The following is a 57,433-nucleotide window of genomic DNA, read 5'->3' as shown; positions in this document are numbered from 1 at the left end:
CTGCGCATCGACCATGTGATGGGCCTTTACCGCCTGTGGCTGATTCCCGCCGGAGCCAGTCCCCAGGAAGGTGCCTACCTGCATTACCCGATCGACGACCTGCTGCGCCTGCTGACGCTGGAGTCGGTACGCCACCGGGCGATCATCCTTGGCGAAGACCTCGGCACCGTGCCCGAGGGCCTGCGGGAAAAGCTCGCGGCCAGGGGCATCCTCGGCATGCGCGTATTGCTCTTCGAGCAGGACCCGCCAGGGCATTTCAAACCGATCCTCGACTGGCCCGACAGCGCCCTGGCCACCACCAGCACCCACGACCTGCCGCCGCTGGCCGGCTGGCTGGCCTCCCGGGACATCGACTGGAACCACCGCCTGCAACTGATCGACGCCATCACCGAACGCGACTGGCGCGACACCCGACAGACCGAAATCAAGGGACTAGGCCAATTGCTGGAACGCAACTATCACACCCCGCTGCAGAACCCCGATGCCGTGATCGACGCCAGTGTGCGCCTGCTCGGCCATACCCGCGCCCCGCTGGTGCTGCTGCCGCTGGAAGACCTGCTCGGGGTCGATGAACAACCCAACCTGCCCGGCATCATCGACGGCCATCCCAACTGGCGCCGGCGCTTCGCCGCCCCGGCCGCAGCGCTGCTCGACGACGCCGACGCCGCGCGCCGTCTCGAACTCCTCGCGCAGGCGCGCGAACAAGCCTGGGAGCGCGACCGATGAAAGCCCTGACCGCGACCCTGCGCCTGCAATTCCACGCAGGTTTCACCCTCGACGACGCCGTGCCGCTGGTGCCCTACTTCGCCCGCCTGGGCATCAGCCATGTCTATGCCTCGCCACTGCTGGAGGCGCGCCCCGGCTCCATGCACGGCTATGACGTGGTCGACCCGACCCGGGTCAACCCGGAGCTGGGCGGCGAAGCGGCCCTCGAACGGCTGGTGGCCGCCCTGCGCCAGCACGGCATGGGCCTGCTGCTGGATATCGTGTCCAACCATATGGCCGTGGGCGGCGAACACAACCGCTGGTGGCAGGACCTGCTGGCCTGGGGCCGGCGCAGCCGCTATGCCGAGTTCTTCGATATCCAGTGGCACTCCCCGGATCCGCTGCTCGAAGGCCAATTGCTCCTGCCGTTCCTCGCCGACGACTACGGCAAGGTCCTGCAGCAAGGCGCCGCACCGCTGCGGTTCGACGCTGCCAGCGGACACTTCCTCATCCACCACCACGACCACCGCTTCCCCATCAGCCCAGCGGACTACGGCCTGATCCTTGCCGGCAGCCAGTTAAGCGAGCTGCGCGAACTGGCCGGACGCTTTGCCGCCTGCGCCAACCCGGACGAGGCCGAAGCGCTGCTGCAAGCGCTGGCCGGGCTGGCACGCAATGCCCAGCACGCGGTGGATATCGAGCGTTTGCTGGAGGGCTTCGACTCGCGCCAGCCCGAAGGTTTCCAGCGCCTGCACGCCCTTCTCGAACGCCAGCACTACCGGCTGGCAAGCTGGCGCACGGCCGCCGACGATATCAACTGGCGACGCTTCTTCGACGTCAACGAGCTGGGCGGCCTGCGGGTGGAAAAACCGACCGTGTTCGAAGCCACCCACGGCAAGGTCTTCGAACTGATCGCCCGGGGCCTGGTGGACGGCTTGCGCATCGACCATATCGACGGCCTGGCCGACCCGCGTGGCTACTGCCGCAAGCTGCGCCGGCGCACCACCGCCCTGCTCGCCGGGCGACCGCTGGACGCGGCGCTGGAGCATCTGCCGATCTATGTCGAGAAGATCCTCGGCGCCGATGAGCGCCTGCACCGCGACTGGGGGGTGGACGGCACCACGGGCTATGAATTCATGAACCAGGTCTCGCTGCTGCAGCACGACCCGGCCGGCGAAGCTGCGCTGACCGCGCTATGGCAGGACCTTAGCGAGCGTCCGGCCTTCACCGACGAAGTGCGCCAGGCGCGTCAACTGGTGTTGCAGGGCACCCTGGCCGGCGATTTCGAGTCGGTGGCCCAGGCCCTGTTGCAGGTCGCCCGCAACGACGTGATGAGCCGCGACCTGACCCTCGGCGCCATTCGCCGGGCATTGCAGGCGCTGGTCGAGCACTACCCGGTGTACCGCACCTATATCGGCGCCTGTGGCCGCCCTGCCGAGGACGAAGCTTTCTTCCAGCAGGCCCTGGAGCAGGCGCGGGCCAGCCTCGGCGATGCCGATGCCAACGTTCTCGACTACCTGCAACGCTGGCTCGGCGGCGAGCCTTGGCGCAGCCTGCCACCGGGACGGGCGCGCAAGCAGTTGCGCCATGCCTGCGTGCGCTTCCAGCAACTGACCTCGCCCACCGCCGCCAAGGCGGTCGAGGACACCGCCTTCTATCGTTCGGCGGTACTGCTGTCGCGTAACGACGTCGGCTTCGATGCCGAGCGCTTCAGCGCGCCGCCCGCTGTCTTCCACGCCCACTGCCAGCAACGCCTGGCGGCGTTTCCGGGCAACCTGCTGGCCACCGCCACCCACGACCACAAGCGCGGCGAAGACATGCGCGCGCGACTGGCAGTGATCAGCGAACGGCCGGAATGGTATGCCCATCGCGTCGAACACTGGCGCGAGCTCGCCGCGCCGCTACGCGAAGCACTGGCCGACGGCCCGGCGCCCTCGGCCGGTGATGAACTGATGCTCTACCAGACCCTGCTTGGCAGCTGGCCGCTGGACCTCGACCCGAACGACGGCGTCGGCCTGCACGGCTATGCCGAGCGCCTGCGGCAGTGGCAGGTCAAGGCGCTGCGCGAAGCCAAGCTGCGCAGCAGCTGGAGCGCCAACAACGAGCCTTACGAAGCGGCCTGCGCGGCCTTCCTTGACGCCATCCTGCTGGATGCCCAATGCCAGCAACTGCGTCGTTCCATCGCCGAAGCGGCACTGGCGCTGGCGTGCCCGGGTGCGCTCAACAGCCTGGTGCAGACCCTGCTGCGCATGACCGCACCGGGGATCCCGGACCTGTACCAGGGCGCCGAGTTCTGGGACTTCAGCCTGGTCGACCCGGACAACCGCCGTCCCGTGGACTTCACTGCCCGGCGCCAGGCCCTGGGCGAGGACCTGCCCGTCGGCGAACTGCTCGGCCAGTGGCGCGACGGACGGGTCAAGCAAGCCTTGATCGGCCAGGTGCTGGAGCGCCGCCAACGCTTCCCGGACCTGTTCCTGCACGGTGACTACCTGCCGCTGCAGGTGCTTGGCAAGCATGCCGAGCGTGTCCTGGCCTTCGCCCGTGTGCACGACGGGCAACAGGCGGTGGTCGTCGTGCCACGCCTGGCCGCCGGCCTGCTCGGTGGCCAGGCGCAACCGCTGATCCCGGCGCAGAACTGGGACGACACGCGGGTGCTGTTGCCGTTCGAACTGCCTGCCAGCAACTGTTCGGGACTTTTCGAGCAGCGCGTAGTCACACACAACAGAGAGCTGTGGCTGAACAGCGCGCTGGAACACTTTCCCGTGAATCTCTTTATCGATCGCATCGAGTCATCAGGAGCCTAGCCATGAGTGTCGAAGAAAAACGCATACGCGAATTCGCGTACCAGATCTGGGAGTCGGAAGGCAAACCCGAAGGTCAGGAAGAGCGCCATTGGGACATGGCGCGCAAGCTGGCCGAGGCCGAAGCCCTGGCGCCGCAAGCCAAGTCCGCCGGCAAGACGGCGGGCAAGGCCGCCAGCACGCCGGCCAAGCCCAGGGCCGCGGCCAAGCCCAAGGCCGAACCGGCTGCGAGCCTGGGCAGCAAGCCTGCCGTGAGCAAGCCGGCGCCCGCTGCGGCGAAAAAACCGCGCGCACCGAAGAAACCCGCCCCGCTCTGATCCCGGGCTTCCAAATCGTTTGATCCGCCACACGCGACAGCCTCCGGGCTGTCGTGCAGGCCTCCTGTACCCCTAGAATCGCTTCAGGTGACCCATGAGCCGTCGTCAAGAAAAACCCGCAAACGTACACACCGAACCCTCGCGCATCCGTGAAGGCCTGCCCTTCCCCCTCGGTGCGACCTGGGATGGCCTTGGGGTCAACTTCGCCATCTTCTCGGCCAACGCCACCAAGGTCGAGCTATGCCTGTTCGACGCCAGCGGCGAAACCGAGATCGAGCGCATCGAACTGCCCGAGTACACCGACGAGATCTTCCACGGCTACCTGCCCGATGCCCATCCCGGCCTGATCTACGGCTACCGCGTACATGGCCCGTACGAGCCGCACAACGGCCATCGCTTCAACCCCAACAAGCTGCTGATCGACCCCTATGCCAAGCAACTGGTGGGCAGCCTCAAATGGTCGGAGGCGCTGTTCGGCTATACCATCGGCCACCCGGACGGCGACCTCAGCTTCGATGAACGTGACAGCGCGCCCTACGTGCCCAAGTGCAAGGTCATCGACCCGGCCTACACCTGGGGCCGCGACCGCCGCGTGGGCACGCCCTGGGAAAAGACCATCGTCTACGAAGCCCACGTGCGCGGCATCAGCATGCGCCATCCGTCCGTGCCCGATGCCGCCCGCGGCACCTTCGCCGGGCTGATGAACGACGACCTGATCGGGCACATCAAGGACCTCGGCGTAACCGCCATCGAGTTGCTGCCGATCCACGCCTTCGTCAACGACCAGCACCTGCTGCAAAAAGGCCTGAACAACTACTGGGGCTACAACAGCATCGCCTTTTTCGCGCCCCATCCGCGTTACCTGGCCAAGGGCAAGATCGCCGAGTTCAAGGAGATGGTCGCGCACCTGCACGATGCCGGCCTGGAGCTGATCCTCGATGTGGTTTACAACCATACCGCCGAGGGCAACGAGCTTGGCCCGACCCTGTCCATGCGCGGTATCGACAACGCCTCCTACTACCGCCTGATGCCCGATGACAAGCGTTACTACATCAACGATTCCGGCACCGGCAACACCCTCGACCTCAGCCATCCCTGCGTCCTCCAGTTGGTCACCGACTCGCTGCGCTACTGGGCCGGCGAGATGCATGTGGACGGCTTCCGCTTCGACCTGGCGACCATTCTCGGCCGTTACCACGAAGGTTTCGACGAGCGCCACAGCTTCCTCGTGGCCTGCCGCCAGGACCCTTTGCTGCGCCAGGTCAAGCTGATCGCCGAGCCCTGGGACTGCGGCCCCGGCGGCTACCAAGTGGGCAACTTCGCCCCGGGCTGGGCGGAATGGAACGACCGCTTCCGCGATACCGTGCGGGCCTTCTGGAAAGGCGACGAAGGCCAACTGGCCGATTTCGCCGCGCGCATGACCGCCTCCGGCGAGCTGTTCAACCGCCGTGGTCGCCGGCCTTACGCCTCGGTCAACTTCATCACCGCCCACGATGGCTTCACCCTGCGCGACCTGGTTTCGTACAACGACAAGCACAACGAGGACAACGACGAAAACAACCAGGACGGCAGCAACAACAACCTGTCATGGAACCACGGTGTCGAAGGCCCGACGGACGACCCGGAAATCAACGCCCTGCGCCTGCGCCAGATGCGTAACCTGTTCGCCACCTTGCTGCTGGCCCAGGGCACGCCGATGATCGTCGCCGGCGACGAGTTCAGCCGCACCCAGCACGGCAACAACAATGCCTATTGCCAGGACAGCGAGATCGGCTGGATCAACTGGGACCTGGACGAAGACGGCAAGGAACTGCTGGCCTTCGTCAAGCGCCTGACCCGGCTGCGCCAGAGCTATCCGATCCTGCGCCGGGCGCGCTTCCTGGTGGGCGACTACAACGAAGCGATCGGGGTCAAGGACGTCACCTGGCTGGCGCCGGATGCCAACGAAATGAGCGTCGAGCAGTGGGAAGACGCCAATGGCCGCTGCCTGGGCATGTTGATGGACGGACGCGCCCAGGTCACCGGGATCCGCAAGCCGGGGGCGGACGCCACCTTGCTGTTGATCGTCAATGCACACCACGACACCGTGCCCTTCACCTTGCCCGAGGTGCCCCAGGGCGAGTATTGGAGCGCGCTGATCGATACCAACCAGCCGAAGCGGCGCAAATCGCCGAAGCTGGCGTTTGGCAGCCCGTACGAAGTGACCGGGCGCAGCCTGGTGTTGCTGGAACTGGTGCGGGACGAGGAGGCATGACACCGGCAGGAGCGTGGCTTGCCACGCTCCTGCAACGATTCGAAATAGCAGTCCCTGCTGAAAGACCAAGGAACTATATCGAAAATCAAAGAGCGTTTATTTTCATAGGCTTGTATCCAACAACAATCCCTTCAAAGCATTTTCACAAAATCTTGACGCCCCGCCCCCGCTCTCCTTGACTGAACCTTAGCAGCATCGCTCCACACTCAATCCGAGCCTCTAGCCCGCGCCTTTGCGCGCGGACAGGCTTCGTTTTGCTGGTTTGGGTCGCCCCTCCTCGAGCCGTGACATCAGGCCAGACCCTTGGCTGTCATCTTGAGGAGAACGTCATGAAAACAGCGTCCAACCCGACCGGTCTTGAATCCTTGTTCCTGGCGATGTCCGCCTCGCTGCTGCTGGCTGCCCCGGCGGAAGCCCTGGAACTGGAAGACCTTGATCCATCCCTGTTCTACGACACGCCGATGTTCAGCGTGCCGAAGATGAGCCTCGACGGCCTGGGAGCAAGGACGCCCGGTATCTCCTCCGCCTACCGCACCGAGGTGTTCGTCGGCCACAGCGCCCCGCAAAGCGGCCCGGCCCTCAAGCGTGCACAAACTTCAGGCAAATACTCGACGGTACCTGCGCAAGGCGATAGCGTCGGGGTCTACTGGCGCCTGAGCCATGACCGGGGCTGGCATGTGGATGCCATGGCCAAAAGCACCCGGTTCGACGCCAGCGGGCACAACCCCCAAGGCGCGCCCATCAGTGACAATGCGCGTGGTGTGGTCCTGTCGGTGGGAGGCGGCTTTCCCATCGGCCTGGGCAAGAACTGGGTGATCGAGCCACAGGCACAGGTCATCAACCAACAGTACTTCGCCGTCGGCCAGGCCACTGCGCTCGACGGGCAACCAGGCTGGAGTGGCCGGGTCGGCGCGAAGTTGTCCGCAAATTACGTGGTCAGCGGCATGCCCATCCAACCCTTCGTGCGGACCAACGTCTGGTATGACTTTACCAATGCCGCCACGCTGAGCCTGGACAAGGTCGACAAGATCAGCAGCGGGCGCAACTCGCCCACCGTGGAAGTGGGTCTGGGCCTGGTGGCGCGAATTACGCCAAGGGTGGCGCTGTTCGTCAGTGCCGATTACAGCAGTGACGTAGATGACAATGACCTGAACGGCTTGATCGGCAATCTTGGCGTTCGGGTGCGTTGGTGAGCGCTGCGGGCTGGCCGGTCAGCGCTTCGCCTCCAACTGCCTGGCTGCCTCCACACCTGCGCTGGTCAGCCTGATCGGGAATTCCACGCTGGGCTCGTGTTCCTGCACCGTGACCGGATTGCCCTGGATCAGCTTGCGCTCCTGCAGGGTCTTGAGCATTCCGGCAACGGCCTTCTCGCCGCGGTAGTTGTCCAGTACTTCCTTGCCAAGCCCCTCCGGATGCGCGTGCAGCAGACGGGTCAGGACTTCACGTTCCAGTTCATCGTTGCTCATGACTGCCTCTCTCGATGCGATGGTCGTTGTGCTTGTGACCTAGTTACGACAGAGGAGATTCAACCGGATTGCCGCGCTGGCATAACCGGCGGCCAGCGGCTTAACTCATTGGCTCCCCCCTGCATACCAAGGAAGGTTCGATGAGCCCCGCCACCGATGGAAAACTCAGTGTCAGCGCCCTGACCGCACTGGTCGTGGGCTCGATGATCGGCGCGGGGATCTTCTCCCTTCCTGCAACATTCGGCCGCGCCAGCGGCGGTTTCGGGGCGATCCTCGCCTGGCTGATCGCCGGCGCCGGGATGCTCATGCTGGCCTTCGTGTTCCAGACCCTCGCCCGACGCAAGCCGGACCTGGACTCGGGAATCTACGCCTACGCCCGTGCCGGTTTCGGTAACTACCTGGGCTTTGCCTCGGCGTTCGGCTTCTGGGCCGGAACCTGCATCGGCAACGTGTCCTATTTCATCCTGATCAAGTCGACCCTGGGTGCGTTCTTCCCGGTGCTGGGTGATGGCAACACCGTGGTCGCCATCGTCCTCTCCTCGCTACTGCTATGGGGCTTCCATCTGCTGGTGCTGCGCGGGGTCCAGGAGGCGGCGGTGATCAATACCATCGCCACGGTGGCGAAGATGATCCCGATCCTGGTGTTCATCATCGTCGTGGCCGTCGCCTTCGACCGAGAGCTGTTCATGATGAACTTCTGGGGAGGCCCTGCCGCGATCGCCCCCGACCCGGACCTGGCCCATCTGGACGACTACGGCCGGATCGGCCACGCCGCCGCCGAACTGGTGACCGTGCCACAGGAGTCGCTGTTCGAACAGGTGCGCAGCACCATGCTAGTGACCGTATTCGTGTTCCTCGGAATCGAGGGCGCCAGCGTGTATTCCCGCTATGCGCGCAACCCGCGGGACGTGGGCCTGGCGACGGTACTGGGCTTCGTCGGCGTGTTGTGCCTGCTGATCCTGATCACCCTGCTCAGCTACGGCGTGCTGTTGCGCCCCGAGCTGGCGGCGCTGCGCCAGCCGTCCATGGCCGGGGTACTGGAGATGATCGTCGGGCGCTTGGGTGCGATCTTTATCAGCATCGGCCTGATCGTCTCGGTGCTGGGAGCATTTCTCTCCTGGACGTTGCTGGCCTGCGAAGTGCTGCATGCCGCGGCCCACGACCAGGCCATGCCGAAGCTGCTGACCCGGGAGAATGTCCATGGCGTGCCCAGCGCGGCGTTGTGGCTGACCACGCTGTTCGTGCAACTGTTCCTGGTCCTGACCTATTTCACCGAGGCGGCTTTCACCCTGGCACTGGAACTGACCAGCTCGCTGACCCTGGTGCCCTATCTGCTGGTTGCGGCCTATGCGGTGAAGCTGGCGCACACCGGCGAGAGCTATGAAAACGGCGCCGGGCGTGGCAAGGATCTGCTGGTTGCGGTGCTGGCTACCGCCTATGCAGTGTTGATGGTGCTGGCTGGAGGGCTGAAGTACCTGCTGCTGTCGGCGCTGATATACGGGCCAGGGACGCTGCTGTATCTCAAGGCGCGGCACGAGCAGGGAATGGCGGCGTTTACCAGGCGGGAAAAAGGAGTGTTCGCACTGATGCTGCTGGGGGCTGCCGTGGCGTTGGCAGGGTTGGCTGGGGGCTGGATTGTGTTGTGACGGTGGTCGCCCTATCGATGCTGGTGTGGAAAATCGGCAAGCGATGCGAGGGTCGTAGTGCTTGTGAACCTCTTGCGGCAAAAGGGACTCAAGCGGATTGCCGCCCTGTCATTTCTGCCAGTTGTGACCAATCCCGGGCAGCCCTAGCATGGAACGAAACTCTCCACCGGCCCTGGACGAAACGGAGTACACACTTCCATGAGCGTCCCCCCCGATACATTCGCTACCGGCGCGCCCCGGTGCAGGCTGGGATTCAACGCCGAGTACGTGGAACGTCACGGCGTGCAGATCCTCGGCAGCTATCGGGCCTACAGCCCGGTACTGATGCGCTTTCAGAATCCGGACAACCAGAGCCCGTTCGCCAGGGGTGGGCTGAATGCCTATGCCTATTGCCATGGCGATCCGGTGAATTTGGCGGATCCAACGGGGCATTTCGCACTGGCGTTACAAACCCGGCGCTACCTATGGTTGACCGCCGTTATCGGATTCGCCACCGCTGCCATCGCTGGGATCGGTGCGGCGGGAATGAAAAAAAGCAAAAGCAGGGATGCTGCCATTGCAATCGCAGGCATTGGTCTCGCTCTCGGGATCGCCGCTGCTGCGCCGCTGGCGATAAACAAGTTCCAATCTGCAGATTTCAGGGCCCCAGGGCGCTGGTTGCTAACGCGAATGAGGTACCCGCAGAGGGAGACGCTCCCGGTTGTCAGCAGTGCCAGCGTACAGGGTGTCGCCAGTTCCGGGCATACGACGCCCGGGACATTTGTTCCTTCAACACCTCCGATCGAGCCAAACGCTTCACCGACGCCGCAGCGTTTGCCAGACGGTATAGCTCCAACCTACCCGATTGCTAGCTTGATCGACTTCGACGGTCTGCCCAGCTATCTGTACGCTACGGATCCTTACTTCAAGCGGCGTTATCACCAACTGATTGAGGGACGTCCTCCGGCGAGCAGCCCTGAAAGCATCAGGAAGACATCCCTCAAACGCTCCGGAGACCGGTAATGCTGGAGCTATTACCCGGAAAAGAGCGGCCTCCACTCCCCCGCTGCACTGGAGAGTTCCGGGCCGCTGGGCGGCCCTTCGCGATGCATCGATGCTGCAGCCGTCCACTCTGAAGCCGGCAGTATCATAGGGATCTTCAAGCCGGCCGCAGGATCAACACCCCCAACGGCGGCAGATTCACCTCCAGCGACATCGGCTGCCCATGGCTGGGCACCGCACTGCCCTTCACCGCCCCTTCGTTGCCGAAGTTGGAGCCGGCATAACGTTGCGAGTCGCTGTTGAACACTTCGTCCCAGCGGTCACCAAATGGCACGCCGATACGGTAGCCCTCGCGCGGCACCGGGGTGAAGTTGGCGACCACCAGCAGCGGTTCGCCACTGGCACTCCAGCGCAGCCAGGCGTACACGCTGTTGTGGGCGTCATCGCCAATCAGCCATTGGAAACCCTGCGGCTGGCAGTCCTGCTGGTGCAGCGCGCCCTCCTCCCGATACAGCCGGTTGAGGTCGCCGACCAGGCGTTGCACACCCAGGTGCTCGCTGTATTGCAACAGGTACCAATCCAGCTCGCTGTCGTGGTTCCACTCGCGCCATTGGCCGAACTCGCAGCCCATGAACAGCAGCTTCTTGCCCGGATGACACCACATGAAGGCCAGGTAGGCCCGCAGGTTGGCGAACTTCTGCCAGCGGTCGCCCGGCATCTTGTCGATCAGCGAGCGCTTGCCATGCACCACTTCGTCGTGGGAAATCGGCAGGATGAAATGCTCGGAATAGGCATAGATCAGGCCGAAGCTCATTTCGTTGTGGTGGTGCTGGCGGTGGATCGGGTCGTTCTGGATGTAGTGCAGGGTGTCGTGCATCCAGCCCATGTTCCATTTGTACGAGAAGCCCAGCCCGCCCTGCTGCACCGGCTGGCTGACCCCCGGCCAGGCAGTGGACTCCTCGGCGATGACTAAAGCGCCCGGCACCTCCAGGCTGACCACATCGTTGAGATGACGCAGGAAGTCGATGGCTTCCAGGTTTTCCCGTCCGCCATGGCGGTTGGGTACCCACTCACCGGCCTTGCGCGAGTAGTCGCGGTACAGCATCGAGGCCACCGCATCGACGCGCAGGCCGTCGATATGGAACTCGCGCAGCCAATGCAGTGCCGAGGCCAGCATGAAGCCGTGGACCTCGGTGCGCCCCAGGTTGTAGATCAGCGTGTCCCAGTCCTGGTGGAAGCCTTCCAGCGGGTTGTCGTACTCGTACAGCGCAGTACCGTCGAAACGCGCCAGGCCGTGGCTGTCGGTGGGGAAATGCGCCGGCACCCAATCGAGGATCACGCCGATCCGCGCCTGGTGGCAGGCATCGACGAATGCGGCGAAATCTTCCGCGGTGCCATAGCGCGAAGTCGGCGCGAACAGCGACAGCGGCTGGTAGCCCCAGGAACCGCCGAAGGGGTGTTCCATGATCGGCATCAGCTCGATATGGGTGAAGCCCAGCTCCTGTACGTAGGGAATCAGCCGTTCGGCCAGCTCACGCCAGTTGTACAGGCGGCTGACTTCACCGGCCTCGTCCAGCTCGCACTGCCAGGAGCCAGCATGCAGTTCGTAGATCGACAGCGGCGCCCCGATCGCCTGGGTTTCCCCGCGTTCACGCAGCCATTGTTCGTCACGCCATTCATGGGCCAGCGGACCGGCCACCTTGGAAGCCGTGCTCGGCGGCAGCTCGGTGGCACGGGCCAGCGGGTCGGCCTTGAGCGGCAGCACGCCGTCGCGTCCGAGCACCTCGTACTTGTAGGTCTCGCCGGCCCGCAGCCCGGGGATGAACAGCTCCCACACACCGCTGGCGTGACGCAGGCGCATGGGGTGACGGCGGCCGTCCCAATTGTTGAAATCCCCCACCACCGAGACCCGCCGCGCATTCGGCGCCCATACCGAGAAGCGTACGCCCTCGACGCCGTCCACCGTCACCGGCTGGGCGCCAAGACGATTGGCCAGGTCGCGGTGATTGCCCTCGCTGAACAGATAGAGGTCCATGTCGCCCAACTGCGGGCCGTAGCTGTACGGGTCCGGGGTTACCTGCTCACCACCGGCCCAATTGATCCGCCAGCGGTATTTGTCGACACCCCGCTGCGCATGCGCGGTAAACAGGCCCGGCACAGTCTCCTGCTGCAATTCGGCGATCAACTCGTCGCTGTCGCCAGCCAGCGCCTGCACGCTCAAGGCCTCCGGCAGATAGGCCCGTAGCCAGGTGCCTCCTGCACCATCGGCGTGCGCACCGAGCACCGCGAACGGATCGGCGTGCCTGGCATTGACCAGATCGTCGATATCGCTGCGGCCCAGTCCGCCCTGTTCCTTCTTGTGCACGCTCATTTACTGCTCTCCCCAGGTACTCACAAGCCCATGGAGACCATGCAAGGGCACGGCCAGCCAACTCGGGCGATTTTCCGCTTCATAGGCGATTTCATAGGCAGCCTTTTCCAGGCTGAACAATTCCAGTGCCGCCTGCTCGCCGCCTTCCTTGAGCCAGGCATGCGGCAGGCTGGCGGTAGCCAGGCCATAAGCCTGGACGAAGGCGTGGCGCGAGGCGTGCAGGTAGCGCTTGGCGACGCGCTGGCGGGCCTGCAGGTTGTCCGGCAACGCACCGGCCCCTGCCGCACCGCGCAAGGCCATCGCAGCAGCGTAGTCGAAGGATCGCAGCACACCGCTGACATCCTTGTATGGACTGTGCCTGGCCCGGCGCTCTTCCAGGGGCCGTGCAGGTTCGCCTTCGAAGTCGATCAGGTAGGCATCGCCCTGCACCACCAGGACCTGCCCCAGGTGCAGGTCGCCATGCACGCGCATCACCAGGCCGCCCTCGGCCTGCTGCGCCAGTTGCCCGACCTCGCGCAACAGGCCATCGCGCTGCTGTTCCAGATCCTTGACCAGCGCCTGGCTTTCCTCGTCCAGCTCGTCGCGATGCTGCACCAGCAGATCGAGGGCGGTGCGCAACTGCTCGGCGATCTGCTCGCCCCAGCGGCGGGTGTCCTCGGCATCGCTGATGCGGGTCTGGAAGGCTTCGTCATCGGTGGGCCGGGCCAACGCCTGGTGCATTTCGCCGAGACGCTGGCCGAGCAAGGCGGCGAAGCCGGTGAGGTCTTCCAGCGCGCTGGCGTGGGCTTCGCCACGCAGTTGCGGCGGCTCCATTTCGTCGCGGATGGCCCGTTCCAGGTTGTTCTGGGTCCAGTCCCAGGCATCGCCCTGGTTGTTCAGATAGCCTTGGGCGATGGCCAGCAGGTGGGGCTCGCCAGCGGCATCGACACGGTTCAGCCAGCCCAGCAACGGCGAGATGTTGGCGAAACCGGCGGCGGTCAGGTAGGCGCCCATTTCCAGTTCGGGATGCACGCCGCCGTTGACCCGGCGGATCAGCTTGAGTACCAGGCGACCACCCACCACCACCGAGCTGTTGGACTGCTCGGCAGACAGGTAGCGCACCTCGGCATCGGCATCCAGGTTCAGTTGCGCCAGTTGCGGCGTCGATTCGAATTGCAGCTCGCCATCGCTGCCCGGCAGGCGCAGGTGCTCCTGGAAACCGGCAAGCAGGCCACGGACGAAGGTTTCCAGGCTGAAGGCATCGGTGATAAAGCCCACCTGCCTGCCGCGACGGACCCTGGCCAGCGCCAGTTGCTGTGGCAACGCGGTGTGGATCTGGTCTTCGCCGACCAGGCCGAAGGGCAGGAAATAGCGCCGGCGCTGGCCGCCGCTGTCCACCTCCAGCTCACCCAGCAGCACCGGCGTGGTCGGCGTGCCGAAACGCACGCCGTAGGCCAGGTGGACCTTGTCGATGGATTGGTCCTTGCCGGCGAACCAGCGCCGTTTCGGCAGGTATTCGGGAAGGATGCTGTTTTCGAGGGTTTGCCGGGCCGGAGCCTCGAGCAGTTCCTCCATGCGTTTCTTGACGACCAAGGTAGTGAGCTCCGGCAAGGGTTGCGCTGCCTCGACGTGCCAGCTGGGCATCTGGTCCTTCGGGGCGAGGAGGAACCAATAGAAGCCATAGGGCGCCAGGGTCAGCAGGAACGGCAGATGGCCGATGGGCGGGAAGGCGCAGCCGCCGAGCATTTCCACCGGCACCCGGTCGATCCAGGGTGCCAGGTCCAGCTCCACGGCCTGGGCGGCGCGCGACACGTTGGCCACGCACAGCACGGTTTCGCTGACACCCTCCGGGCTTGTGTACTCGCGCAGGTAGGCGAGGATGCGGCGGTTGTTCGGTGCCAGCATCTTCAAGGTGCCGCGGCCGAAGGCCTTCTGCTGCTTGCGCACGGCGAGCAGACGACGGTTCCAGTTGAGCAGCGAGTGCGGATCCTCGGCCTGGGATTCGACATTGATGGTCTGGTAGCCGTACTGCGGATCCATGATCGGCGGCAGCACCAGGCGCGCCGGGTCGGCGCGGGAGAAGCCGCCGTTGCGGTCGATCGACCACTGCATCGGCGTGCGCACGCCATCACGATCGCCCAGGTAGATATTGTCGCCCATGCCGATCTCGTCGCCGTAGTACAGGGTCGGCGTGCCGGGCATGGACAGCAACAGGCTGGTCAGCAGCTCCACCCGGCGCCGGTCACGCTGCATCAACGGCGCCAGGCGGCGACGAATGCCGAGGTTGATCCGCGCGCGGCGGTCCGCTGCATAGTAGTTCCACAGGTAGTCGCGCTCGCGGTCGGTGACCATCTCCAGGGTCAGCTCGTCGTGGTTGCGCAGGAAGATCGCCCATTGGCAATTGGCGGGAATCTCGGGGGTCTGGCGCAGGATATCGGTAATCGGAAAGCGGTCTTCCTGGGCCACGGCCATGTACATGCGCGGCATCAGCGGGAAGTGGAAGGCCATATGGCACTCGTCGCCCTCGCCTTCGCCGAAATACTGCTGGGTGTCTTCGGGCCACTGGTTGGCTTCGGCCAGGAGCATGCGGTCGGGATAGTTGGCGTCGATCTCGGCACGGATACGCTTGAGCACCGCATGGGTTTCGGCGAGGTTCTCGTTGTTGGTGCCGTCGCGCTCGATGAGGTAGGGAATGGCATCCAGGCGCAGCCCATCGACACCCATGTCCAGCCAGAAGCGCATGACGCCGATGACCGCCTTCATCACCTGCGGGTTGTCGAAGTTCAGGTCCGGCTGGTGCGAGTAGAAGCGATGCCAGTAGTACTGGCCGGCCACCGGATCCCAGGTCCAGTTGGACTTCTCGGTATCGAGGAAGATGATCCGCGTGCCGTCGTACTTCTGGTCGCTGTCGGACCACACGTAGAAATTGCGTGCCGCCGAGCCCGGCTTGGCCCGTCGCGCCTTCTGGAACCAGGGATGCTGGTCGGAGGTATGGTTGATGACCAGTTCGGTGATCACCCGCAGGTTGCGCTTGTGCGCCTCCGTAATGAAGCGGCGCACATCGGCCATGGTCCCATAATCGCTGTGCACCGCCTTGTAGGCGGCGATGTCATAGCCATCGTCACGCCGCGGCGAGGGGTAGAACGGCAACAGCCAGAGCGTATTGACGCCAAGCTCGGCGATGTAATCGAGCTTGGCCAGCAGGCCGGGAAAATCGCCGATGCCGTCGTTGTTCGAATCGAAGAACGACTTGATGTGGATCTGGTAGATGACCGCGTCCTTGTACCAGAGCGGATCATCGATAAAGGCTGCGGGACGGGTTTTCTTCGCCATGCTCGACTTCCCTTCCTTACACCTTGTCCAGGCGCCAGATACCGAACGGCAGGTGCCAGGGTTCGATGCGCATCCACTGGGTCTTGCCATACCACTCCCAGCGATGGCCGTTCATCAGGTCTTCGCCACGGGTCACGGCATTGTCATCCAGGCCCAGCTCCCACAACGGCAGCTCGAAGTGCGCCTCCTGGGCGTTGTGCGGATCGAGGCTGACCGCCACCAGGACGAAGCTCTCGCCATCCGGGGAGGGCTTGCCGAAATACACGATGTTGTCGTTCCAGGCGTTGTAGAAGCGCACGCCCAGGTGGCTGTGCAAGGCCGGCTGCTGGCGACGGATGCGGTTGAGCTGGGCGATCTCGGCGATGATGTTGCCCGGCTGGGTGAAGTCCCTCGGGCGGATCTGGTATTTCTCCGAATCCAGGTATTCCTCCTTGCCCGGAATCGGCGCCGCCTCGCACAGCTCGAAGCCCGAATACATGCCCCACAGGCCCGAGCCCATGGTTGCCAGGGCCGCACGGATGAGGAAGCCGGCGCGCCCCGACTGATGCAGGAAGAACGGGTTGATATCCGGCGTATTGACGAAGAAGTTCGGCCGGTAGCACAGCGACCATGGCGGCTGGTTGAGCGTCTCGAAGTACTCCTGGATCTCGGCCTTGGTATTGCGCCAGGTGAAATAGGTGTAGCTCTGGCTGTAGCCGACCTTGCCCAGGCGGGCCATCATCGCCGGTTTGGTAAAGGCTTCGGCGAGGAAGATCACCTCGGGATGGCGGCTGCGGATATCGGCGATCAACCATTGCCAGAACGGCAGCGGCTTGGTGTGCGGGTTGTCCACGCGGAACTGCTTGACGCCTTCCTGTACCCAGCCTTCGACCACGTCACGCAGCACCAGCCACAGCGACGGCACCGCGTCGGCGGCATAGAAATCGACGTTGACGATGTCCTGGTATTTCTTCGGCGGGTTTTCCGCGTAGCGGATGCTGCCGTCCGGTCGCCAGGAAAACCAGCCGGGATGCTCGGTCAGCCAGGGATGGTCCTGGGAGCACTGGATGGCAAAGTCCAGGGCGATCTCAAGCCCGTGCTCCGCGGCGGCGGCGACCAGACGACGGAAGTCCTCGCGGCTGCCCAGTTGCGGATGGATCGCATCGTGGCCGCCATCCGGGCTGCCGATGGCATAGGGGCTGCCCGGGTCGCCGGGTTCGGCGCTGAGGGCGTTGTTGCGGCCTTTGCGGAACTTGCTGCCGATGGGATGGATGGGCGGGAAATACAGCACATCGAAGCCCATGTCGCGGATCATCGGCAGGCGCGCATGTACGTCGTTGAAGGTGCCGTGGCGCTGGGGATCGTCGGTGGTCGAGCGGGGAAACAGCTCGTACCAACTGGCAAAGGCGGCACGTTCGCGCTCCACGTCCAGGGGGAACTCGGGGCTGCGGCTAAGGTAGCTGCGCGGATCGGCCTGGGCCATAAGCACGCGGGTCTCGCTGGCCACCAGCATTTCCACCCGGGACGCCACCGGCAGGCCCTTGCGCAAGCGCCGGGCAAGCCCGGCCAGTTCCTCGCGCAGCGGCCCGGCGCTGCGTTCGGCGGCATGCTCGAGGTGCAGGCGGCCCTCCTCCAGCTCCAGCTCGACATCCACGCCGGCGGCGAACTTCTTTTCCAGATCGTGACAATAGGTGGCATAGCCATCGATCCATGCCTCGATCACGAACAGGTGGCGGCCCATCTCGTTGATGCTGAAACTGCCCTCCCAGCGGTCATTGCCGAGCAAGGTCATGCTGATGCTGCGCCAGCGCCGGCTATGGGCCTGGCGCCAGTTTAGGGTCACCGCGAGGACATCGTGGCCATCGGCATAGACCGTACTGCCGACCGTTACCGTGCGGCCGACCTCGGTCTTGACCGCATACAGGCCGGCGTCGATCACCGGCGTGGTGTTCTCGATCACCACCCGGGGCAGCAACAAGGCCTGGGCCAGGGTCAGCGGATCGTCGGCAGGATTGTCGGCAGCGGCCATGCGCTCGGTTACGAAAGGCTCATTGCGGGTCATCGAACATCGCTCCGTTACGGCGTGGCGGTAAGGGTTCAGAGCAATGGCAGGCGCGGGGGTTCAATAAAAAATGAGCGTTGCCGCGGGAAAGCGGTCCAATCCAAAGACACGATCACCGTCCTTGCGAGGTACAGCGATGAGTATCCCTATCCCGGCGGAGACGCCCGATCCGAATATCGACGACCCGACCCTGCCGCCAGCGGTGCCCGACGAGGAAGATCCGGAGGGCGTGCCGGTCAAGCCGACCGTGCCGCCGACCGTTGGCGATCCGCCAAGCGAGGAGCCGCCGGTGAAAGGTAGAGCGTAGACGGGTTAATGAAGTTCGAGGGTGTTGCTGATGGCCTCATCGCTGGCAAGCCAGCTCCCACAGGGATCGCGTGCACCGCAAGACCTGTGGGAGCTGGCTTGCCAGCGATGAGGCCCGAAAGAACAACTCAGTTCTGCCTGAGCTCCTCGATACTGATCTCTCTCATCCTGAACTTCTGCACCTTGCCCGTCACCGTCATGGGGAATTCCTCGACGAAACGGAAATGCCGCGGGGTCTTGAAGTGTGCGATGCGGTTCTTGCACCAGGCTTGCAACTCCACATCCGTGGCGCTGTGCCCGGGATGGAACTTGATCCAGGCGACGATCTCCTCGCCATAGCGCTCATCGGGAATGCCGATCACCTGGACATCCGCCACCGCCGGATGGGTGAAGAAGAACTCTTCAAGTTCCCGCGGGTAAATGTTTTCACCGCCGCGGATGATCATGTCCTTGTTGCGCCCTGCGATGCACACATAGCCCTGTTCGTCCATGCTCGCCAGGTCGCCGGTGTGCATCCAGCCCGCCGGATCGATGGCTTCGGCGGTGGCCGCAGGGTTGCCCCAGTAGCCGAGCATTACGCTGTAGCCGCGGGTGCACAGCTCGCCGATCTGCCCGCGCGGCACCACGCAGCCATGCTCGTCGATGATCTTGCTCTCCAGTTGCGGCTGGGTTCGCCCGACCGTGGTCACGCGCAGTTCCAGTTCGTCGTCCGGGCCGGTCTGCAGCGACACCGGGCTGGTCTCGGTCATGCCGTAGGCGATCTGCACCTCGCTCATGTGCAGTTCGTTGATCACCCGGCGCATCACCTCGATCGGGCAGATGGCCCCGGCCATGATCCCGGTGCGCAGGCAGGACAGGTCGTAGTCGGCGCGCTGCGGCTGGTCGAGCACGGCGATGAACATGGTGGGCACGCCGTATAGCGCGGTGGCGCGCTCCTCGGCCACCGCCTGCAGGGTCAGGGCCGGGTCGAAGGCGTCGTTGGGGTAGATCATGGTGCTGCCGTGGGTCATGCAGCCGAGGTTGCCCATGACCATGCCGAAGCAGTGGTACAGCGGCACCGGAATCACCATGCGGTCATGCTCGGTCAGGCCCAGGCTCTCGCCGACCATATAGCCGTTGTTGAGGATGTTGTAGTGGCTGAGGGTGGCACCCTTGGGGAAGCCGGTGGTGCCGGAGGTGTACTGGATATTCACCGCCTGGTCGAACTGCAGGCTTTGCTGGCGGGCAGCGTAGTCGTCGAGCCCGACCCTGGCGCCCTGCTCGCCCAGCGTTTCCCAGGCCAGGAAGCCGGGTGGCGGCTCGCTGGCCAGGCTGATCACCCCGCGCAGGTCGGGCAGGCGTTCGCAGGCGAGCTGTCCCGGCGCCTGGTGGGCCAGTTCCGGCAGCAGCTCGGCGAGCATGGCATGGTAATCCGAACTCTTGAATGCCCCGGCACAGATCAACCATTGGCAGCCGGACTGCTTGAGCGCGTACTCCAGCTCGCTGGTGCGATACGCCGGGTTGATATTGACCAGGATGATCCCGGCCTTGGCGCTGGCGAACTGGGCGATGCACCACTGCGCGCAGTTCGGCGCCCAGATTCCCAGGCGGTCGCCGGTCTTCAGGCCCAGGGCCATGAACGCACGGGCATGCAGGTCGACGGCGGCGGCCAGCTGCGCCCAGCTATAGCGCACCTGCTGATGACGGACCACCAGCGCTTCTCGATCGCCGAAGCGCGCTACCGTGCGGTCGAAGGCCTGGCCGATGGTCATGGCCAGCAAGGGCTTGTCCTGGCGACCCTGGGTATAGCTCGGTTGATTCATGACGTTCCCTTTTTGTGGTTGTTCTGGGAGCTGATCGGGGCGGGAAATACTCTCGCCCAAATTAACGTTAACGTAAAGGTCACGTTGACGATTGACACTGCACTTTCTCAGGTTTACGTTAACGTAAAGGTGAAATCGACATCGCGCCCAGCGCCAGGATCCGCACGCCTGCAACTCCGCCCCATCCAAGAACAAACAATAGAAGGTGCCCGAGCATGCTTTATCCCTCCCTGAACTTCGCCCTTGGTGAAACCATCGACATGCTGCGCGAGCAGGTGCAGGCCTTCGTCGCCAGCGAACTGGCGCCGCGTGCCGCGCAGATCGACCACGACAACCTGTTCCCTGCCGATATGTGGCGCAAGTTCGGCGACCTGGGGCTGCTCGGCGTGACCGTCAGCGAGGAGTACGGCGGCGCCGGCCTGGGTTACCTGGCGCACGTGGTAGCCATGGAGGAAATCAGCCGTGGCTCGGCCTCGGTCGCACTTTCCTATGGTGCCCACTCCAACCTGTGCGTGAACCAGATCAACCGCAACGGCAACCATGAGCAGAAAGCCAGGTACCTGCCGAAACTGATCAGCGGCGAGCATGTCGGCGCCCTGGCCATGAGCGAGCCCAATGCCGGCTCCGACGTGGTGTCGATGAAACTGCGCGCCGACAAGCGCGGTGACCGCTTCGTGCTCAATGGCAGCAAGACCTGGATCACCAACGGCCCGGACGCCAATACCTACGTGATCTACGCCAAGACCGACCTGGAAAAGGGCCCCCACGGCATTACCGCGTTCATCGTCGAGCGCGACTGGAAGGGCTTCAGCCGCAGCAACAAGTTCGACAAGCTGGGCATGCGTGGCTCCAACACCTGCGAACTGTTCTTCGACGATGTCGAGGTGCCGGAGGAAAACATCCTCGGCAAGCTCAACGGTGGCGTGAAGGTGCTGATGAGCGGGCTGGACTACGAGCGCGTGGTGCTGTCCGGCGGCCCTACCGGGATCATGCAAGCCTGCATGGACCTCGTTGTCCCTTATATCCACGACCGCAAGCAGTTCGGCCAGAGCATCGGCGAGTTCCAGTTGATCCAGGGCAAGATCGCCGACATGTACACCCAGCTCAACGCCAGCCGTGCCTACCTCTACGCCGTGGCCCAGGCCTGCGACCGTGGCGAGACCACGCGCAAGGACGCCGCCGGGGTGATCCTCTACACCGCCGAACGCGCCACGCAGATGGCCCTGGAGGCGATCCAGATCCTTGGTGGCAATGGCTACATCAACGAATTCCCGGCCGGCCGCCTGCTGCGCGACGCCAAGCTGTACGAGATCGGTGCCGGTACCAGCGAGATCCGCCGCATGCTGATCGGCCGCGAGCTGTTCAACGAGACCCGCTGAAACGCCGCCTCGCTTCCGCTCCCTTCTTGCGGCTTCCCGCTGAAGCCGCCGAGGACCCACGATGATTCTCAAGTCTCAGTTGAACACCCGCGCCCCGGACTTCGCCGTCAACAGTGCGGCCATGCTGGAACAGGTCAAGGCCCTGCGCACCCTCCTCGCCCAGGTGCATCAAGGTGGCGGGGCCAAGGCCCAGGAACGCCATACCTCCCGCGGCAAGCTGCTGCCCCGCGAACGTATCGATCGCCTGCTCGATCCGGGCTCGCCTTTCCTTGAAATCGGCCAGTTGGCGGCCCATGAGGTCTACGGCGAAGAGGTCCCTGCCGCCGGCGTGATCGTCGGTATCGGCCGGGTCGAAGGCGTCGAGTGCATGATCGTCGCCAACGACGCCACGGTGAAGGGCGGCTCCTACTATCCGCTGACCGTGAAGAAACACCTGCGCGCCCAGGCCATCGCCCAGCAGAATCGCCTGCCCTGCCTGTACCTGGTGGACTCCGGGGGCGCGAACCTGCCGCGCCAGGACGAAGTCTTCCCCGACCGCGAGCATTTCGGGCGGATCTTCTTCAACCAGGCCAACATGAGTGCCCAGGGCATCCCGCAGATCGCCGTGGTCATGGGTTCCTGCACCGCCGGCGGCGCCTACGTGCCGGCGATGTCCGACGAGACCATCATGGTCCGCCAGCAGGCCACCATCTTCCTCGCCGGCCCGCCGCTGGTGAAGGCGGCCACCGGCGAGGTGGTCAGTGCCGAAGACCTGGGCGGCGCCGACGTGCACTGCAAGACCAGCGGCGTGGCTGACCACTATGCCGACAACGATGAACACGCCCTGGCGATTGCCCGCCGCTGCGTGGCCAACCTCAACTGGCACAAGCAGGGCGAACTGCAGGTGCGTACGCCGATTGCCCCGCTGTATGCCGCGGAGGAGTTGTATGGCGTGGTCCCGGCAGATGCCAAGCAACCCTTCGATGTGCGCGAGATCATCGCGCGCCTGGTGGACGGCTCGGTGTTCGATGAATTCAAGGCGCTGTTCGGCACCACCCTGGTCTGCGGCTTCGCCCACCTGCACGGCTACCCGATCGCCATCCTCGCCAACAACGGCATCCTCTTCGCCGAAGCCGCGCAGAAAGGCGCGCATTTCATCGAACTGGCCTGCCAGCGGGGTATTCCCCTGCTGTTCCTGCAGAACATCACCGGCTTCATGGTCGGGCAGAAATACGAAGCCGGCGGCATCGCCAAGCACGGCGCCAAGCTGGTCACCGCCGTGGCCTGCGCCAGGGTTCCGAAGTTCACCGTGATCATCGGCGGCAGCTTCGGCGCCGGTAACTACGGCATGTGCGGGCGCGCCTACGACCCGCGCTTCCTGTGGATGTGGCCGAATGCGCGGATCGGCGTGATGGGTGCCGAGCAGGCCGCCGGGGTGCTGGCCCAGGTCAAGCGCGAGCAGAGCGAGCGTTCCGGGCAGGTCTTCAGCGCCGAGGACGAGGCCAGGCTCAAGCAGCCGATCCTCGACCAGTACGAACACCAGGGCCATCCCTACTATTCCAGCGCGCATCTTTGGGACGACGGCGTCATCGACCCGGCGCAGACCCGCGAGATCCTCGCCCTGGCCCTGTCCGCTTCGCTCAACGCACCGATCGAAGCCACCCGCTTCGGCATTTTCCGGATGTGACCGATGACCGACTTTAGCACCCTCGAACTGATCAAGGATCCGCGCGGCTTCGCCACCCTGTGGTTGAGCCGCGCGAACAAGAACAACGCCTTCAATGCGCAGATGATCCGCGAGCTGATCGTCGCCCTCGATGAACTGGCCGCCGATGCCAGCCTGCGCTTCGTCCTTTTGCGTGGCCGGGGCCGGCATTTCAGTGCCGGTGCGGACCTGGCCTGGATGCAGCAAAGCGCGGCCCTGGATTACCAGAGCAACCTGGATGACGCCCGTGAGCTGGCGGAACTGATGTACAACCTGGCGCGCCTGAAGCTGCCGACCCTGGCGGTTGTGCAGGGCGCGGCCTTCGGTGGCGCCCTGGGCCTGATCGCCTGCTGCGATATGGCCATCGGTGCCGAAGAGGCGCAACTGTGCCTGTCGGAAGTTCGCATCGGCCTGGCTCCGGCGGTGATCAGCCCGTTCGTGGTCCAGGCCATGGGCGAACGCGCCGCACGTCGCTACGCCCTGACCGCCGAGCGCTTCAGCGGCATCCGCGCCCGCGAGCTTGGCCTGCTGGCGGAGGCTTATCCGGCGGCCGAGCTGGACGAGCGCGTGGAAGACTGGATCACCAACCTGCTGCAGAACAGCCCGCAGGCCATGCGTGCCAGCAAGGAATTGCTGCGCGAGGTCGGCCCGGGTGAGCTGACCCCGGCCCTGCGTCGCTACTGCGAGAACGCCATCGCCCGGATCCGCGTCAGCGGCGAAGGCCAGGAAGGCCTGCGCGCCTTCCTGGAAAAACGCCCACCGGCCTGGCTGGCCGCCCCATCCTCCTCTTCATCCACCACGGAGCCCCGCCCATGAGCCGTCCCGAGCTGACCACCCTGCTGGTCGCCAACCGTGGCGAGATCGCCTGCCGGGTGATGCGTACCGCAAAATCCCTGGGCCTGACCACCGTCGCCGTGCACAGCGCGGTGGACCGTGAAGCGCGCCACAGCCGCGAAGCCGATATTCGCGTCGATCTTGGCGGTGCCAAGCCGGCGGAAAGCTACCTGGTGATCGACAAGCTGATCGCCGCGGCCAAGGCCAGCGGCGCCCAGGCGATCCATCCCGGCTATGGCTTCCTCTCGGAAAATGCCGGGTTCGCCAAGGCCATCGAGGACGCCGGGCTGATCTTCCTCGGCCCGCCCGCCAGCGCCATCGAGGCCATGGGCAGCAAGTCGGCGGCCAAGGCGCTGATGGAAACCGCCGGGGTGCCCCTGGTACCGGGTTATCACGGCGAAGCCCAGGACCTGGAAACCTTCCGCGCCGCTGCCGAAAGGATCGGCTACCCCGTACTCCTCAAGGCCACCGCCGGCGGCGGCGGCAAGGGCATGAAGGTGGTCGAGCAGGAAAGCCAGCTGGCCGAAGCCCTGGCCTCCGCACAGCGCGAGGCACAGTCCTCGTTCGGCGATGCGCGGATGCTGGTGGAAAAGTACGTGCTCAAGCCGCGCCACGTGGAAATCCAGGTGTTTGCCGACCAGCATGGCAACTGCCTGTATCTCAACGAGCGCGACTGCTCGATCCAGCGTCGCCACCAGAAGGTGGTCGAGGAAGCCCCGGCACCGGGCCTCAGCGTCGAGCAACGCAGAGCCATGGGCGAGGCAGCGGTGCGCGCGGCCCAGGCTATTGGTTATGTCGGTGCGGGGACGGTGGAATTCCTTCTGGATGCCCGCGGTGAATTCTTCTTCATGGAGATGAACACCCGCCTGCAGGTGGAGCATCCGGTGACCGAGGCGATCACCGGCCTTGACCTGGTGGCCTGGCAGATCCGCGTCGCCCGCGGCGAGGCCCTGCCGATCAACCAAGAGCAGGTGCCCCTGATCGGCCATGCCATCGAAGTGCGGCTGTATGCGGAGGATCCGGCCAATGACTTCCTCCCCGCCACCGGCCGGCTGGCGCTGTATCGGGAAAGCGCGGCAGGCGATGGTCGCCGCGTCGATAGCGGGGTCGCCGAGGGCGACCAGGTATCACCGTTCTACGACCCGATGCTGGGCAAGCTGATCGCCTGGGGCGAGGACCGCGAGCAAGCGCGCCTGCGCCTGCTGGCGATGCTGGACGAGTTCGCCATTGGCGGAGTGAAGACCAATATCGGTTTCCTGAGGCGGATCCTCGCCCATCCGGCGTTTGCGGCGGCGGAGCTGGATACCGGCTTTATCCCGCGCTACCACGACGATCTGCTGCCACCACCAGGCGCCCTGTCCGCCGGCTTCTGGCAGGCCGCGGCAGAGGCCTGGGTGCAGGGGCTGGCGGCCAACGTGCGCGGTGACGATGCCGTCTCGCCGTGGGCTTCCCGGCAGGGCTTGCGCGCCGGCGTTCCGGCGCACATCAGCCTGCACCTGAGCAGCAACGGCCAGCAGCAGGCGCTGGGGCTGGATCGAACCGCGCCCTCGCTGTTCAACCTCGACGGCGAATGCCTGCGCATCGACGACAACGGCGTGCGTCGCCAGTACCAAGCGATCCGCCGGGGGGACACGCTGTACCTGCGCTGGGACGGCGAGCTGCATGCGGTCCAGGCCTTCGACCCTATCGCCGAGGCCGAAGCCGGTCATGGCCACCAGGGCGGCCTGACGGCGCCGATGAATGGCAGCATCGTACGCGTACTGGTGGAGCCCGGGCAGGTGGTCGAGGCCGGGACCCAACTGGTGGTGCTGGAGGCGATGAAGATGGAGCACAGCATCCGTGCACCCCACGCTGGCAAGGTGGCGACACTGTATTGCCAGGAAGGCGAGATGGTCAGTGAAGGGAGTGTGTTGGTGGCGTTGGAGGAAAGCGCCAGCTAATAGGCCGGTACTGACTTCACGAAACAGAAACGGCGCCCTCGGGCGCCGTTTTCATTGACGTGGGTTCAGAAGCGAATCCCGCCCTGGATGGCGACCCCGAGCAATTCGCAGTCCTCGCCACACAGCATCATCGGATAGGTCGGATTGAGCGGCTTGAGGAAGCGCTGCCCCTCCTCCACCACCAACTGCCGCAACACGCCCTGGGAGTGGCCCGGCACTCGGGCGATGACCAGGCGCCCGACCTGCGCCTGCACCCCCGGATCGACCAGGACCAGCATACCGGCACAGAGGCTCAAGCCAGCCGGCGCGGTCATCGCATCGCCCTCGACCCGCAGCCAGAACGCCTTGCCCTGGGCCTTGTAGTCGGTGATTTCCTCGGCCACCGGCGCGTCCTCGGCAACATCCGTCAGCACGACCCAATCCGACTGCGGATAACGGAAGGTCGTCGGCAGGCCATAGTTGGCCGGCTCCTCCTCCGAGTCAGGGGTAGCCTTCATGCTCATGTGGGGCAGTTCGAGTGCTACCAGCACGCGGTTCATGCGCGTGAGGGTCAGCTCGCGCTCACCACGCAGCCACAGGCCCACGCAGCCCTGGGTGACCCCGACGCGTTCGGCCAGTTTCTCTTGCGTGAGCTTGAGTTCACGCATCCGATCTTTGACTAGTGCGATCCATTTTTCCATCGCAGGCACGATACGGACTGCCCATTCTCGCTCAATACACAAATTGTAGTATTTAAAACGCTGTAAAAAATACACCAGGTACTATATTTCCCCGTGCCTCTCCACAACCCCAAGGAAGACCCTCCTCATGAGTGCCAGTACCTCCAGCCACCTGGACAGCGACTCCTCGCGCCGTGCCCTCGATTACTACTTCAACCCGGCTCCGGAGAACGCGCCCGGACTGGAAGACATGCAGCTGGTGGTGGCGCGCGACGACCTGTCGCCACAGGCCGCCGCCGAGCAGGCGGCGTGGCTGCTGCGCTGCGCCTCCGGCACTGCCTACCAGGCCGCACAGATCGCGCGGGACAAGGCTCAGGACCAGATGCTGATGTCCATGCACCTGATCAACCTCGCACGCGCGATGATTGACCACAGCCACAGCCGCATGCCGAAAGACGAGGAAAGGAAGGAATAACAACAGCGTGAGGGCCCGGACTGCCTGGGTTCAGGCACGGGAAGAAAGAATTTTCGGAGAATTACCGAAAATTCATTTGACTTGAAAATGAGAACGATTATTATTGATCGCAACTGGTCGCGAGACTGGTTGGATAACCCGGAGCCCTTAGGTCGGACTCCAGATTATCTCCTCATCAGGCTAATCACGGTTTTTGACCCGGCTTTTTGCCGGGTCTTTTTTTTGGGCTCTTCAGGCTAATGAAGGCGATGTGTTGCTGAATGTGGCGATGATATCAAAGGACCATCCCTGTGGTAAGCCCATGGCTGGCCTTTGCTGAAATTAGCACTTGAGAATCAATCTCGTTAAGAATAAGCTCTCAACCGCATCATGGAAGATGCCCCCTACCTCCCTCCTCCGTTTCCACCGCAAGGAGCTGGAACCATGACCCGTCTGCTGCTGCCACTGGACCATCACGCCGAACCCGCCGACACCGCCGAACTCGCGCTGCTGCACCGCCTGAAAGCGCTGCCACGCCGGGTTCAGCAGGTATTCCTGCTCAGCCGCCTCGACCAATTGACCTACGCGGTCATCGCCAGGCGCCTGGACCTGTCCGACGCAAGCGTCGAGCGTCATATGAACCAGGTCCTGCAGGCCACCCTGCCCGCCCCTGCTCCGCTCGCCCGTGCTGCCGGCCAGTGGTATGTGCGGCTGCAAAGTCCGCTGATCACCCCCAGCGAGCGCATCGATTTCCGTCGCTGGCTGGACGCCGACCCGGAGCACCTGGCGGCCTTCCACGCCACCGAGCTGCGTTGGCGCAGCCTGCTGGCGCCGGCCCGTGCGCTGGGCGAAAACCTCTGGTACCGGCAGACCCGGGCCGCGTTTTCCCTGGGTGGCTGCACCGTCGCCATGGGTCTTGGCCTGGCCGCCGTGCTGGCCCTGGGTTTCTGGTACTGACCGGGTTGTGTAGAGTTGTTGCCCACAACAACTCTGCAAAGGACCCAGGCCAATGACCGCACTGAGCATCGACTGCGACTTCGACTCCGGCAACATCCTCGTTCGGGACACCAGCAATCCCGCCCAGGTGCGCCTGGCGATCCGCCCCGACAGCGCCAGCGCGCATTTCCAATGGTTCCACTTCAAGGCCAGCGGCCTGACGCTCGGCCAGACCCATGCCTTCACCCTGGAGAATGCCGGCGAGTCCTCCTACAACAAGGCATGGGACGGCTACCACGCCGTCGCCTCCTACGATCAGCGCAACTGGTTCCGTGTTCCGTCACGCTTCGATGGCCAGGCCCTGCATTTCAGCCTCGAAGCCCAGGAGCCGCAGGCCTGGTTCGCCTACTTCGAGCCGTACTTGCGGGCTCGCCACAATCAATTGATCGAGCGTGCCCGGCATCTGCCGGGTGTCAGCCTGCTGGCCACCGGGCGCAGTGTCGAAGGCCGCGATATTCCGTTGCTGCGTGTCGGTGACGGCGCCGCCGGCAAGCGCAAGGTTTGGATCATCGCCCAGCAGCATCCCGGCGAGCACATGGCCGAGTGGTTCATGGAAGGTGTGATCGACCGTGTCGCCGCCAACGATGCCGGCCTGCAGCAGCTACTGGCCGCTGCCGACCTGTACCTGATCCCCAACATGAACCCCGACGGCGCCTTCCACGGTCACCTGCGCACCAACGCCAAAGGCTTCGATCTCAATCGCGCCTGGCAGGATGCAAGCAGCGAACAGACCCCCGAGGTGCTGTTCGCCCAGCAACAGATGAAGCTGCATGGGGTCGACCTGTTCCTCGATGTTCATGGCGACGAAGAGATTCCCCACGTATTCACTGCCGCCTGCGAGGGCAATCCGGGCTACACCCCGCGTATCGCTGCGCTGGAGGAGCGTTTCCGCAAAACCCTGTGCGGGCTGACCCGGGACTTCCAGGATGTGCATGGTTATCCCCGCAGTGCGCCGGGCCAGGCCAACATGACCCTGGCCTGCAATGCCGTGGGCCAGGCCCATGACTGCCTGTCGCTGACCCTGGAAATGCCGTTCAAGGACCACGACGACGCACCGAACCCGGCCACCGGCTGGTCGGGCAAGCGTTCCAAGGAGCTTGCATCGGCGGTGCTGGATGCGGTCGGGCAGATGGTCCACGAATTGCGCTGAAGGCGCTGGCTAAGCTCTCGTAGAACAAAACACAACTCTTTGGCTTGCTGGGACCTTGTGTGGGGGTTCGGCGTTCCGATAAACCCGCTTCCACAGGGGCCGGGTACATCGCCGGATCCAGGGTGAGGCTGATGGCCCTATCGCTGGCAAGCCAGCTCCCACAGGGTTCTGGGGCAGCCCCTTGTGGGAGCTGGCTTGCCAGCGATTGCGGCAGTGAATTCACCATCGCAATCGCGGGTGCCCCCACAGGGTGAGCGTCGTGCTTGCAACTGCTAGAAAGCCACATCCAGGATCACGCTGTCCTGATACGCCCCCGCCGGCGGCGTGGCCTGGTCGGTGTAGACCCTGGCGTTGTAGTTGAACACCTGGCTGCCCGTGCCGGTGCCGTTGCCCGGGTTGATATCGGCATCGCTGCTGGAGCGACGCGCGCTGGTCAGCGAACCCCAGCGCACGCTACCGGCACTTTTGAAAATGTCGTAGGCCAGGTAATTGTTGGCCGGCGACTTCATGCGCCGGCGCCCGCCCGACACATACAGGCCGTCATTCAGGCCCACGGTATAGGCGCTGCCCTTGGTGCAGTTGAGGCTGACGCTCTGGCTCACCGTGGAAAACCCGCTCACCACCGGAGCGCTGCCGAAGTTGATTGCCGGGGTGGTGATCTGGCAATCGGCGGTGACGGTCAGGGTCACGGTCATGGTAGTACTGCCGGTCAGGGTCTGGCGCCCGACGCACAAACCGCCGACGCCGATGCCGTAGCAATAGTCCCAGTTCCAGAACACGGTGAAGGTTTCCGAGTAGTTGCCGGCGGCGACGTTGCTTCCGGTCAAGGTCCGCAGGTACACCGGGATGGTCGCCGGCACCACGTTGCCGAGGATCCCCAGCGCATCGAGGATGCCGTTGCGCGCGAAATCGAAGGGCTGGCCGCGGGTGATCGGGTAGGACGTGGTGTTGTCGGCATACAGGGTGTACTGGATCACGTCGCCGGTGGGCCCGACCAGGCCGGTGGTGCCTCCGGTCGGCGTGAAGGTGGCCTTGAAGAAGTCATCGCTGCGCAACAGCGTCACCAGCGAGCCACTGCAACGCAGGCCGGCATTGGTACTGGACGAGGATTGCACGGTGGACGCCACCGTAGTGGAGGCCACGCTGCCGAACGCCACGTTGCCGGCCTGCACCACCGAACACAGCGCCTGCACGGGCTCGGCAAGCAACAGCAGCACCAGCATCGGCAGCAGGCGTTTCATTTGCACACCAGCGGGCCGAGCAGCGGCACATCGTCCTGCCCGGCGTCGAGGCTGAAATGCACCAGGCAAGTGCCGCCGCTGGCGATCCGTACCTCCAGGGTATTGTTCTCGGCCAGCCCTTCCAGATAGACCAGTCCGTCCCAACCGACCACTGCGGCAGCGCCGGTCTGCTGATGGCGGACCTGGCTGCCCAACGGCAGGTCCTGGTGACTGGCATCGACCAGCTCGATGCTCGCCGCCCGGACCCGGTTCAACGGGAAATTCAGCAGATACCCGGCGCCACGGCGTACCGCTACGCGCTGCTCGACGTTTTCCGCGCGCACGTTGGCGGGCAGTTCCAGGGTGTCGATTTCGTACTTGCCGCGGTAGTAGGCGCTGCTCCACGGCACCAAAAGGTGCCCCTTGCTGTCGGTACGGCCGACATTCTGGTTCTCGTAGCGCACCGGCACATCGGCGAAGCCCTCGGTACTGACCACGACGAAGGCATCATCGATCCGGTTGGCGGCGAACACGCCGGCATCCATCCACACCAGCGAGCCGCTGGCATCGGCCCAGCGGGTCATGGCCTGGCTGCTGCCATAGGTGCCGGCCTGGAGCTGCACCGACTGCAAGCGCCAGGTCAGGTCGGCCTGGCGATAGGCCGACTGGTCGCCGCCGCTGGCGTAGCCGAGGTTGTAACCCAGGCCACCATCGCTGGGCACCGCGCGGCTGTAATTGACCCGCTGGACATTCTCGCCGCTCTGGTTGCGCTCGGTGCTCAGGCTGAGGGTGCCGTACAGGTCGAAAGGAATCACCAGTTGCGCCTGGGTCGCCCACTGCTCGCCACCAAGCTCGCGGTTGGCCGACAGGTACAGGCTGGTATTGCCCCACAGCGACTTGCTCCAGCTCAGGTTTACCAGGCGGGTACGCGAGTTGTCGCCGGCGCGTACGTCGAAATAGCCGGCGCCGAGGCTACCGTAGCGTTCCAGGTTGAGGCTGAGGGTAACCTGCTCGCTGCGCTGGCTCAGGCGGGCATAGGGGCTGTCCAGCAACGAGGCGTCGGCGTAGTCGCCATACCGCTCCAGGCGCTGGTAATTGAAGCCGATGCGCTGGCTGTTGTACTGATAGCCGAGGCTCAGTTGCTGGCCGCTGCGGCTATCGAAGGTGCTTTGGCTGACCGCGGCGTTGACTACCCCGAAGGTGCCCACCAGCAGATTGCCGCCGATCCCGCCAAGGGCCAGGGACTGCGCCGCCTCGCCGTGGGTTTCCAGGGTAAAACTGTCGCTGATGCCGTAGCGCAGGCTGGCCGAGGTCAGGCCCTTGCCGTAGGAGAAATCGCTGATCCCGTAATTGCGTCGCAAGGCACCGGCTGCCACCGAGAAATCGCTCATGCCTTTCTGCAGCAAGGTGCTGGTGACGTAGAACGGCAAGGTGGTGGACACCTGCCGCCCCTGAGCATCGGTGGTCACCACTACCGCATCGCCGGCACCGTTGATATAGGGCACGTTGGTCAGGGTGTACGGCCCGGGCTGCAGGTCGGCGCTGGCGCTCTTGTAGCCGTTGATGAACAGGTCCACCGACGACGGCACCGCCGCCTCGCCGGCGAAGGCCGGCAGCGGATAGGTGACCAGGTCCGGGCGTACCGAGAAGTCACGCGATAGCAGTACCCCGCCCAGGCGCACCGAGCTGGTCCAGGGCAGCGCGCCGCTGATCACGTCGCCCGCCTCGAAGGTCAGCAGGCGCTCCTCGTCGGTGTAGCGAAAGGTCGTGTCGTAGCGCAGGAAGCCACGCTGGTTGTCGGCGTAGTTGCGCCCGCTGATCTGCTGGCGCCATTGGCCCGTGGTGGAGAACGTCCCCCAGGCGTCGAACACCCGCAGCTCGTTCCACACCGACAGGCTGCTGCCGATATCGTCGGTGTCGTTGAGGTAGGCATCGTAGTTGAGCAAGGCGCCAAAGCTGCTGTTGGCCTCGCCGCCGGGGCCCAGGGAGCGGTTGCCGATGCGCTGGCCAGGCAGCCAGGCCGGCGGGACCTGGAGCATCAGGCGCTGGGCCTGGCTGTCGTAGTCGCTGTGCAGGCCGGCGACGCTATCGAGCGCGACCTCTGCCGGCACCGGCACGGGGAAGTCGATGCCCACGGCACGCAGGTCGCTGGCCGCCACGTAGAAGCGCCCGGAACGCTGGTGCACGACCACCACGTTACCGCTGTTCATCTGGTTGACCACCAGTTCCAGATACAGCTCGGCATCGCTGATCGCCTCCTCCGCGGAGGGCGGCGGCGGCAGCTCGCCGGCCCACGACGTGGCACCGAGGCACCACGCCAGGCCACCCGCCAGCAACAGCGGGCAGGAACCCGTGGTAAATCCCTTCACGCACCTTTCCCCGCCATTGTCGGGTGCTCCCTGGCCCGAGGTTCATCCTTTGTTCACCCGGCTCACTGGCCCTGGGCTATGGTTTGCGCCGCGTCACCGCCATTGATCCGTCCCTTGAGCGCGGTAGACGCCGAGGCCTGCAGTGGCGCCGGCCAGCGCATGGTCGCGCCCGGCAGCACATAGCCGAGCAGCCCTTCCACCAGCGGCCGGCTCTGCCCGCCCTGCTGCATCACCACATCTGTCAGGCGCGCATGAACCGGACCGGTGTTGCGGATCTCCACCCAGGAGCGCCCCTGCGCCGATACCTGGCGCCAGCTCAGTTGCGGCTTGCCGACCCCGGCGTCGCTGCGCTGCCCGCTGGGGTCGGCCTTGCCCCACAGACCCTGGCCGTAGACGAACAGCGGTACCGAATAGCGCATCTGGAAGCGGATCGCGGCCTGGGGCTTGTCGGCGTTGTCGGGCGGCAAGGCCGGAGGAATTTCATCGATGATGATGCGGTAAGCCTGCTCCTGGGCCACCGGCGAGGTACCGGTGCGGGTCAGGCGGATGAGCTGCTTCTGCCCCGGCGCGATCTTCGCCAGCGGCGGGCTGCCGATGATGTCGCGCTGGTTCTGGTATTGATCGTCGAACCCGCCCTGGCGCCAGGCGAAGATCCGCACCTGCAGGTTGGCTTCCTCGTTGCCGCGGTTTTCCAGCCACAACGCGCCGGCCTTCTGTTCGGCCTCGATCACCGGGTCGATCGGCCAGATCAGCACCGATGTCGCCGCCGACGTCGCTCCGGCCCACAGCAGCAATGCCCCCAATGCCAGCCTCGCCCTCTCCCTGAACATCCCGCTCTCCTTCGTGGTGGTCGTGCAATACCGGCGTGTACGCCGTCAAAAGGTCAAGGTCACCTGCAGCACATCGCTATAGCTGCCCGCGGGCAGCGCTCCGGTCAGTTGCGCCCGGGCATACACGGGCAGCTTGATGGCCGTCGGATCGGCGTAGCTGACAGTGACGGTCTGGTCGATGCCCAGCACCTGGCTGAAGGCGGCGTCGCTATACAACTGGTAGGCCACCAGGTTGCTGCCGGTGCTGCGCTTGAGGTTGCGCACCCCGTTGTTGTTCTGCCCCCCGCCGATCTTCATGCTCAGCGTCACGCCAGGCGTGCATTGCAGGGTCACGGTGGTACCACCGAGCTGGGTAGTCACGGCGGCGGTGGACAATGCCGAATAGCTGCCGAACGCCAGGTTGCCGTAGTTGGTCACCCCGCCAACCACCAGGCACCCGGCCTGGACAGTCGCATTGACCAGGAAGGTGCTGCTGGTGGCCGCATCCAGGGGTATCGGCGCTGCCGCCGCGAGCACCGCCAGGGCCAGCGCCAGGCGCCCGTGCATAGTTCAGAAACTCAGCTCGACCGCCACGGTGTCGGTATAGGTGCCCGGGGGCAGCCCGGCCTTGCCCACGGCCTTGCCGTACAGGTTGACGGTCTGCGGCGTACCGCTGCTGGTGGGCAGGGTAATGGTGCCGTTGATCGGTATCACGGTGGTCAGCCCGGAGTCGGAATAGAAGTCATAGGGCACCGAATTGCCCGAGCCGTCGGCCAGTGCGCGGGTACCGCCGGTGGATGCGCCGTCATGGGCGCCCGCGCCGATCTTGATCACCGGGATCGCGCCATTGGAGCAGAGAATGCTCATCGCCCCGCCACCACCCGCCAGCACCTGGGCGCCCGCCGTGGTGAACAACGCCGTCTGGGTGCCGAAGTTCAGGGCACCGAAATTGACCCCGGTGGTGGCCGTGGAGCCGTTCACCTGGCAACTGGAGATCAGCACCAGCGAGGCGTTTATCTGCCCGGTGACCGTGGCCGCCTGGACCTGGGAAGCCAGCAACAGCCCGATGCCGGCAAAAACGAAGCGATTCAGTTGCGGTTTCATGGTTCACTCCTTGATGGCTGTTACCAGTCCAGCGTCACCGTCAGGGTGTCGCGATAAACGCCCGCAGGCAGGGCCTTGGGGTTGGCTACGACCACGCCGTAGATAGGGATGGGAATCTGTTGCGCGCTGCTCACGGTGAAGTTGAGCTGCTGGCCTATCCCGTAGTTGCTGCGTCCGCCTGGGTCGGTGGAGAGCTGGTAGGGAATCAGCACGCCGCCGTTGCTTAGCCGGCGCGTGGCGCCGTCGGGGTTGGCGCCGCCATTGATGGTCACGGTGAAGGCGCGGACCTGAGGGTTGCAACTGATCTGCAGGTTGCCATTGCCGCCAGGTTCATCGATGGCCGCGCGCAGGGTCTGGTTCCACAGCGGGCCCTGCTGGCCGAAATCGAGCACGCCGCCCGCCGCGCTGGCCGGCGCGGTACTGGCCGGATCGCTGCTGATCTGGCAGGCCGAGGTAAGCACCAGGCGCGCCTCGATATGTCCGCTGATCGCGCCATGGGCTGCCGGGCTGAGCAACAGCGGCCCCAGGCCCAGCAGGAGAATGCGTGATGCATGCATGCTGCTCGCTCCATAAGCAGTGCGGTTCATGACCCTCACCAGGTGACGGTCACCTTCAACAAGTCCGAATAGCGCCCCGTCCGTGGAAGCTCGGTTTGTGTGTCGATACGTGCGTACAAGGGAAGTTCCACCGTTCCGCTGTCCGGTACCCGGCCATGCTGGGCAATATTCACCGACAGCGGCACACGCCAGGCCGGATCCTGATACAGGCGGTAGGGTATGGGCCGGGCCTTGGGATCGGCGGATACCAGGTAGCGCACCTCGCCGGTGCCGCCATGCAGGCCGCCATCGACCCGCACCTGATAGGCAGTGTCCGGATTGCACTCCAGCCGAGGCGGGCGCTGGACCAGCAACTGGCTGCCCAACGGCCCGGAGGGATCGTCCAGCCGTGGACTCTGGCCGAAATCCAGCACGCCCAAGGCCTGTGCGGAAGCCGACCGTGGCTCGTGGATGAGCAGGCAGCCCCGCTGTACGTCGATGCGAACCTCGACGAGGAAATCCGTGGCGGCAACGCTTTGGGCCGCGTACAACCCCAACAACGCCACCAGTGACCTTCCCTTCACCGTTCCTCCCTGTCCTTGCAGGAATTGACCTGGGGTTCAGGGTAGCAGTCGAGGAAAATGCTGCCAGCCGAACAAGAAATGTACAGCTCATGCATAAGAAATATCCGACGAATACGGGCGCCCGCGACTGGCAGCACTTTTCACTATCTGGTTAATATTGCCGCCGTTCGTCACCTGCCATTGTTCGAGGAACATCTCTTGCCCGCCTGGATCCGCTCGCCCCTGCGCGCCTTGCGCCAACGCCTGGCCGCCGCCCCTGCCGCCGAGCCTGGCAAAGCCCGCGAGATCCAGCGGTTTTTCGCCGACAAGGCGCAGCAGCAAGGCTACAGCCTGAGCCAGGGCCAGCAGCAGGTGATTGCAGCCATGGCCGAGCAGGCCGCACGTCTGCCAACCGGGAGGGCCCGCAGCCTGTACCTGCACGGCCAGGTCGGGCGCGGCAAAAGCTGGCTGCTGGACGGTTTCTTCACCGCGCTGGGCGATGTTCCCAAGCGGCGCCTGCACTTCCATGACTTCTTTGCCCGGCTGCACCAGGGCATGTTCGAGCACCGCCGCCAGGACGATGCCCTGGCGGTCACCCTCGACGCGTTGCTCGGCGACTGCCGCGTGCTGTGCTTCGATGAGTTCCATGTGCACGATATCGGCGATGCCATGCTGCTCACGCGGCTGTACCAGGCCCTGTTCGAGCGCGGCATCTTCGTTCTGGTGACGTCCAACTATCCGCCCAAGGGGCTCTTGCCCAACCCGCTGTATCACCAGCGTTTCGAACCGGTCATCCGGCTGATCGAAGCGCGTATGGACGTGCTTGAGGTCGGTGGCGAACAGGACTACCGCGCCCTGCCCGACGCCGGGCGCCAGCAGCGCTTTACCCAGGGATACTACGTCTGGCCCGGGACTGCCGGGCAATTGCAGCGACTGGGCTTCGGTAGCGCGACCCACGAGCAAGTGCTCCAGGTGAACAAGCGCCAATTGCGCGCCCGGGTGCGTGACGAGCGCAGCGTGGTCTTCGATTTCGCCAGCATCTGCGAACAGGCGACTGCGGTAATCGACTACCTGGAACTGATCCAGCGTTACGAGCACTGGACCATCGAAGGCCTGCCGGACCTGCAGGAATGCACCATCGCCGCCCAGCAGCGCTTCATCAACCTGATCGATGTGCTGTATGACCGTGACAAGCCGCTGCTGCTGATCGGCGAGCAGCCGCTGGCGCAGAGCCTGGGCGGCAGCGTGGCCGACCTGGCGAGGACGCGGAGCCGGCTGGGGCAGTTGCAGCAGGTCGGGCCGGAATGATGTGGTGGGGCTGATCGCTGCGAGGTGCCCGTCTGAGAACCCCTTTATGGCCACCTGGCGTATGCCGGGTGGCCATAACGAGGTTCTCAGGCACTACGCGCCAACCCCGCCAATACCTCCTCGATCTCCACCAACACCGCAGGATCATCCAGGGTGGACGGCGCCACATAAGGCTGCTGGTCGGCGATCTTGCGCAGCACCGCGCGCAGGATCTTTCCGGAACGGGTCTTGGGCAGCCGCTTGACTACCCGCACCTGGTTGAAACAGGCCAGTGCACCGATCTGCTCGCGTACCGTGGCCACCAGCTCGGCCTGCAACTGCGCCTCCCCGCTGTCCACGCCATCCTTGAGCACCAGCAGCGCCAACGGCACCTGGCCCTTGATTTCGTCGCGCACGCCCACCACCGCGCATTCCGCCACCGCCGGGTGACGGGCGACCAGGTCTTCCATCTCGCCGGTGGACAGGCGATGCCCGGAAACGTTAATCACGTCGTCGGTACGGCCCATGATATAGACGAAGCCGTCTTCATCCAGATAGCCGCCGTCGCCGGTGTGGTAATAGCCGGGATAGGTCTGCAGGTACGACTCCAGGTAGCGCTGATGATCGCCCCACAGGGTCTGGCTGCACCCGGGCGGCAATGGCAGGGCGATGACGATGGCGCCCTGTTGGTTGGCACCGAGTACCTGGCCATCTTCATCCAGCACCCGCACGTGGTAACCCGGCACCGCCCGGTTGCTTGACCCCGCGCGCCCGCCGCTGCCATGCAGGCCCAGGCAGGGTGCAGTCACCGGCCAACCGGTCTCGGTCTGCCACCAGTGATCGTGCACGGCCTTGCCGCTGATGCTTTCCAGCCATTGATGGGTACTGGAGTCGAGGCGCTCGCCGGCCAGGAACAACTGGCGCAGCGAGCTGAGGTCGTAACGGCGCAGCAGCAGGCCCTGCGGGTCTTCCTTGCGGATCGCACGCATGGCCGTCGGTGCGCAGAACAGGCCGTTGACCCGGTACTGCTCGACCACCCGCCAATAGGCCCCGGCATCCGGGGTACGGATCGGCTTGCCCTCGTAGAACACCGTGGTGCAGCCGTTCATCAACGGGCCATAGACGATCAGCGAATGCCCGACCACCCAGCCGACATCGGAAATTCCCCACCATACGTCGCCGGCCTGCATGCCGTAGATGTGCTTCATGGCAAAGCGCAAGGCCACGGCATTGCCGCCGTTCTCGCGCACGATGCCCTTGGGTTTGCCGGTGGTTCCGGAGGTGTACATGATGTATAGCGGATCGGTCGCGAGCAGTTCCACCGGCGGCACCGGGGTAGCGTGTTGCAGGGCGGCCTGCCAGTCCAGGTCACGGCCTTCGACCAGCGTGGCGCGGGCCTGCGCTCGTTGCAGCACCAGGACCTTGCGCGGCTGGTGCGCGGATTGCTCCAGGGCCCGGTCGACCAGCGGTTTGTACTCGATGACGCGGTCGAACTCCAGGCCGCAGGACGCGGTGAGCAGCAGGGTCGGCCGCGCATCGTCGATGCGCAGCGCCAGCTCGTGGGGAGCGAAGCCGCCGAACACCACCGAATGCACCGCGCCGATCCGCGCACAGGCGAGCATGGCCATCGCCGCCTCGGGCACCATGGGCATGTAGATGACCACCCCGTCGCCCTGTGCCACACCGAGCTCGCGCAGCAGTCCGGCAAGGCGCGCCACCTGGTCGCGCAACTGGTTGAAGGTGAAGGTCTGCTGGCTGCCGGTGACCGGCGAATCGTAGATCAGGGCCAGTTGCTCGCCGCGGCCGTCCTCGATCTGCTGGTCAAGGGCCAGGTGGCAACTGTTCAGCCGGCCGTCGGCGAACCATTGGTGGGTGCCGTCGGGGTTGTCGCGCAGGATCTCCGTAGGCTTGCGCAACCAGGCCAGGCTTTGGGCCTGCTCGGCCCAGAACTCGGCGGGCGCGGCGATGGAGCGGTCATAGCACTGCTGATAACTCATCGATGAATAACCCTGTGTTTGTTGTTATTAAAGGGCGAATCTCGAGTATGGCCTGCTCGCGCCAGCCTGCTATCGAACTTAAGTCGCATGGGGGACGGGCTTTGCCCTTATCATGACGGCCTTTTCTTCCACGGCAGCACCCATGCATTCTCTCGACGATCTCAAATCCGGCCGCCTGGCAGGCAGCGTGCGCCTCGACCTGGCCTGCGGCCTTGAGCAGTTCCCGCAGGAAATCTTCAACCTTGCCGACAGCCTCGAAGTCCTCAACCTCACCGGCAACCGCCTGACCAGCCTGCCCGACGACCTGGGTCGACTGCACAAGCTGAAAGTGCTGTTTTGTTCGGAGAATCGCTTAAGCGAACTGCCGCAGGGGATCGGTGGTTGCGCGCAGTTGCAGGTTGTTGGCGTCAAGAGCAACCGCATCGAAGAACTGCCCTAGGCCCTTGGCGACTGCCCCGGGTTGCAAAAGCTGATGCTCTCCGGCAACCGTCTGCGCCACCTGCCGGACAGCCTGCAACGCTGCACAGGCAACTGGCGTCCCTGCATCGTCCATAGGAGCCCCCAAAACAAAGGGACCGCATGCGGTCCCTTTTTCACGGCTGGTGGTGTCAGCCCGCAAGGCCGACATAGACGTTCTGCACGTCGTCGTGCCCGTCGATGGCATCGAGGAAGGCTTCCACTTCCGCCAGCGCCTCGGCGCTCAGGCTGGCGGCACTGACCGGGTTCTTCGGGGTGTAGCCGATCTTCGCCGAGATCACGGTGAACCCCTGGGCCGGCAGGGCTTTCTGCACGCTGTCCAGGTCGGTGGTTTCGGTGATGAACAGGGTCGCGCCCTCTTCGGCAGGCTCGAAGTCCTGGGCACCGGCCTCGATGGCGGCCAGTTCCGGATCGGCATCGGCGCTGTCCGGCGTTGCCTCGATCAGGCCGACATGGTTGAAGTCCCACGACACCGAACCCTCGGCGCCCAGCTGGCCCTTGCGGAACAGCACGCGGACTTCGGCGACGGTGCGGTTGACGTTATCGGTCAGGCACTCGACGATCAGCGGCACCTGGTGCGGGGCGAAACCTTCGTATTTCACCGCGTGGTACTGCACCTGCTCACCCAGCAGGCCGGCGCCTTTCTTGATGGCACGTTCGAGGGTCTCGCGGGTCATGGAAGCCTTCTTGGCCTGCTCGACCACCAGACGCAAGCGTGCGTTCATGTCCGGGTCGGCACCGCTGCGCGCGGCGATCTGAATTTCCTTGGCCAGCTTGCCCATGATCTTGCCCTTGGCATTGGCAGCTGCTTCTTTATGCTTGGCTTTCCACTGTGCGCCCATTTCGACTCTCTTTGTTCCAGGTGCTTGTTCCAGGTGCCGGTTGAGGAAGCGACCGGCAAAGTGGCGAGCAGTTTATACGCGCCGTGTCGGGCAATCGACAAAAAAGTCAAAACCGCCTGCGTTGCAGAGGGCAGTTTTCTTCAATACCGGCGCAGGTGCACGCCGATAGAGTCCAGGCCTCGTTCCCTGCAAGAGAAACATCCATGAGCCTGACTCTCTCCATGGCAGCCTTCGCGCTGGCCGCTTCCATCTCCCCCGGCCCGGTCAACCTTGTCGCTCTGGCCGCCGGCGCACGCCACGGCTTGCGCCCGGCGCTGCGGCATGTCACCGGTGCCACCTTGGGCTTCTGCCTGCTGCTGATGCTGGTGGGCCTGGGACTGCATGCAGTGATGCTGCGCTGGCCCGGCCTGACCGACGCGCTGCGCTGGGCCGGAATCCTGTTTCTGCTGTACATGGCCTGGAAACTGGCAGCCGACGACGGCCGGCTCGGCAATGGCGAGCCGCAACGCGCCCCCGGTTTTTTCTACGGAGCGCTGATGCAATGGCTCAACCCCAAGGCCTGGCTGGCCTGCGTCGCCGGGGTCGGCGCCTTCGTCGGCGAAGGCGAGACCGCCCTGCTCTGGCGCTTCACCTTGATCTACCTGGTGATCTGCTACCTGTCGGTGGGCTGCTGGGCCTGGGCCGGCACGGTGATCCGCCGCCATCTCGAAGAACCACGGCGCATGCGCCTGTTCAACCGTTCGCTGGCAGCGCTGCTGGCTGCCAGTGCCGGCTACCTGCTAGTGGGCTGAACGATAGTGCCCCGGGGTCGCCGCCAGATGCTGCTTGAAGGCACGCTGCAGATGGGCCTGGTCGGCGAACCCGGCCTCATGGGCAACCTCGGCGATCAGCCGCCCCTGGCGCAACTGCGCGCGGGCATAGCGCACCCGCTGGTCGAGCAGGTAGCCATGGGGCGTCAGGCCAAAATGCTGCTTGAAGGCGCGGGTCAGGTAGGACGTCGATAAACCCGCCGCCTCGCCGATGTCTTCCAGCTTCAGCGGCTCGGTACAGTGCTGGCGAATGTAGTCCGCGGCCCGCTGCACCCGCTCATTGCCCTGCGCCGTCGCGCTCGGCGCGGCCTGGATCTGCTCGCGCAACTGCCCGAAGAAACGTTCGGCGGCGAGGCGCTTGTCGTCGCTGGCTGCGAGGCTGTCGGTCAAGCGCTCGTACAGTGCCAGCAGCGAGCGATACAACTGCGGCGCGGTGCTCAGGGTCTGCCCCAGGGGCTCGAAGCCCTGCCCGCGCAGCCAGGGCATATCGACATAAAGCATCAGGTACGACCAGGGCTGGTCGGCGATCGGGTTGCAGGCGTGCACCACTCCGGGGTTCATCATCACTACCGTCCCCGCCTCCACCTCGTGCCAGCGCTGCCCGTCGAAATAGGTGCTGCGCCCGGCGGTGATCGCACCGATCGAGAAGCCTTCATGGGAGTGTCGCGAATAGCAGACCTTGCGCCCGTCGGCGACACCACGGGCCTCGATGAACGGCAACGCCGGATCGCGCCAGAAAGTCGAACCATTGCTCATCGAAAGTCTCCCGGAGTCGTACGAAAACGACGACGAGCCTAGCACCCGGCAGGGTCCGGTGCCAGGCGTTCTTCACCGCTCAAACCTTGATCGATCAGGGGCCTGAGCAAGGCCATGAGGTCCCGGTACAGCGCGCTTGCGGGGTGATCCCGGCCGCGATCGAACAGCGCCAGCAACTGGTCGCCCACGCTACCCTCGGCCAGCGGCTCGTAGCGCGCTGCCATGTACAGGGTTTCGAACAGCGAGTGATAGCCGTTGCGCAGCCAGAACGCGCTGTTGGCCAATTGGAAGCGCCAGTACTCAGGCAGCGACGGCAGGCCGTCGAACAGTTGCGGCAAATCGCGACACAGCGCCTCGGTGGCGGCACTGATGCCGCCGATGAACGGGGTGTCCAGCTCGTCCATGTAACGCGTGGCGGGATGCAACGGGTCGGGTACCCACTGGTGGGCGCTGCGGTATTTGTCTTCGGCTATCAACCAGCGATTGTCCCCGGCCAGCAGGCGCTCCGGCCGGGCATTGAGGATCAGCCAAGGGTCGGGGCGCGCCAGGGCGTTGCCGGCATCCAGCCCGTGCGGATTGACCTGGGCATGCCCGCCGCCAAGCTGCCCGGCCCGCAGGCGCAGCACCTGGAACAGCAACTGTCGACGCAGGTCGCGACTCTCTGCAACGGCTTGCTGGTCCTCGCCGAGCAGCCACTTGAGCAAACGCAGGTTCCGCGCCCGATGGGGCATGGGCTCCAGTGCCAAGCCCGGCAAACGCGTTGCCTGGGCCAGGGTGGCCTGGACATAGGGGTCGTCCAGCAGCTTTTGCAGGCCACCGCGCTTGAGCATCCGCCCGGCGATGGCCGCAAGCGAGGCATCCAGCGCCGGCCAGCACCAGATCCGGTCGGCCAGGGCGCGCTCCCGGAGCATTTTGCCCAGGGCATTGCCCTGGCCGTCGCGCAGGCTTGCCCGCGGCGCTTCCGGCACCGCCAGCAACGCCCCGGGCGTCAGATGATTGCGCTCCAGCAAGCGTTGCCACTGGGCCATGAACGCCGCTCGCTCGCGCGGGCTGTTGAGCCAGGGACAAGCGCCCTCGCCCTGCTCGCGCAAGCTGTGCAAACGCTCGAAGAACGCCGAGTTATGCGCCCAGGCGCGCTGCACCTCGGCGCCGCACAGATGACGGCTGCCCTGCCGGTCCACCACGGCGAAGGGGGTCACCGCCAGGTAGTCGCGGCCATGAGGCAGTTCCAGCAGATACAGGTGCTCGCCAAAACCCACGGAGCGCTCCAGCTCACGGATGCCGACGAAGCGACCGTCGCGGTCAGGGTCGTAATGGCTGGCGGCGTAGCTGTCCACGGCGATGGTCTGGAAGCTGGCGATATCGGCGTAGCGGTTGAGCAGATCCTCCAGGCGCCGCGGCAGATCCACCTCGCGCACCTTGCCCTGCGCGCCCGGCTCGTCGAACGCCTCGATGCCGATCTGGTTGCACTCCTTGCGATCGACGTTGATTACCCGAAGCCGCGAGCCATCGTCCATCACCCGTACCAGGAAACCGCTGCGCAGCGTGTGTTCGGAGACCAGCCAATGGCCGAGGAACGTCTCCACGAAGGCAGTGCGCACCAGCACCGAGCGGATCGGCGCAAAGGTCGGCGAACGTCCCGGCTCGTGCTTGAGGCGATAGTGTTGCTGCCAGGCCAGGGAGCGCGCCGCCGTACCGAAGGAGAAATTCATCAGGCTGCGGGTTGCAGTCACCAGGCGGCCGTGCTCCAGGTGCAGGTCCTTGTAGCGTCCCTCGAAATCGGCATCGACCAGCGCCACGTTCATCCGCACGTACCCAGGCCGCTCCTCCATCAGCAGCAGCGACAGGTTCACCGGCAAGCCGTCGGAGGCCGTGGGCACCTCGGCCAGGTCCACCGGCTTGCCGTCGAGCAGCGCGCGGTAGCGTTCGGCGAGCGCCTTCCAGCCCTGTTGCCGGGCGAAGGGCGTGACCCGACGGGCATCGCCTTCGCTGTCGATCTTGCGTTGCAGCAGGTCGATCATCCGTTGCAGGCGCTGCAGCAGCCCCGCACATGGGTTGCGCAGTCCGTCACCGGCGCGGATCAGCCGCAACCCCTTGCGCCAGGCGCCTTCGAAGCCGTGCATGGCGGCCTGCTGGCGACTATAGAGCGAGATATCCCGGTCCAGCGCCTGGCGGTACGGGCTATGGCTGTCGAGCGCCTCGCGGTGGCGGCGCAGCATGGCCAGGTGTTCGTCGATGCCCTGCGGGTTGTTGTCCATGCTTAAGTGCTGCGCGGCCAGCACGTTGAGGGTGGTGTGCTGGATCTCCAGCAGGCGGGCGTCGGTCTCGGCCAGGTAATCCGCACGTTCGCCAGGAGTGAGGTGGAACCAGGGGCTGCGCTTCGGCGCGGCGGCGATGCGCTGGTCGATCAGGGTGTTGAGCAGGCGGGAATAGTCCCGCGAGGGCTGGATCATGGCGGTCGTCCTTGAAGGCCAGGAAAAGCCGCGATGCTAGCGGCACCCCGGACACAAGGGCGCCGGCAAAACCTACCCTGCGTCGTGCACCACTACCAGCAGCTGCGCCGGCTGCTCGCCTAGGGAGCGCAGGCGATGCGGGGTCTGGGCGTTGAAGTAAAGGGCATCGCCACGTTCGAGAATGACCCGCTCGTTCATGAAATCCACTTCGACCCGGCCCTCGTGGACGAAAAGGAATTCCTCGCCCAGATGCTCCTTGAAGGTGGAGTCGCTGAAGTCCATCGGCGGGCTGATCAGGAACGGCAACAGGCTGCGCTGGCCGATCTGGTTGGCCAGCACCGCGTAGCCCGGCCCCTCGCCACTGCCGGCCAGCGGCTGACGCTCGCCGCTGCGCACCAGGCTGTAACGCGCCTGGTTCGGTGCGTCTTCGGCGAACAGTTCCTCGACATTGACGTTCAATGCCCGCGCCAGCTTCAGCGCAGCGGCGATGGACGGCGTATTCAGACCACGCTCGACCTTGGACAGGTAGCTTTTGGTCATGCCGGCTTTGTCGGCCAATACCTCAAGGGTGATGCCGAGTTTTTTTCTCAATAATTTCAAACGGATAGACATGCGCTGCAGTTGATTCCGGTCAGTGATGCAACTTTTCACTTGCTTATGACACTTTGTGTCATATAGCCTTGTTTGTGTCACAACGCAAACCGCCCCCGCTCGTTTTCCAGGCAATCGGGGGCGGGCTCCACTTACTTCACCGAGGACCACTCGATGACCGACACAATGACACTGCCCAAGGACCAACTGGTCCGCCAGGCGCTTGCGCGGATGCAAGGTTCGCTTGCGGATAATACGTGGACTGTACGGGAAAAGCTGGCCCTGACCTGCCGCATTCTCTTCGACCGCGGCCATGATTCCGGCCTGGCCGGGCAGATCAGCGCCCGCGGCCCGCAGCCAGGCACCTTCTACACCCAGCAACTGGGGCTGGGCTTCGACGAGATCTGCGCCAGCAACCTACTGCTGGTCAACGAAGACCTCGAGGTGCTCGAAGGCAGCGGCATGGCCAATCCGGCCAACCGTTTCCACAGTTGGCTGTACCGCGCCCGCCCGGACGTCAACTGCATCATCCACACCCACCCGACCCACGTCGCGGCCCTGTCGATGCTGGAAGTGCCGTTGCAGGTGTCGCACATGGATGTCTGCCCACTGTATGACGATTGCGCATTCCTGCAAGCCTGGCCGGGTGTGCCGGTGGGCAACGAGGAAGGCGAGATCATCGCTGCGGCGCTGGGCGACAAGCGTGCCATCCTGCTTTCCCATCATGGCCAGTTGTCCACCGGTACCGATATCGAGCAGGCCTGCGTCACCGCCAACCTGATCGAGCGCGCGGCGCAACTGCAACTGCTGGCAATGGCCGCAGGTGCCGTCAAACCCATCGATCCGGCCCTGGGCCGCGAAGCCCACGACTGGATCGACCGGCCCAAGCGCCACGGTGCCGCCTTCAACTATTTCGCCCGGCAAAGCCTGCGCAAGCACGCTGACTGCCTGAACTGACCTTTGCTGGAGCACAGACCATGAGCAATCCTTTCCACGGCATCATCGGCTACACCGTCACCCCCTTCAGCGGCACCGATGGCGAACGTCTCGATCTCGCCGCCCTGGGCCAGTCCATCGAACGCCTGATCGAGGGCGGCGTGCAGGTCATCGCGCCGCTGGGCAGCACCGGTGAAGGCGCCTACCTGAGCGATCGCGAATGGAGCCAGGTGGCCGAGTTCAGCCTGGCGCACATCGCCCGGCGCGTGCCGACCATCGTCAGCGTGTCGGACCTGACCACCGCCAACGCCATCCGCCGTGCGCGCTTCGCCGAAGAACAGGGGGCCGATGCGGTGATGGTGCTGCCAGCGGCCTACTGGAAGCTCAGCGAGGCGGAAATCCTCCGGCATTACCAGCGCATCGGCGACAGCATCGGCATCCCGATCATGCTCTACAACAACCCGGCCACCAGTGGTACCGACATGTCGGTGCAGTTGATCCTGCGCATCGTCGAGGCGGTGGAAAACGTGACCATGGTCAAGGAGAGCACTGGCGATATCCAGCGCATGCATGCCCTGCAGCAACTGGGCGAAGGCCAGGTACCCTTCTACAACGGCTGCAACCCGCTGGCCCTGGAAGCCTTCGTCGCCGGAGCGACGGGCTGGTGCACGGCCGCCGCCAACCTGATTCCGCAGCTCAACCAGCAGCTCTATCGCGCGGTGACGGGCAATGACCTGGAGCGCGCGCGGGAGCTGTTCTACCGGCAGTTGCCGTTGCTCGAATTCATTCTCAAGGGCGGCCTGCCGGCGACGGTGAAGGCCGGGTTGAAGCTGACCGGCATCGATTGCGGCGTGCCGAGGGCGCCGGTGTTCCCGCTGGATGAGGTCGGGCAGGAGCAGTTGAAAGGGTTGATCGCTCGACTCGGCTGACACCCAGGTTCATGAAACAACGCTGGCTCCCACAGGGATAGGCAGCACCGCGGACCCTGTGGGAGCTGGCTTGCCAGCGATTGGCCCGCCCAGACAACATCGTTGCCTGTGCCGGCCTCATCGCCGGCAACGCCGGCTCCCACAGGAATGGGCCAGCTTTCCAGCAATTCGTGACTCTCGGGCAAAGATCTTGTGCCCCGCCAGCCATTTTTCCCATGAGTCAGGCTCGGGATACTACCCTCATTCCCACCCCAAACGATGAGGACATCCCATGACTCTTCCCCTGTTCGGCCTCGGCACCTTCCGCCTCAAGGGCCAGGTGGTCATCGACTCGGTGAGCCAGGCCCTGGAGCTGGGCTACCGGGCCATCGATACCGCGCAGATCTACGGCAACGAAGCCGAGGTCGGCCAGGCGATCGCCGCCAGCAGCGTGCCCCGCGAGCAGTTGTACCTGACCAGCAAGATATGGACCGAGAACCTCGGCGCCGATCGCCTGATCCCCAGCCTGAAGGAAAGCCTGCACAAGCTGCGCACCGATCATCTGGACCTGACCCTGATCCACTGGCCCTCGCCGAACGGCGCCGTTGCGGTGGACGAATTCATGGGTGCATTGATGCAGGCCAGGACCGAGGGCCTGACCAGGGAAATCGGTGTGTCCAACTTCACCATCGACTTGCTGCGCCAGGCCATCGAGGTGACCGGGCCGGGCCAGATCGCCACCAACCAGATCGAACTGCACCCGTACCTGCAGAACCGTCGGCTGGTGCAGTTCATGGCTGCGCAAGGCATCGCCGTAACCTCCTACATGACCCTCGGTTATGGCAAGGTCCTGCAGGATCCGGTGATCCAGGCAATCGCCACGCAGCACAACGCCACCCAGGCGCAGGTTACCCTCGCCTGGGCCATGCAACTGGGCTACGCGGTGATCCCCTCTTCGACCAAACGCGACAACCTGGCCGGTAACCTGAAGGCGGTAGACCTGCGCCTGAGCGACGCGGACATGGCCCGCATCGCAGCGCTGGACAGCGGCCAGCGGATTACCGACCCGGTGGGGCTGGCACCGCAATGGGACTGAGTCAGCCCTGTTCGGTGCAGCTATCGGACAGCATCCGGTAACCCAGCTTCTGCACCTGGCCGCTGGAGTCGAGGTAGGTCATCACGGCGTTGACCACCTTGCACTGCGGGTCTTGCGCTGGTTTCTGGATGTTCAGCACCTTGGCGACATCCAGGTGCATGCCATAGTGGTATTGCACGACACCCTGCTGGGAAGCCAGGGCAGTGATGGGCAGGAGCAGGACAATAGGCACGAGCAAACGCAATTTCATGGCGGATCTCCTTCGTAAAAGGTACGCACCGAGCTGCGGTTACATCACCTTTGAGTGTGGATCCGCCTTGCCGACTCCGTAATCCGGGGGGATCAACGGCCATGCGATCGGTTAATCTGACGAGCTGCACCCCGCCTCGGAATCCTGCCTTCATGGAACTGCACATCACCCTGCACGGCCGCAAGGAGCTGGCCGACCAGCTTTACCGGCAATTGCGCGACGGCATCGACAGCGGCCGCCTCGCCGCCGGTACCCAGTTGCCGCCGACCCGGCTGCTGGCCGAACAGCTCGGGGTGTCGCGCAAGACCGTGGCCGAGGCCTATTCGCGCCTGACCTATGACAACCTGCTCAGCGGCCAGGTCGGGCGCGGCACCTTCGTCACTCCGCAACCGCCCGCGCCAGCGGCCTCTGCGCCCGACACCCCGCTGGCCGGCGCCGACACGCTGGCGCGCTGGCGGGCCCGTGGCATCCCCATGGGACGTCCGACCCTGGCACAGCCATCGCGCTACGACTTCGTCGGAGGCGCCTCAAGCAAGGCGCACTTTCCTTTCGACGCGTGGCGCCAGTGTTCACAATACGCCCTGCGCCAATGCCAGCGCACCGACACCCGCTACAGCAATGCCCAGGGCCTGCACGAATTGCGCGAAGCCATTGCCCGGCATATCGCCTTCGCCCGGGGCGTGCGCTGCACGGCGGCGGACGTGCAGGTGTGCAATGGCGCCCAGCAGGCGCTGGACCTGATCGCCCGGGTGCTGATCGAGCCGGGCTGCAGCGTCGCCATGGAAGACCCCGGCTATCCGCCGGCCAAGTACCTGTTCGAGGCACTCGGCGCGCGGGTCCGGCACGTGCCGGTGGACCGCGAAGGCATTCGCGTGGACCTGATCGAGGACGGCGTGCGCTTGATCTACGTGACCCCGTCGCACCAGTTTCCCCTGGGCATGCCCATGAGCCTGGAACGCCGCCATGCCTTGCTGGCCCGCGCCGCAGCGCTGGGCGCGCTGATCATCGAGGACGACTACGACAGCGAGTTCCGCTATGCCGCGCGGCCCACCGATGCCCTGCAAAGCCTCGACCGAAACGGCCTGGTCGCCTACGTGGGCACCTTCTCCAAGACCGTGCTGCCGGAATTGCGCCTGGGCTATGCGATCCTGCCGCCGGCGTTGCAGGAACCGGTGTGCATCGCCAAGCGCTTGAGCGACTGGCATACCTCGACCTTGAGCCAATGGACCCTGGCGCGCTTCATCGACGAGGGGCACCTGGTCAGGCATGTGCGTCGCAGCCACGCGCTGTATGCCGCGCGGCGCGAACGGATCCTGCAACGGCTGGAGGCGGACCTGGGCCAATGGTTCGAGGCGATACCCACCAGTGCCGGGTATCACCTGAGTGCACTGGCCAAGGGCGAACTGGACGTGGAAGAGGTCATCGCGCAGGCGCGCGAGAAGGAGGTGGGTCTGTACTCGCTAAGACCCTTCCATACCGAGGCGGCGCCGAAACCCGGCTTGCTGCTGGGATTCGGCGCCATCGAACTGCTGGATATCGACCCGGCGCTGGACCGCCTGCGCGAGACCTTGCACGCCCTCAGTTGACCAGGCTGGCCGGTTGCGGCCGGTCCGCCATCGCTGGCGCATAGCCCTTGGGCGCGAAGCGTCCGGTCACCAGCAGCATCAGGACCACGGTGGCCGACAGCAAGGTCCAGGACGCCTGGAAATCGCCGCTGATATCCCGCAGCCAGCCGGTCAGGTACGGCACCAGCCCGGTGATGATGAAGCCGATGCCCTGCACGAAGGCCGCGAGCCCGCCGGCCTGGCGCGGGTCCTTGAGGTGTTCGAGGGTCAGGGTAAGGCTCAGGCTGAAACAGGCGCCCAGGCCGAAACCGATCAGGCTGACCCACAGTCCCGGCGACAAGGCCGGATCCAGCAACAAACCGGCAAAACCGATCAACTGCGAGGTCAGCGCCAGCCACAACCCGGGACGTCGGTCGACCATTGTGCGCAACAACAGCGGCAGCCCCAGGGCACCGAGCACCTGGCAGACAGTCATCACCCCCACCAGTTCGCCACCGCCACGGGCGCTGCCACCGACCTGCTGGTAGTAGGCCGGCAGCCAGGCCACCATGCTGGTATAGCCGCCATTGATCAGGCCGAAATACACCGCCAGCAGCCATGCCCGGCGATTGCCGAAGAAATGCCCGCCACCATTGCCGCCACGACCGGCGGCGGCCTCCAGCCTCGGCCCGACCAGCCCGAGCAGAAGCAGTGCAAACAGCACCGGCAACAACCACACGCCCAGCCCGGCCTGCCAGTGGCCGAAGTGCTCGGCTACCCGCGGTCCGAGTACCGCCGCCACCCCGCCGCCACTCATCAGTGCCGCCGAGTACACCCCCATGGCCAAGGCAAGGCGCCGGGAAAACCAGCGGTTGACCAGCCCTGGCATCAACGCCTGGACAAAAGCCACGCCAAGCCCGGCGAGCACCGCGCTGGCGATCAACGCCGTGCCGCTGTCCAGCAACAAGCGCCACAGGCAGGCCAGGCCGATGGCGCCGAGGCCCAGCAACAAACCACCCTGCTCGCTCAACCAACGCCGCAGCCACGGCTGCAACAGCGGCACCAGTCCCATGCACAGCACCGGCAGCGTGGTCAGCAACGCCGCCTGTTGATAGCCGATGCCGGTCCCGGCGCGGATATCTTCCAGCAGCGGCCCGATACTGGTCAGGATCGGCCGCAGGTTGAGCGTCACCGCGATCACCAGGGCCATCAACGCGATCCCGCGCCCACGCGAACGTGCCGCGATCATGTCGGACGCACTTGCTGCCATTGGCCGTAAAGCCCCTCCTCACCCGCCGGTTTCAGCGGACGCAGCGCTAACGATTGCTGCTGCGGCGGCCGGCTCATCTGCTCGTACACCGCGGCGGTGGACAGCCCATAGGGTTCGCCCTCGGCGTTGTCGTAGGCGAACCATGCCCGCTCGATGCCGCACAGGTGCATGGCGGCCAGGCACATCGGGCACGGATGACCGCTGGCGTAGATCTCGCAGCCATCCAGGCGTGCACGCCCCAGCACCTGGCTGGCCTGGCGGATCGCCTGCAACTCGGCATGGGCCGTGGGATCGTTGCTGCTGTGGATCTGGTTGACCGCCCGGGCGATCACCTTCCCCTGGTGCACCAGTACCGCACCGAAAGGCCGGCCACCGGCGCGGATATTGTCCCGGGCCAGGGCCAGGGCCTCGCCCATGAATGCTTCGTTGGCCATGCCGATTCCTCGCTGACGAATGAGGGGCGATTATCCCGGGCGCCGGGTGTAGCATGAAATTAATTGATTTCATGCATACCAGTGGATTTACGCATGCTTGACCCTCTACTGCTTCGCGCCTTCGTTACCGTGGTCGAAACCGGCAACTTCACCCGGGCCGGCGAGCGGTTGCACCTGACCCAGTCCACCGTCAGCCAGCAGATCATCCGCCTGGAGCAAAGCCTCGGTGCCCGCCTGCTGGACCGCAGCCAGCGGCAGGTCTGGCCTACCGAGGCCGGCGAACGGCTGCTGGGCTATGCCCGACGCATCCTGCGCCTGGAAGAGGAAGCGCGGCAGGCGCTCGCGCCGGTGAAGACGGAAACCGCCCTGCGCCTGGGCGCACCCGAGGACCTGGCCGGGGAACTGCTGACCGAGGCCCTGCGCGGATTTATCGGCGAGCGCCCGCACCTGCGCCTGGAAGTGGAAAGCGGCTTGAGCAACCCGTTGCTGCACCTGTATCGCAATGGCGAGCTGGACATCCTGCTGGTCAAGCAATGGGGCGCGGACCGCGATGCCCATGCGCGCTGGCCGGAGCCGTTGTCGTGGGTGTGCAGCGCCCGCGGGATGGTGGCGGATGATCCGTTGCCGCTGGTGGTGTTTCCGGTTGGCGCGCTGTATCGGCAGGAGATGATCCACGCCCTGGAAAGCAGCGGGCGGCCATGGCGGATCAGTTATTCAAGCACCAGCCTGGCCGGGCTGGGGGCCGCGGTAAGCGCCGGGCTGGGGGTCAGCCTGGTGCCCAGCCGGTGTGTGCTGGACGGGCATCGGGTGCTGGGGATTGACGATGGTTTTCCTCCGGTCGAGGGGCTGGAACTGGCCCTGTATGCCAGGGCCGGGCTGGATGAGGATGGGCTGGCGTTGCGGGACTTGCTGGAAACGCTATGCACGACGCGATCAAGGGATGGATTTGGGACAGAACAGAACACTTTGACTTTGCGCTGACCTTGTCTCGTGGCCGCACCACCGCAATCGCTGGCAAGACCAGCTCCCACAAGGTTTTGAGCCAACCCTGGAATCAGGGTCTACCGCGGACACTGTGGGAGCTGGCTTGTCGGACCGCCGCACCGCAGCGATAGGGCCCTCAAGGTCCTATTGGCCTCCTGGTAAATCCCGGAATTGGCTATTCGGCCAGAGGCCATTGCCGCTTAAGGTGTGCGCCATCCTCTAGCACAATGGAGCCACCGAAATGACCACCCGAATCGAATGGGCCAAGCACGCCCCGGACGCCTACAAGGCCATGCTCGGCCTGGAACAGGCGGTGCTGAAATCCGGCCTGGAGCACTCGCTGCTGGAGCTGATCCGCCTGCGCACCTCGCAGATCAACGGCTGCGCCTATTGCGTGAATATGCATGCCAACGACGCACGCGAAGCCGGGGAGACCGAAGCGCGCCTGCAAACCCTCAGCGTCTGGGCCGATACCCACTTCTTCACGCCAAGGGAACAGGCAGCCCTGGCCTGGGCCGAGAGCCTTGCCCGCCTGCCAGAGAAACACGCCCCGCAGCATCAGTACGAAGCCCTGCTGGAGCACTTCAGCGAAAGCGAAGTGGTCAACCTGACCCTGGCCATCGCCACCATCAATGCCTGGAACCGCTTCGGCGTGGGCTTTGCCATGGTTCCAGCCTGATCCGGGCTAAAGGCTGGAGAGACGCTGGCGATAGCTGCCGGGACTCTCCCCGGTCCATTTCTTGAACGCCCGGTGAAACGCGCTGGGCTCCTGGAAGCCGGTCTGCGCGGCGATCTCGGCGACGCTGAGGTCGCTGTCGCGCAGGCATTCGAAGGCCATGGCCCGGCGGACCTGGTCCTTGATCTGCTGGAACGAGCAGCCCTCGCGCTCCAGCTGGCGACGGAAGCTGCTCGGGCTCAGGCCCAGCTCGCCGGCCAGGGCCAGCAGGGTCGGCCACTGGTCGTACGCGGTGCCGCGCAAGTGCCGGTAGACCTGCGCCGCCACCCCGCCCTGGTTGCGCCAACGCACCACCAGCCCTTGCGGCGCCGTGCGCAGGAAGGTTTTCAACGCCCCGAGATCCTGCACCACCGGCAACTTCAGATAGTCGGCAGCGAACTCCACCTCGGTACGCCCGGCCCCCAGGTGCAGGTTCGGCCCCCACAACAGCGCATCGCCTTCAAGCCGCATCCGCGCGTCGGCCAGCTCGGTGCGGTCGATAGCGATGCGCCGCCCGCCCAGCCAGCACAGCAGGCTGATCACCAGCACCAGGAAGGTTTCTTCGGCGTAGACCCGACGTTGCGGGTCGTCGATGCATGAGTGCAGGCTGATCACCGCACGCTGCCCGCGCAGGCTGAGGGTGCCGCGGGTGTCGCGCAGGAACAGGGCGAAATTGCCCAGGCATTGGCGCAGTGCCTTTTCCAAGTTGGGTTCCTGGATCAGCCCACGGCAGATCAGGGCGAAGCTGCCCAAGGGCATGCCATGGCTGTCGAGGCCGAAGAATTCGTCATCGAGGGTTTCGATCAGGATCAGCCATAACCGGGCGAACGCCGTTGCCGGCACCCGCGCGCTGCTATCCTCCAGCAACGCTGGCTCGATGCCGGCCTGGCGCAACAGCGCCGCGGCCCGCGCCGGCTGTTCGCGCAGGGCGTAAAGCATGATGTGGACGAAGTACACCGCGACCGAGTCGTTTTCCCGCATGAACAGTTCCGCGTTGGCCCGCCCTGCATTGCAAAAAATGACAGGCAGGCTGGACAGTTAAGGCATAGGCCCGGCCCCGTCCCTTGCCTAGACTCGCTGGCAAACCGGGCGTGACCGGGCGCCATTGTCGCAGAGCGGCTGGTGCCTGGCGACGCTTTCGCTATCTGGAGTGGATCATGAACAGCAACGATATCTATGTAGTCAGCGCGGTGCGCTCGGCCATCGGCACCTTCGGCGGCTCGCTCAAGGACCTGCCGCTGGCCGACCTCGCCACCCAGGTCACCCGCGCCGCCCTCGAACGCTCCGGCGTTGCACCCGAGCAGATCGGCCATGTGGTGATGGGCAACGTGATCCCCACCGAGGCCCGCGACGCCTACCTGGGCCGGGTGGCCGCAATGAACGCCGGCATCCCCAAGGAAACCCCGGCCTTCAACGTCAACCGCCTGTGCGGTTCCGGCCTGCAGGCCATCGTCTCCGCTGCGCAGACCCTGCAACTGGGTGAGGCCGAAGCCGTGCTGGCCGCCGGTGCCGAGGCCATGAGCCGCGGGCCCTACCTGCTGACCCAGGCCCGCTGGGGCGCACGCATGGGCGACATGAAGAGCATCGACTACATGCTCGGCATCCTGCATGACCCGTTCGAAGGCTTCCACATGGGCATCACCGCCGAGAACGTCGCGGCCAGGCACGGCATCAGCCGCGAGATGCAGGACGAAGTGGCGATCACCAGCCAGCAGCGTGCCGCCCGCGCCATCGCCGAAGGCCGTTTCGACAGCCAGATCGTCGCCATCGAAGTGCCTGGCCGCAAAGGTCCGGTGCAGTTCAAGGTCGACGAGCACGTGCGTGGTGAGGTCAGCGCCGAGCAACTGGCCGGCATGAAAACCGCCTTCAAGAAAGACGGCAGCGTCACCGCCGGCAACGCCAGCGGCTTGAACGACGGTGCCGCGGCGCTGGTCCTGGCGACCGGAGCGATGGTCGAGCGCGAAGGCCTGAAGCCACTGGCGCGCCTGGTGGCCTACGCCCATGCCGGCGTCGAGCCGGAACTGATGGGCCTGGGCCCCGTACCCGCGACCCAGAAAGTGCTGGCCAAGGCCGGCATTACCGTCGCCGACCTGGACGTGATCGAGTCCAACGAAGCCTTCGCCGCCCAGGCCTGCGCCGTATCCAGGCTGCTTGGCTTCGACCCGGAGAAGGTCAACCCCAACGGCTCCGGCATCTCCCTGGGCCACCCGGTGGGCGCCACCGGCGCGATCATCGCCACCAAGGCCATCCATGAATTGCAACGCATCCAGGGTCGTTACGCCCTGGCGACCATGTGCATCGGCGGCGGCCAGGGTATCGCCGTCCTGTTCGAACGCGCTTGAGGACCCACCGCATGAACCTTCATAACATCGCCGTGATCGGCGCCGGGACCATGGGCAACGGCATCGCCCAGGTCTGCGCGGTGGCCGGTTACCAGGTCACCCTGATCGACGTGTCCGACGCCGCCCTCGAGCGTGGCGTGGCCACCCTGCGCAAGAACCTCGAGCGCCAGGTCAGCAAGCAGACCCTCGAAGCGGCCCAGGCCGAGGCGGCTATCGGGCGCATTCGCACCAGTACCGACTACGCGCAGCTCGGCGACGCGCAACTGGTGATCGAGGCCGCCACCGAAAACCTCGAACTGAAGCGGCGCATCCTCCAGCAGGTTGCCGCCAGCGTCAGCTACACCTGCGTGATCGCCACCAATACCTCGTCGCTGTCCATCACCCAACTGGCCGCTACCGTCAGCCAGCCCCAGCGCTTCATCGGCGTGCATTTCTTCAACCCGGTGCCGATGATGGCCCTGGTCGAGGTGATCCGCGGCCTGCAGACCGACGACGCCACCTACGCCGCGGCCATGGCCCTGACCGGCCAGGTCGGCAAGACCGCGATCACCGCTGGCAACCGTCCGGGCTTCGTGGTCAACCGCATCCTGGTACCGATGATCAACGAGGCGATCTTCGTGCTCCAGGAAGGCCTGGCCAGCGCCGAGGACATCGACACCGGCATGCGCCTGGGCTGCAACCAGCCGATCGGTCCGCTGGCCCTGGCCGACCTCATCGGCCTGGACACCCTGCTGGCGATCATCGAGGCCTTCCACGAGGGCTTCAACGACAGCAAGTACCGCCCCGCCCCGCTGCTCAAGGAGATGGTCGCGGCCGGCTACCTGGGCCGCAAGAGCGGCCGCGGCTTCCACGTCTACGGGTAAGCCGCCATGCCCAGGACCTGTGCCGATTATGAAGAACGCCGCGACAAGGCCCTCGAACTCTTCGCCCTCAAGGGCTTCGGCCAGGTCAGCATGCGCGAGCTGGCGGCGCACGTGGGCCTTACCGCCGGCTCGCTGTATCACCATTTCCCCAGCAAGCAGCACCTGTTGTTCGACCTGATCGAGGAGCTGTACGAAGAATTGCTGGCGACCCTGCATCCGTCAGGTCGGGGTCGGGATGCCACGGCGCGCCTGTCGGCAGTGATCCGTGCCCATTGGGAGCTGCATGCGGAACGCCCGTTGCAGTTTCGCCTGGCGGAACGGGACCTGTGCTGCCTGAGCGAAGAGCAGCAGGCGCAGATCGCCGGGATGCGCCAGGACTACGAGCAGCGCTTGCTGGCGTTGATCGCACCGACCTCGCGCCTCAGCGGGCCGGCGCTGCAAGCATCGGCGCAGGTAGTGGCAAGCCTGCTCAATAGCCTGCCGGGGTGGCTGCAGAACTCTGCCGCGCCTGAAGCGCAACGCCTGGCCTTGATGGAAAGCATGTTGCGTGGAGCGATCGAGCGCGGCTTGCCGGCTGGGATCAGTTCTGCGGCCTAGGCTCTGTACAACACTATCGGATCAGGTCCACCCGATCGGCCAACCCCATGACCCGCTGCAGGTCGCCGTCCCTGACCGCGACCCGCAAGCGCCCCAGCGCCCTGCCCTGGATCCGCTCCACACCCCCTTGCAACAAGCGCAGCCCTGGCAGTGCCTCGCTTAACGCCCCCAGGTCCGGCTCCAGGCCGTGTTCGCCGGTGTAATGCAGCTCCAGCACCCGCTCCCCGGCGGCCTCGACCTCTTCCTGATGTGCCGACGGCGCCAGCAACAGGCGGCTGACTTCGTGCCGGGGATCGCCGAACACCCGCCAGACCTCGCCCTGCTCTACCACCCGCCCGCGCTCGAGCACCGCTACACGGTGACAGAGGTCGCGGATCACCTCCATTTCATGGGTGATCAGGACGATGGTCAGGCCCAGGCGGCGATTGATATCGCGCAGCAACTGCAGAATTGCCTGGGTACTTTCCGGGTCGAGGGCCGAGGTGGCTTCGTCGCAGAGCAGGATCTGTGGTTCAAGCACCAGCGCCCGGGCGATGCCGACGCGTTGTTTCTGCCCGCCGGACAGTTGCGCGGGCCAGGCATC

The 57,433-nt window shown here is 65.1% G+C and carries 49 protein-coding genes and 1 pseudogene (1 of these 50 cut by a window edge); 27 read left to right on the top strand and 23 right to left on the bottom strand.

The features are described from left to right. The 5 genes from malQ to N7650_RS11325 form a co-directional block, all read left to right on the top strand. A protein-coding gene (gene malQ / locus N7650_RS11345; RefSeq protein ID WP_279898238.1) for a 4-alpha-glucanotransferase crosses the window boundary here: on the top strand, positions 1-726 show its final stretch. Its footprint begins 1,341 nt before the window's first position; 726 of the gene's 2,067 nt are visible here — the last part of the coding sequence; the start codon falls outside the window, past its left edge; its stop codon occupies positions 724-726. Beyond that, complete coding sequence (locus tag N7650_RS11340; protein WP_009406543.1) at positions 723-3,509, top strand: malto-oligosyltrehalose synthase; 2,787 nt, start codon at positions 723-725, stop codon at positions 3,507-3,509. The genes malQ and N7650_RS11340 overlap by 4 nt, the downstream gene beginning before the upstream one ends. Before the next feature lie 2 nt (positions 3,510-3,511). Then, entirely contained in the window at positions 3,512-3,823 is a 312-nt protein-coding gene (locus N7650_RS11335) for a DUF2934 domain-containing protein (RefSeq protein WP_009406544.1), read from the top strand. 94 nt (positions 3,824-3,917) lie between these two features. Next, a complete protein-coding gene (gene glgX / locus N7650_RS11330) occupies positions 3,918-6,077 on the top strand; it encodes a glycogen debranching protein GlgX (RefSeq protein ID WP_009406545.1) in 2,160 nt (719 codons plus the stop codon). Between the two features lie 329 nt (positions 6,078-6,406). Beyond that, entirely contained in the window at positions 6,407-7,270 is an 864-nt protein-coding gene (locus N7650_RS11325) for an autotransporter outer membrane beta-barrel domain-containing protein (RefSeq protein WP_279898236.1), read from the top strand. 18 nt (positions 7,271-7,288) lie between these two features. On the opposite strand, the gene N7650_RS11320 is transcribed toward N7650_RS11325, so the two are convergent. Beyond that, positions 7,289-7,543 (bottom strand): hypothetical protein, encoded by a 255-nt coding sequence (locus N7650_RS11320; RefSeq protein ID WP_009406547.1) that lies wholly within the window; start codon positions 7,541-7,543, stop codon positions 7,289-7,291. A 140-nt stretch (positions 7,544-7,683) separates the two neighbouring features. On the opposite strand from N7650_RS11320, the gene N7650_RS11315 reads away from it, so the two are divergent. Both N7650_RS11315 and N7650_RS11310 read left to right on the top strand, forming a co-directional pair. Next, the gene (locus tag N7650_RS11315) at positions 7,684-9,189 is read left to right on the top strand and encodes an amino acid permease (RefSeq protein WP_279898235.1); all 1,506 of its coding nucleotides are present in this window, start codon (positions 7,684-7,686) and stop codon (positions 9,187-9,189) included. Positions 9,190-9,387: 198 nt separating this feature from the next. Next, on the top strand, positions 9,388-10,191 hold the full coding sequence (locus tag N7650_RS11310; RefSeq protein WP_279898234.1) for an RHS repeat-associated core domain-containing protein: 804 nt from the start codon (positions 9,388-9,390) through the stop codon (positions 10,189-10,191). A gap of 136 nt (positions 10,192-10,327) precedes the next feature. On the opposite strand, the gene glgB is transcribed toward N7650_RS11310, so the two are convergent. From glgB to N7650_RS11295, 3 genes are read right to left on the bottom strand one after another with little or no spacing between them, the layout of a single operon-like run. After that, entirely contained in the window at positions 10,328-12,541 is a 2,214-nt protein-coding gene (glgB, locus tag N7650_RS11305; RefSeq protein ID WP_279898233.1) for a 1,4-alpha-glucan branching protein GlgB, read from the bottom strand. Continuing rightward, complete coding sequence (gene treS / locus N7650_RS11300; RefSeq protein ID WP_279898232.1) at positions 12,542-15,853, bottom strand: maltose alpha-D-glucosyltransferase; 3,312 nt, start codon at positions 15,851-15,853, stop codon at positions 12,542-12,544. Between the two features lie 16 nt (positions 15,854-15,869). Next, the gene (locus N7650_RS11295; protein WP_279898231.1) at positions 15,870-17,894 is read right to left on the bottom strand and encodes an alpha-1,4-glucan--maltose-1-phosphate maltosyltransferase; all 2,025 of its coding nucleotides are present in this window, start codon (positions 17,892-17,894) and stop codon (positions 15,870-15,872) included. A 136-nt stretch (positions 17,895-18,030) separates the two neighbouring features. On the opposite strand from N7650_RS11295, the gene N7650_RS11290 reads away from it, so the two are divergent. Next, positions 18,031-18,201, top strand: coding sequence for a hypothetical protein (locus N7650_RS11290; RefSeq protein ID WP_009406553.1), 171 nt, complete (start codon positions 18,031-18,033; stop codon positions 18,199-18,201). Positions 18,202-18,328: 127 nt separating this feature from the next. Here the strand turns inward: N7650_RS11290 and N7650_RS11285 are convergent, their stop codons facing one another. Further along, positions 18,329-20,002, bottom strand: coding sequence for an AMP-binding protein (locus N7650_RS11285; protein ID WP_279898230.1), 1,674 nt, complete (start codon positions 20,000-20,002; stop codon positions 18,329-18,331). A gap of 215 nt (positions 20,003-20,217) precedes the next feature. Between N7650_RS11285 and N7650_RS11280 the strand changes: the two genes are divergently transcribed. The 4 genes from N7650_RS11280 (at position 20,218) to N7650_RS11265 (ending at position 25,839) form a co-directional block, all read left to right on the top strand. Continuing rightward, entirely contained in the window at positions 20,218-21,381 is a 1,164-nt protein-coding gene (locus tag N7650_RS11280; protein WP_064304236.1) for an isovaleryl-CoA dehydrogenase, read from the top strand. Positions 21,382-21,442: 61 nt separating this feature from the next. Continuing rightward, positions 21,443-23,047, top strand: coding sequence for a carboxyl transferase domain-containing protein (locus N7650_RS11275; RefSeq protein WP_279898229.1), 1,605 nt, complete (start codon positions 21,443-21,445; stop codon positions 23,045-23,047). A 3-nt stretch (positions 23,048-23,050) separates the two neighbouring features. Then, complete coding sequence (locus tag N7650_RS11270) at positions 23,051-23,881, top strand: gamma-carboxygeranoyl-CoA hydratase (protein ID WP_279898228.1); 831 nt, start codon at positions 23,051-23,053, stop codon at positions 23,879-23,881. Further along, a complete protein-coding gene (locus N7650_RS11265; RefSeq protein ID WP_279898227.1) occupies positions 23,878-25,839 on the top strand; it encodes an acetyl/propionyl/methylcrotonyl-CoA carboxylase subunit alpha in 1,962 nt (653 codons plus the stop codon). The genes N7650_RS11270 and N7650_RS11265 overlap by 4 nt, the downstream gene beginning before the upstream one ends. 65 nt (positions 25,840-25,904) lie before the next feature. Here N7650_RS11265 and N7650_RS11260 read toward each other — a convergent pair whose 3' ends face one another. Then, a complete protein-coding gene (locus tag N7650_RS11260; protein ID WP_279898226.1) occupies positions 25,905-26,519 on the bottom strand; it encodes a S24 family peptidase in 615 nt (204 codons plus the stop codon). A gap of 127 nt (positions 26,520-26,646) precedes the next feature. Here N7650_RS11260 and N7650_RS11255 point away from each other — a divergent pair, with 127 nt between their 5' ends. From N7650_RS11255 to N7650_RS11245, 3 genes are all read left to right on the top strand, one after another. Beyond that, entirely contained in the window at positions 26,647-26,973 is a 327-nt protein-coding gene (locus N7650_RS11255) for a hypothetical protein (RefSeq protein WP_009406560.1), read from the top strand. A 423-nt stretch (positions 26,974-27,396) separates the two neighbouring features. Continuing rightward, positions 27,397-27,909: a DUF4880 domain-containing protein gene (locus N7650_RS11250; RefSeq protein ID WP_279898224.1), complete on the top strand. Its 513-nt coding sequence runs from the start codon at positions 27,397-27,399 to the stop codon at positions 27,907-27,909. 52 nt (positions 27,910-27,961) lie between these two features. Continuing rightward, entirely contained in the window at positions 27,962-29,098 is a 1,137-nt protein-coding gene (locus N7650_RS11245; protein WP_279898223.1) for a M14-type cytosolic carboxypeptidase, read from the top strand. 272 nt (positions 29,099-29,370) lie between these two features. Here the strand turns inward: N7650_RS11245 and N7650_RS11240 are convergent, their stop codons facing one another. From N7650_RS11240 to N7650_RS11210, 7 genes are all read right to left on the bottom strand, one after another. Then, positions 29,371-30,339, bottom strand: coding sequence for a spore coat U domain-containing protein (locus N7650_RS11240; protein WP_279898222.1), 969 nt, complete (start codon positions 30,337-30,339; stop codon positions 29,371-29,373). Next, positions 30,336-32,654: a fimbria/pilus outer membrane usher protein gene (locus tag N7650_RS11235; protein WP_279898341.1), complete on the bottom strand. Its 2,319-nt coding sequence runs from the start codon at positions 32,652-32,654 to the stop codon at positions 30,336-30,338. Before N7650_RS11235 ends, N7650_RS11240 begins: the two co-directional genes overlap by 4 nt. Positions 32,655-32,749: 95 nt before the next feature. Then, positions 32,750-33,517 (bottom strand): molecular chaperone, encoded by a 768-nt coding sequence (locus N7650_RS11230; RefSeq protein ID WP_279898220.1) that lies wholly within the window; start codon positions 33,515-33,517, stop codon positions 32,750-32,752. A gap of 45 nt (positions 33,518-33,562) precedes the next feature. Further along, a complete protein-coding gene (locus N7650_RS11225) occupies positions 33,563-34,063 on the bottom strand; it encodes a spore coat U domain-containing protein (protein ID WP_279898219.1) in 501 nt (166 codons plus the stop codon). Between the two features lie 3 nt (positions 34,064-34,066). Then, positions 34,067-34,600, bottom strand: a complete 534-nt coding sequence (locus N7650_RS11220; RefSeq protein ID WP_279898217.1) for a spore coat U domain-containing protein — start codon at positions 34,598-34,600, stop codon at positions 34,067-34,069. 20 nt (positions 34,601-34,620) lie between these two features. After that, positions 34,621-35,157 carry a spore coat U domain-containing protein gene (locus N7650_RS11215; protein WP_279898216.1) on the bottom strand — a complete coding sequence of 179 codons (537 nt, stop codon included), beginning with the start codon at positions 35,155-35,157 and terminating at the stop codon, positions 34,621-34,623. Positions 35,158-35,192: 35 nt separating this feature from the next. Next, a complete protein-coding gene (locus N7650_RS11210; RefSeq protein WP_037062159.1) occupies positions 35,193-35,720 on the bottom strand; it encodes a spore coat U domain-containing protein in 528 nt (175 codons plus the stop codon). Positions 35,721-35,918: 198 nt separating this feature from the next. Between N7650_RS11210 and zapE the strand changes: the two genes are divergently transcribed. Beyond that, a complete protein-coding gene (zapE, locus tag N7650_RS11205; RefSeq protein ID WP_279898213.1) occupies positions 35,919-37,007 on the top strand; it encodes a cell division protein ZapE in 1,089 nt (362 codons plus the stop codon). 86 nt (positions 37,008-37,093) lie between these two features. Here the strand turns inward: zapE and N7650_RS11200 are convergent, their stop codons facing one another. After that, on the bottom strand, positions 37,094-38,983 hold the full coding sequence (locus tag N7650_RS11200) for a propionyl-CoA synthetase (protein WP_279898211.1): 1,890 nt from the start codon (positions 38,981-38,983) through the stop codon (positions 37,094-37,096). Positions 38,984-39,125: 142 nt separating this feature from the next. On the opposite strand from N7650_RS11200, the pseudogene N7650_RS11195 reads away from it, so the two are divergent. Next, positions 39,126-39,497 (top strand): annotated as a pseudogene (locus tag N7650_RS11195) (leucine-rich repeat domain-containing protein); the annotation flags it as partial. A gap of 94 nt (positions 39,498-39,591) precedes the next feature. Here N7650_RS11195 and N7650_RS11190 read toward each other — a convergent pair. Next, positions 39,592-40,302, bottom strand: a complete 711-nt coding sequence (locus N7650_RS11190) for a YebC/PmpR family DNA-binding transcriptional regulator (protein WP_009406573.1) — start codon at positions 40,300-40,302, stop codon at positions 39,592-39,594. 203 nt (positions 40,303-40,505) lie between these two features. Here N7650_RS11190 and N7650_RS11185 point away from each other — a divergent pair, with 203 nt between their 5' ends. Then, positions 40,506-41,093: a LysE family translocator gene (locus tag N7650_RS11185; protein ID WP_009406574.1), complete on the top strand. Its 588-nt coding sequence runs from the start codon at positions 40,506-40,508 to the stop codon at positions 41,091-41,093. Here the strand turns inward: N7650_RS11185 and N7650_RS11180 are convergent. The 3 genes from N7650_RS11180 to N7650_RS11170 form a co-directional block, all read right to left on the bottom strand. Beyond that, positions 41,082-41,867, bottom strand: coding sequence for an AraC family transcriptional regulator (locus tag N7650_RS11180; RefSeq protein WP_279898209.1), 786 nt, complete (start codon positions 41,865-41,867; stop codon positions 41,082-41,084). The genes N7650_RS11185 and N7650_RS11180 overlap by 12 nt on opposite strands. Before the next feature lie 38 nt (positions 41,868-41,905). Beyond that, positions 41,906-44,320: a hypothetical protein gene (locus N7650_RS11175; RefSeq protein ID WP_279898208.1), complete on the bottom strand. Its 2,415-nt coding sequence runs from the start codon at positions 44,318-44,320 to the stop codon at positions 41,906-41,908. A gap of 72 nt (positions 44,321-44,392) precedes the next feature. Next, entirely contained in the window at positions 44,393-44,932 is a 540-nt protein-coding gene (locus tag N7650_RS11170; protein ID WP_009406577.1) for an XRE family transcriptional regulator, read from the bottom strand. A 153-nt stretch (positions 44,933-45,085) separates the two neighbouring features. Between N7650_RS11170 and N7650_RS11165 the strand changes: the two genes are divergently transcribed. The 3 genes from N7650_RS11165 (at position 45,086) to dkgB (ending at position 47,851) form a co-directional block, all read left to right on the top strand. Further along, the gene (locus N7650_RS11165) at positions 45,086-45,868 is read left to right on the top strand and encodes an aldolase (RefSeq protein WP_279898207.1); all 783 of its coding nucleotides are present in this window, start codon (positions 45,086-45,088) and stop codon (positions 45,866-45,868) included. 20 nt (positions 45,869-45,888) lie between these two features. Then, positions 45,889-46,776, top strand: a complete 888-nt coding sequence (locus N7650_RS11160; RefSeq protein WP_279898205.1) for a dihydrodipicolinate synthase family protein — start codon at positions 45,889-45,891, stop codon at positions 46,774-46,776. 271 nt (positions 46,777-47,047) lie between these two features. Next, on the top strand, positions 47,048-47,851 hold the full coding sequence (gene dkgB / locus N7650_RS11155) for a 2,5-didehydrogluconate reductase DkgB (RefSeq protein WP_279898204.1): 804 nt from the start codon (positions 47,048-47,050) through the stop codon (positions 47,849-47,851). A gap of 1 nt (position 47,852) precedes the next feature. On the opposite strand, the gene N7650_RS11150 is transcribed toward dkgB, so the two are convergent. Then, positions 47,853-48,101, bottom strand: a complete 249-nt coding sequence (locus tag N7650_RS11150; RefSeq protein WP_009400932.1) for a DUF2790 domain-containing protein — start codon at positions 48,099-48,101, stop codon at positions 47,853-47,855. Positions 48,102-48,253: 152 nt separating this feature from the next. Here N7650_RS11150 and N7650_RS11145 point away from each other — a divergent pair, with 152 nt between their 5' ends. After that, the gene (locus tag N7650_RS11145) at positions 48,254-49,687 is read left to right on the top strand and encodes a PLP-dependent aminotransferase family protein (protein WP_279898203.1); all 1,434 of its coding nucleotides are present in this window, start codon (positions 48,254-48,256) and stop codon (positions 49,685-49,687) included. On the opposite strand, the gene N7650_RS11140 is transcribed toward N7650_RS11145, so the two are convergent. Beyond that, a complete protein-coding gene (locus N7650_RS11140; RefSeq protein ID WP_009400928.1) occupies positions 49,680-50,894 on the bottom strand; it encodes a cyanate transporter in 1,215 nt (404 codons plus the stop codon). The two genes, N7650_RS11145 and N7650_RS11140, sit on opposite strands and share 8 nt — an antisense overlap. Next, complete coding sequence (locus N7650_RS11135) at positions 50,891-51,349, bottom strand: nucleoside deaminase (RefSeq protein ID WP_009400927.1); 459 nt, start codon at positions 51,347-51,349, stop codon at positions 50,891-50,893. The genes N7650_RS11140 and N7650_RS11135 overlap by 4 nt, the downstream gene beginning before the upstream one ends. A gap of 93 nt (positions 51,350-51,442) precedes the next feature. Between N7650_RS11135 and N7650_RS11130 the strand changes: the two genes are divergently transcribed. Both N7650_RS11130 and N7650_RS11125 read left to right on the top strand, forming a co-directional pair. Then, a complete protein-coding gene (locus N7650_RS11130; protein WP_279898202.1) occupies positions 51,443-52,330 on the top strand; it encodes a LysR substrate-binding domain-containing protein in 888 nt (295 codons plus the stop codon). Between the two features lie 244 nt (positions 52,331-52,574). Continuing rightward, the gene (locus tag N7650_RS11125) at positions 52,575-53,012 is read left to right on the top strand and encodes a carboxymuconolactone decarboxylase family protein (RefSeq protein WP_279898200.1); all 438 of its coding nucleotides are present in this window, start codon (positions 52,575-52,577) and stop codon (positions 53,010-53,012) included. Between the two features lie 6 nt (positions 53,013-53,018). Here the strand turns inward: N7650_RS11125 and N7650_RS11120 are convergent, their stop codons facing one another. Next, on the bottom strand, positions 53,019-54,029 hold the full coding sequence (locus tag N7650_RS11120) for an AraC family transcriptional regulator (RefSeq protein ID WP_009400923.1): 1,011 nt from the start codon (positions 54,027-54,029) through the stop codon (positions 53,019-53,021). Positions 54,030-54,205: 176 nt separating this feature from the next. Here N7650_RS11120 and N7650_RS11115 point away from each other — a divergent pair, with 176 nt between their 5' ends. From N7650_RS11115 to N7650_RS11105, 3 genes are read left to right on the top strand one after another with little or no spacing between them, the layout of a single operon-like run. Continuing rightward, positions 54,206-55,390 (top strand): acetyl-CoA C-acyltransferase family protein, encoded by a 1,185-nt coding sequence (locus N7650_RS11115; protein WP_009400922.1) that lies wholly within the window; start codon positions 54,206-54,208, stop codon positions 55,388-55,390. 11 nt (positions 55,391-55,401) lie between these two features. Then, positions 55,402-56,253 (top strand): 3-hydroxybutyryl-CoA dehydrogenase, encoded by an 852-nt coding sequence (locus N7650_RS11110; RefSeq protein ID WP_279898197.1) that lies wholly within the window; start codon positions 55,402-55,404, stop codon positions 56,251-56,253. 6 nt (positions 56,254-56,259) lie between these two features. Beyond that, positions 56,260-56,850, top strand: a complete 591-nt coding sequence (locus N7650_RS11105; RefSeq protein WP_009400919.1) for a TetR/AcrR family transcriptional regulator — start codon at positions 56,260-56,262, stop codon at positions 56,848-56,850. A 13-nt stretch (positions 56,851-56,863) separates the two neighbouring features. On the opposite strand, the gene N7650_RS11100 is transcribed toward N7650_RS11105, so the two are convergent. Further along, positions 56,864-57,433: ATP-binding cassette domain-containing protein (locus N7650_RS11100; protein WP_279898196.1), on the bottom strand; the 570-nt coding region annotated here is incomplete at its 5' end.

The organism is Pseudomonas sp. GD04058 (genome assembly GCF_029836855.1).
GTDB classification, from domain to species: Bacteria; Pseudomonadota; Gammaproteobacteria; order Pseudomonadales; family Pseudomonadaceae; genus Aquipseudomonas; species Aquipseudomonas bharatica.
The sequence above is the reverse complement of the archived record's forward strand: the minus strand, read 5'-3'. Positions and strand labels throughout refer to the sequence as shown.

Coding starts and splice junctions, on each gene's coding strand:
- N7650_RS11340 (WP_009406543.1), top strand. CDS start 723: ATGAAAGCCCTGACCGCGACCCTGCGCCTGCAATTCCACGCAGGTTTC.
- N7650_RS11335 (WP_009406544.1), top strand. CDS start 3,512: ATGAGTGTCGAAGAAAAACGCATACGCGAATTCGCGTACCAGATCTGG.
- glgX (WP_009406545.1), top strand. CDS start 3,918: ATGAGCCGTCGTCAAGAAAAACCCGCAAACGTACACACCGAACCCTCG.
- N7650_RS11325 (WP_279898236.1), top strand. CDS start 6,407: ATGAAAACAGCGTCCAACCCGACCGGTCTTGAATCCTTGTTCCTGGCG.
- N7650_RS11320 (WP_009406547.1), bottom strand. CDS start 7,543: ATGAGCAACGATGAACTGGAACGTGAAGTCCTGACCCGTCTGCTGCAC.
- N7650_RS11315 (WP_279898235.1), top strand. CDS start 7,684: ATGAGCCCCGCCACCGATGGAAAACTCAGTGTCAGCGCCCTGACCGCA.
- N7650_RS11310 (WP_279898234.1), top strand. CDS start 9,388: ATGAGCGTCCCCCCCGATACATTCGCTACCGGCGCGCCCCGGTGCAGG.
- glgB (WP_279898233.1), bottom strand. CDS start 12,541: ATGAGCGTGCACAAGAAGGAACAGGGCGGACTGGGCCGCAGCGATATC.
- treS (WP_279898232.1), bottom strand. CDS start 15,853: ATGGCGAAGAAAACCCGTCCCGCAGCCTTTATCGATGATCCGCTCTGG.
- N7650_RS11295 (WP_279898231.1), bottom strand. CDS start 17,894: ATGACCCGCAATGAGCCTTTCGTAACCGAGCGCATGGCCGCTGCCGAC.
- N7650_RS11290 (WP_009406553.1), top strand. CDS start 18,031: ATGAGTATCCCTATCCCGGCGGAGACGCCCGATCCGAATATCGACGAC.
- N7650_RS11285 (WP_279898230.1), bottom strand. CDS start 20,002: ATGAATCAACCGAGCTATACCCAGGGTCGCCAGGACAAGCCCTTGCTG.
- N7650_RS11280 (WP_064304236.1), top strand. CDS start 20,218: ATGCTTTATCCCTCCCTGAACTTCGCCCTTGGTGAAACCATCGACATG.
- N7650_RS11275 (WP_279898229.1), top strand. CDS start 21,443: ATGATTCTCAAGTCTCAGTTGAACACCCGCGCCCCGGACTTCGCCGTC.
- N7650_RS11270 (WP_279898228.1), top strand. CDS start 23,051: ATGACCGACTTTAGCACCCTCGAACTGATCAAGGATCCGCGCGGCTTC.
- N7650_RS11265 (WP_279898227.1), top strand. CDS start 23,878: ATGAGCCGTCCCGAGCTGACCACCCTGCTGGTCGCCAACCGTGGCGAG.
- N7650_RS11260 (WP_279898226.1), bottom strand. CDS start 26,519: ATGGAAAAATGGATCGCACTAGTCAAAGATCGGATGCGTGAACTCAAG.
- N7650_RS11255 (WP_009406560.1), top strand. CDS start 26,647: ATGAGTGCCAGTACCTCCAGCCACCTGGACAGCGACTCCTCGCGCCGT.
- N7650_RS11250 (WP_279898224.1), top strand. CDS start 27,397: ATGACCCGTCTGCTGCTGCCACTGGACCATCACGCCGAACCCGCCGAC.
- N7650_RS11245 (WP_279898223.1), top strand. CDS start 27,962: ATGACCGCACTGAGCATCGACTGCGACTTCGACTCCGGCAACATCCTC.
- N7650_RS11240 (WP_279898222.1), bottom strand. CDS start 30,339: ATGAAACGCCTGCTGCCGATGCTGGTGCTGCTGTTGCTTGCCGAGCCC.
- N7650_RS11230 (WP_279898220.1), bottom strand. CDS start 33,517: ATGTTCAGGGAGAGGGCGAGGCTGGCATTGGGGGCATTGCTGCTGTGG.
- N7650_RS11225 (WP_279898219.1), bottom strand. CDS start 34,063: ATGCACGGGCGCCTGGCGCTGGCCCTGGCGGTGCTCGCGGCGGCAGCG.
- N7650_RS11220 (WP_279898217.1), bottom strand. CDS start 34,600: ATGAAACCGCAACTGAATCGCTTCGTTTTTGCCGGCATCGGGCTGTTG.
- N7650_RS11215 (WP_279898216.1), bottom strand. CDS start 35,157: ATGCATGCATCACGCATTCTCCTGCTGGGCCTGGGGCCGCTGTTGCTC.
- N7650_RS11200 (WP_279898211.1), bottom strand. CDS start 38,983: ATGAGTTATCAGCAGTGCTATGACCGCTCCATCGCCGCGCCCGCCGAG.
- N7650_RS11190 (WP_009406573.1), bottom strand. CDS start 40,302: ATGGGCGCACAGTGGAAAGCCAAGCATAAAGAAGCAGCTGCCAATGCC.
- N7650_RS11185 (WP_009406574.1), top strand. CDS start 40,506: ATGAGCCTGACTCTCTCCATGGCAGCCTTCGCGCTGGCCGCTTCCATC.
- N7650_RS11180 (WP_279898209.1), bottom strand. CDS start 41,867: ATGAGCAATGGTTCGACTTTCTGGCGCGATCCGGCGTTGCCGTTCATC.
- N7650_RS11175 (WP_279898208.1), bottom strand. CDS start 44,320: ATGATCCAGCCCTCGCGGGACTATTCCCGCCTGCTCAACACCCTGATC.
- N7650_RS11170 (WP_009406577.1), bottom strand. CDS start 44,932: ATGTCTATCCGTTTGAAATTATTGAGAAAAAAACTCGGCATCACCCTT.
- N7650_RS11165 (WP_279898207.1), top strand. CDS start 45,086: ATGACCGACACAATGACACTGCCCAAGGACCAACTGGTCCGCCAGGCG.
- N7650_RS11160 (WP_279898205.1), top strand. CDS start 45,889: ATGAGCAATCCTTTCCACGGCATCATCGGCTACACCGTCACCCCCTTC.
- dkgB (WP_279898204.1), top strand. CDS start 47,048: ATGACTCTTCCCCTGTTCGGCCTCGGCACCTTCCGCCTCAAGGGCCAG.
- N7650_RS11150 (WP_009400932.1), bottom strand. CDS start 48,101: ATGAAATTGCGTTTGCTCGTGCCTATTGTCCTGCTCCTGCCCATCACT.
- N7650_RS11145 (WP_279898203.1), top strand. CDS start 48,254: ATGGAACTGCACATCACCCTGCACGGCCGCAAGGAGCTGGCCGACCAG.
- N7650_RS11140 (WP_009400928.1), bottom strand. CDS start 50,894: ATGATCGCGGCACGTTCGCGTGGGCGCGGGATCGCGTTGATGGCCCTG.
- N7650_RS11135 (WP_009400927.1), bottom strand. CDS start 51,349: ATGGCCAACGAAGCATTCATGGGCGAGGCCCTGGCCCTGGCCCGGGAC.
- N7650_RS11130 (WP_279898202.1), top strand. CDS start 51,443: ATGCTTGACCCTCTACTGCTTCGCGCCTTCGTTACCGTGGTCGAAACC.
- N7650_RS11125 (WP_279898200.1), top strand. CDS start 52,575: ATGACCACCCGAATCGAATGGGCCAAGCACGCCCCGGACGCCTACAAG.
- N7650_RS11120 (WP_009400923.1), bottom strand. CDS start 54,029: ATGCGGGAAAACGACTCGGTCGCGGTGTACTTCGTCCACATCATGCTT.
- N7650_RS11115 (WP_009400922.1), top strand. CDS start 54,206: ATGAACAGCAACGATATCTATGTAGTCAGCGCGGTGCGCTCGGCCATC.
- N7650_RS11110 (WP_279898197.1), top strand. CDS start 55,402: ATGAACCTTCATAACATCGCCGTGATCGGCGCCGGGACCATGGGCAAC.
- N7650_RS11105 (WP_009400919.1), top strand. CDS start 56,260: ATGCCCAGGACCTGTGCCGATTATGAAGAACGCCGCGACAAGGCCCTC.